The sequence below is a fragment of the Streptomyces sp. NPDC006296 genome, assembly GCF_040613235.1.
GTDB lineage: Bacteria > Actinomycetota > Actinomycetes > Streptomycetales > Streptomycetaceae > Streptomyces.
Genome location: NZ_JBEXRT010000002.1, coordinates 198,570 through 254,178 on the forward strand (window position 1 = coordinate 198,570; position 55,609 = coordinate 254,178).

The 55,609-nt window shown below is 73.6% G+C and carries 54 protein-coding genes, 1 tRNA gene and 1 riboswitch (1 of these 56 running past the window's edge); of the genes, 29 read left to right on the plus strand and 26 right to left on the minus strand.

Features of this window, described 5'->3' with window-relative positions:
* Positions 1–149 precede the first annotated feature (149 nt).
* The 7 genes from shc to ABZ172_RS02280 all read left to right on the plus strand — a co-directional run bounded on the left by shc (position 150) and on the right by ABZ172_RS02280 (position 8,253).
* Positions 150–2,162 (plus strand): squalene--hopene cyclase, encoded by a 2,013-nt coding sequence (gene shc, locus ABZ172_RS02250; protein ID WP_356879239.1) that lies wholly within the window; start codon positions 150–152, stop codon positions 2,160–2,162.
* Positions 2,163–2,166: 4 nt separating this feature from the next.
* A complete protein-coding gene (locus ABZ172_RS02255; RefSeq protein WP_356879241.1) occupies positions 2,167–2,826 on the plus strand; it encodes a 1-hydroxy-2-methyl-2-butenyl 4-diphosphate reductase in 660 nt (219 codons plus the stop codon).
* A gap of 6 nt (positions 2,827–2,832) precedes the next feature.
* Complete coding sequence (hpnH, locus tag ABZ172_RS02260; protein ID WP_356879243.1) at positions 2,833–3,852, plus strand: adenosyl-hopene transferase HpnH; 1,020 nt, start codon at positions 2,833–2,835, stop codon at positions 3,850–3,852.
* A 180-nt stretch (positions 3,853–4,032) separates the two neighbouring features.
* Positions 4,033–5,943, plus strand: coding sequence for a 1-deoxy-D-xylulose-5-phosphate synthase (gene dxs / locus ABZ172_RS02265; protein ID WP_356879245.1), 1,911 nt, complete (start codon positions 4,033–4,035; stop codon positions 5,941–5,943).
* Complete coding sequence (locus ABZ172_RS02270) at positions 5,940–7,334, plus strand: aspartate aminotransferase family protein (RefSeq protein WP_356879247.1); 1,395 nt, start codon at positions 5,940–5,942, stop codon at positions 7,332–7,334. The genes dxs and ABZ172_RS02270 overlap by 4 nt, the downstream gene beginning before the upstream one ends.
* 59 nt (positions 7,335–7,393) lie before the next feature.
* Positions 7,394–8,011, plus strand: a complete 618-nt coding sequence (locus tag ABZ172_RS02275; protein ID WP_356879249.1) for an XRE family transcriptional regulator — start codon at positions 7,394–7,396, stop codon at positions 8,009–8,011.
* Between the two features lie 68 nt (positions 8,012–8,079).
* Positions 8,080–8,253 (plus strand): DUF6126 family protein, encoded by a 174-nt coding sequence (locus ABZ172_RS02280; protein ID WP_356879251.1) that lies wholly within the window; start codon positions 8,080–8,082, stop codon positions 8,251–8,253.
* Positions 8,254–8,262: 9 nt separating this feature from the next.
* Here the strand turns inward: ABZ172_RS02280 and ABZ172_RS02285 are convergent, their stop codons facing one another.
* A complete protein-coding gene (locus ABZ172_RS02285) occupies positions 8,263–9,087 on the minus strand; it encodes a tyrosine-protein phosphatase (protein ID WP_356879253.1) in 825 nt (274 codons plus the stop codon).
* Positions 9,088–9,501: 414 nt separating this feature from the next.
* Positions 9,502–9,661, plus strand: a riboswitch (cyclic di-AMP (ydaO/yuaA leader).
* Between the two features lie 5 nt (positions 9,662–9,666).
* Here ABZ172_RS02285 and ABZ172_RS02290 point away from each other — a divergent pair.
* On the plus strand, positions 9,667–10,587 hold the full coding sequence (locus ABZ172_RS02290; RefSeq protein ID WP_356879255.1) for a LysM peptidoglycan-binding domain-containing M23 family metallopeptidase: 921 nt from the start codon (positions 9,667–9,669) through the stop codon (positions 10,585–10,587).
* A gap of 163 nt (positions 10,588–10,750) precedes the next feature.
* Positions 10,751–11,578, plus strand: coding sequence for an SGNH/GDSL hydrolase family protein (locus ABZ172_RS02295; RefSeq protein ID WP_356879257.1), 828 nt, complete (start codon positions 10,751–10,753; stop codon positions 11,576–11,578).
* A gap of 76 nt (positions 11,579–11,654) precedes the next feature.
* Here the strand turns inward: ABZ172_RS02295 and ABZ172_RS02300 are convergent, their stop codons facing one another.
* The 6 genes from ABZ172_RS02300 to ABZ172_RS02325 are packed head-to-tail and all read right to left on the minus strand — an operon-like array spanning position 11,655 to position 18,000.
* On the minus strand, positions 11,655–12,575 hold the full coding sequence (locus ABZ172_RS02300) for an STM4011 family radical SAM protein (protein ID WP_356879259.1): 921 nt from the start codon (positions 12,573–12,575) through the stop codon (positions 11,655–11,657).
* Between the two features lie 8 nt (positions 12,576–12,583).
* Positions 12,584–13,966: an STM4012 family radical SAM protein gene (locus ABZ172_RS02305; RefSeq protein WP_356879261.1), complete on the minus strand. Its 1,383-nt coding sequence runs from the start codon at positions 13,964–13,966 to the stop codon at positions 12,584–12,586.
* Positions 13,963–14,775 carry an STM4013/SEN3800 family hydrolase gene (locus tag ABZ172_RS02310; protein WP_356879263.1) on the minus strand — a complete coding sequence of 271 codons (813 nt, stop codon included), beginning with the start codon at positions 14,773–14,775 and terminating at the stop codon, positions 13,963–13,965. Before ABZ172_RS02310 ends, ABZ172_RS02305 begins: the two co-directional genes overlap by 4 nt.
* Before the next feature lie 37 nt (positions 14,776–14,812).
* Positions 14,813–16,093 carry an STM4014 family protein gene (locus ABZ172_RS02315; RefSeq protein WP_356879265.1) on the minus strand — a complete coding sequence of 427 codons (1,281 nt, stop codon included), beginning with the start codon at positions 16,091–16,093 and terminating at the stop codon, positions 14,813–14,815.
* Positions 16,074–17,042, minus strand: a complete 969-nt coding sequence (locus ABZ172_RS02320) for an STM4015 family protein (protein ID WP_356879267.1) — start codon at positions 17,040–17,042, stop codon at positions 16,074–16,076. The genes ABZ172_RS02315 and ABZ172_RS02320 overlap by 20 nt, the downstream gene beginning before the upstream one ends.
* A gap of 7 nt (positions 17,043–17,049) precedes the next feature.
* A complete protein-coding gene (locus tag ABZ172_RS02325) occupies positions 17,050–18,000 on the minus strand; it encodes an STM4015 family protein (protein WP_356879269.1) in 951 nt (316 codons plus the stop codon).
* A gap of 268 nt (positions 18,001–18,268) precedes the next feature.
* On the opposite strand from ABZ172_RS02325, the gene ABZ172_RS02330 reads away from it, so the two are divergent.
* On the plus strand, positions 18,269–18,595 hold the full coding sequence (locus ABZ172_RS02330; protein ID WP_356879271.1) for a hypothetical protein: 327 nt from the start codon (positions 18,269–18,271) through the stop codon (positions 18,593–18,595).
* A 132-nt stretch (positions 18,596–18,727) separates the two neighbouring features.
* A complete protein-coding gene (locus tag ABZ172_RS02335) occupies positions 18,728–19,729 on the plus strand; it encodes a DUF6745 domain-containing protein (protein ID WP_356879273.1) in 1,002 nt (333 codons plus the stop codon).
* An 84-nt stretch (positions 19,730–19,813) separates the two neighbouring features.
* Here ABZ172_RS02335 and ABZ172_RS02340 read toward each other — a convergent pair whose 3' ends face one another.
* Entirely contained in the window at positions 19,814–20,425 is a 612-nt protein-coding gene (locus tag ABZ172_RS02340) for a TetR/AcrR family transcriptional regulator (RefSeq protein WP_356879275.1), read from the minus strand.
* 168 nt (positions 20,426–20,593) lie between these two features.
* Positions 20,594–21,793 (minus strand): Glu/Leu/Phe/Val dehydrogenase dimerization domain-containing protein, encoded by a 1,200-nt coding sequence (locus ABZ172_RS02345; protein ID WP_356879277.1) that lies wholly within the window; start codon positions 21,791–21,793, stop codon positions 20,594–20,596.
* Positions 21,794–21,946: 153 nt separating this feature from the next.
* Here ABZ172_RS02345 and ABZ172_RS02350 point away from each other — a divergent pair, with 153 nt between their 5' ends.
* Entirely contained in the window at positions 21,947–22,387 is a 441-nt protein-coding gene (locus ABZ172_RS02350) for a PPOX class F420-dependent oxidoreductase (RefSeq protein ID WP_356879279.1), read from the plus strand.
* Positions 22,388–22,519: 132 nt separating this feature from the next.
* Positions 22,520–23,716, plus strand: a complete 1,197-nt coding sequence (locus tag ABZ172_RS02355; RefSeq protein ID WP_356879281.1) for an MBL fold metallo-hydrolase — start codon at positions 22,520–22,522, stop codon at positions 23,714–23,716.
* A 495-nt stretch (positions 23,717–24,211) separates the two neighbouring features.
* On the opposite strand, the gene ABZ172_RS02360 is transcribed toward ABZ172_RS02355, so the two are convergent.
* The 4 genes from ABZ172_RS02360 to ABZ172_RS02375 all read right to left on the minus strand — a co-directional run bounded on the left by ABZ172_RS02360 (position 24,212) and on the right by ABZ172_RS02375 (position 27,512).
* Positions 24,212–25,393 (minus strand): ABC transporter ATP-binding protein, encoded by a 1,182-nt coding sequence (locus ABZ172_RS02360; protein WP_356879282.1) that lies wholly within the window; start codon positions 25,391–25,393, stop codon positions 24,212–24,214.
* Complete coding sequence (gene modB / locus ABZ172_RS02365; protein ID WP_356879284.1) at positions 25,390–26,250, minus strand: molybdate ABC transporter permease subunit; 861 nt, start codon at positions 26,248–26,250, stop codon at positions 25,390–25,392. Before modB ends, ABZ172_RS02360 begins: the two co-directional genes overlap by 4 nt.
* Positions 26,247–27,068, minus strand: a complete 822-nt coding sequence (gene modA / locus ABZ172_RS02370) for a molybdate ABC transporter substrate-binding protein (RefSeq protein ID WP_356879286.1) — start codon at positions 27,066–27,068, stop codon at positions 26,247–26,249. The genes modB and modA overlap by 4 nt, the downstream gene beginning before the upstream one ends.
* Before the next feature lie 93 nt (positions 27,069–27,161).
* A complete protein-coding gene (locus ABZ172_RS02375) occupies positions 27,162–27,512 on the minus strand; it encodes a hypothetical protein (RefSeq protein WP_356879288.1) in 351 nt (116 codons plus the stop codon).
* 137 nt (positions 27,513–27,649) lie between these two features.
* Here ABZ172_RS02375 and ABZ172_RS02380 point away from each other — a divergent pair, with 137 nt between their 5' ends.
* Positions 27,650–28,132 carry a molybdopterin-dependent oxidoreductase gene (locus ABZ172_RS02380; protein ID WP_356879290.1) on the plus strand — a complete coding sequence of 161 codons (483 nt, stop codon included), beginning with the start codon at positions 27,650–27,652 and terminating at the stop codon, positions 28,130–28,132.
* Positions 28,133–28,333: 201 nt separating this feature from the next.
* Positions 28,334–29,152 (plus strand): endo alpha-1,4 polygalactosaminidase, encoded by an 819-nt coding sequence (locus ABZ172_RS02385; RefSeq protein ID WP_356879292.1) that lies wholly within the window; start codon positions 28,334–28,336, stop codon positions 29,150–29,152.
* A 167-nt stretch (positions 29,153–29,319) separates the two neighbouring features.
* On the opposite strand, the gene ABZ172_RS02390 is transcribed toward ABZ172_RS02385, so the two are convergent.
* The gene (locus tag ABZ172_RS02390; RefSeq protein ID WP_356879294.1) at positions 29,320–29,904 is read right to left on the minus strand and encodes an XRE family transcriptional regulator; all 585 of its coding nucleotides are present in this window, start codon (positions 29,902–29,904) and stop codon (positions 29,320–29,322) included.
* Positions 29,905–30,172: 268 nt separating this feature from the next.
* On the opposite strand from ABZ172_RS02390, the gene ABZ172_RS02395 reads away from it, so the two are divergent.
* Both ABZ172_RS02395 and ABZ172_RS02400 read left to right on the plus strand, forming a co-directional pair.
* Entirely contained in the window at positions 30,173–30,880 is a 708-nt protein-coding gene (locus ABZ172_RS02395; RefSeq protein WP_356879296.1) for a phenylalanine--tRNA ligase beta subunit-related protein, read from the plus strand.
* Between the two features lie 249 nt (positions 30,881–31,129).
* A complete protein-coding gene (locus tag ABZ172_RS02400; protein WP_356879298.1) occupies positions 31,130–31,573 on the plus strand; it encodes an SRPBCC family protein in 444 nt (147 codons plus the stop codon).
* Positions 31,574–31,687: 114 nt separating this feature from the next.
* Here ABZ172_RS02400 and ABZ172_RS02405 read toward each other — a convergent pair whose 3' ends face one another.
* Entirely contained in the window at positions 31,688–32,005 is a 318-nt protein-coding gene (locus ABZ172_RS02405) for a hypothetical protein (RefSeq protein ID WP_356879300.1), read from the minus strand.
* Between the two features lie 480 nt (positions 32,006–32,485).
* Between ABZ172_RS02405 and ABZ172_RS02410 the strand changes: the two genes are divergently transcribed.
* Genes ABZ172_RS02410 through ABZ172_RS02425 form a run of 4 tightly spaced genes read left to right on the plus strand, consistent with a single transcriptional unit; the run spans position 32,486 to position 35,969 of the window.
* On the plus strand, positions 32,486–34,564 hold the full coding sequence (locus ABZ172_RS02410; RefSeq protein WP_356879302.1) for an ATP-binding protein: 2,079 nt from the start codon (positions 32,486–32,488) through the stop codon (positions 34,562–34,564).
* 7 nt (positions 34,565–34,571) lie between these two features.
* A complete protein-coding gene (locus tag ABZ172_RS02415) occupies positions 34,572–35,006 on the plus strand; it encodes a roadblock/LC7 domain-containing protein (RefSeq protein ID WP_356879304.1) in 435 nt (144 codons plus the stop codon).
* Between the two features lie 2 nt (positions 35,007–35,008).
* Positions 35,009–35,380, plus strand: a complete 372-nt coding sequence (locus ABZ172_RS02420) for a DUF742 domain-containing protein (RefSeq protein ID WP_356879387.1) — start codon at positions 35,009–35,011, stop codon at positions 35,378–35,380.
* The gene (locus ABZ172_RS02425) at positions 35,358–35,969 is read left to right on the plus strand and encodes an ATP/GTP-binding protein (RefSeq protein WP_356879306.1); all 612 of its coding nucleotides are present in this window, start codon (positions 35,358–35,360) and stop codon (positions 35,967–35,969) included. Before ABZ172_RS02420 ends, ABZ172_RS02425 begins: the two co-directional genes overlap by 23 nt.
* A gap of 233 nt (positions 35,970–36,202) precedes the next feature.
* Here the strand turns inward: ABZ172_RS02425 and ABZ172_RS02430 are convergent, their stop codons facing one another.
* Positions 36,203–37,102 (minus strand): transketolase, encoded by a 900-nt coding sequence (locus tag ABZ172_RS02430; protein ID WP_356879308.1) that lies wholly within the window; start codon positions 37,100–37,102, stop codon positions 36,203–36,205.
* A gap of 46 nt (positions 37,103–37,148) precedes the next feature.
* A complete protein-coding gene (locus ABZ172_RS02435; protein ID WP_356879310.1) occupies positions 37,149–37,850 on the minus strand; it encodes a transketolase in 702 nt (233 codons plus the stop codon).
* 139 nt (positions 37,851–37,989) lie between these two features.
* On the opposite strand from ABZ172_RS02435, the gene ABZ172_RS02440 reads away from it, so the two are divergent.
* Positions 37,990–38,063 (plus strand) — tRNA-Pro (locus ABZ172_RS02440).
* A gap of 464 nt (positions 38,064–38,527) precedes the next feature.
* On the plus strand, positions 38,528–39,679 hold the full coding sequence (locus ABZ172_RS02445; protein WP_356879312.1) for a YncE family protein: 1,152 nt from the start codon (positions 38,528–38,530) through the stop codon (positions 39,677–39,679).
* 175 nt (positions 39,680–39,854) lie between these two features.
* On the opposite strand, the gene ABZ172_RS02450 is transcribed toward ABZ172_RS02445, so the two are convergent.
* The 3 genes from ABZ172_RS02450 to ABZ172_RS02460 all read right to left on the minus strand — a co-directional run bounded on the left by ABZ172_RS02450 (position 39,855) and on the right by ABZ172_RS02460 (position 42,492).
* On the minus strand, positions 39,855–40,760 hold the full coding sequence (locus tag ABZ172_RS02450) for a DUF2510 domain-containing protein (RefSeq protein WP_356879389.1): 906 nt from the start codon (positions 40,758–40,760) through the stop codon (positions 39,855–39,857).
* 102 nt (positions 40,761–40,862) lie between these two features.
* The gene (locus ABZ172_RS02455; protein WP_356879314.1) at positions 40,863–41,534 is read right to left on the minus strand and encodes a response regulator transcription factor; all 672 of its coding nucleotides are present in this window, start codon (positions 41,532–41,534) and stop codon (positions 40,863–40,865) included.
* 4 nt (positions 41,535–41,538) lie between these two features.
* Positions 41,539–42,492, minus strand: a complete 954-nt coding sequence (locus tag ABZ172_RS02460) for a HAMP domain-containing sensor histidine kinase (protein ID WP_356879316.1) — start codon at positions 42,490–42,492, stop codon at positions 41,539–41,541.
* 230 nt (positions 42,493–42,722) lie between these two features.
* On the opposite strand from ABZ172_RS02460, the gene ABZ172_RS02465 reads away from it, so the two are divergent.
* The 5 genes from ABZ172_RS02465 to ABZ172_RS02485 all read left to right on the plus strand — a co-directional run bounded on the left by ABZ172_RS02465 (position 42,723) and on the right by ABZ172_RS02485 (position 47,238).
* Complete coding sequence (locus ABZ172_RS02465; protein ID WP_356879318.1) at positions 42,723–43,001, plus strand: hypothetical protein; 279 nt, start codon at positions 42,723–42,725, stop codon at positions 42,999–43,001.
* 360 nt (positions 43,002–43,361) lie between these two features.
* Entirely contained in the window at positions 43,362–44,093 is a 732-nt protein-coding gene (locus ABZ172_RS02470; RefSeq protein ID WP_356879320.1) for an FCD domain-containing protein, read from the plus strand.
* A 168-nt stretch (positions 44,094–44,261) separates the two neighbouring features.
* Positions 44,262–45,029, plus strand: coding sequence for a (Fe-S)-binding protein (locus ABZ172_RS02475; RefSeq protein WP_356879322.1), 768 nt, complete (start codon positions 44,262–44,264; stop codon positions 45,027–45,029).
* On the plus strand, positions 45,026–46,603 hold the full coding sequence (locus ABZ172_RS02480) for a lactate utilization protein B (RefSeq protein ID WP_356879324.1): 1,578 nt from the start codon (positions 45,026–45,028) through the stop codon (positions 46,601–46,603). Before ABZ172_RS02475 ends, ABZ172_RS02480 begins: the two co-directional genes overlap by 4 nt.
* Entirely contained in the window at positions 46,600–47,238 is a 639-nt protein-coding gene (locus ABZ172_RS02485) for an LUD domain-containing protein (RefSeq protein WP_356879326.1), read from the plus strand. Before ABZ172_RS02480 ends, ABZ172_RS02485 begins: the two co-directional genes overlap by 4 nt.
* 97 nt (positions 47,239–47,335) lie before the next feature.
* Here ABZ172_RS02485 and ABZ172_RS02490 read toward each other — a convergent pair whose 3' ends face one another.
* From ABZ172_RS02490 to ABZ172_RS02515, 6 genes are all read right to left on the minus strand, one after another.
* Positions 47,336–49,231, minus strand: a complete 1,896-nt coding sequence (locus ABZ172_RS02490; protein WP_356879328.1) for a DUF2264 domain-containing protein — start codon at positions 49,229–49,231, stop codon at positions 47,336–47,338.
* Entirely contained in the window at positions 49,228–50,256 is a 1,029-nt protein-coding gene (locus ABZ172_RS02495; RefSeq protein WP_356879330.1) for a hydroxyacid dehydrogenase, read from the minus strand. Before ABZ172_RS02495 ends, ABZ172_RS02490 begins: the two co-directional genes overlap by 4 nt.
* 37 nt (positions 50,257–50,293) lie before the next feature.
* On the minus strand, positions 50,294–51,169 hold the full coding sequence (locus ABZ172_RS02500) for a carbohydrate ABC transporter permease (RefSeq protein WP_356879332.1): 876 nt from the start codon (positions 51,167–51,169) through the stop codon (positions 50,294–50,296).
* Complete coding sequence (locus ABZ172_RS02505; RefSeq protein ID WP_356879334.1) at positions 51,166–52,164, minus strand: sugar ABC transporter permease; 999 nt, start codon at positions 52,162–52,164, stop codon at positions 51,166–51,168. Before ABZ172_RS02505 ends, ABZ172_RS02500 begins: the two co-directional genes overlap by 4 nt.
* 46 nt (positions 52,165–52,210) lie before the next feature.
* Complete coding sequence (locus ABZ172_RS02510; protein WP_356879336.1) at positions 52,211–53,569, minus strand: extracellular solute-binding protein; 1,359 nt, start codon at positions 53,567–53,569, stop codon at positions 52,211–52,213.
* A gap of 102 nt (positions 53,570–53,671) precedes the next feature.
* Complete coding sequence (locus ABZ172_RS02515) at positions 53,672–54,790, minus strand: substrate-binding domain-containing protein (protein ID WP_356879338.1); 1,119 nt, start codon at positions 54,788–54,790, stop codon at positions 53,672–53,674.
* 153 nt (positions 54,791–54,943) lie between these two features.
* Here ABZ172_RS02515 and ABZ172_RS02520 point away from each other — a divergent pair, with 153 nt between their 5' ends.
* Positions 54,944–55,609: the 5' portion of a sulfite exporter TauE/SafE family protein gene (locus tag ABZ172_RS02520; protein ID WP_356879340.1), read on the plus strand. Its footprint extends 156 nt past the window's final position; 666 of the gene's 822 nt are visible here — the first part of the coding sequence; it begins with the start codon at positions 54,944–54,946; its stop codon lies beyond the right edge, outside the window.

Here is a 55,609-nt window from a genome sequence, read left to right on the forward strand (position 1 = left end):
ACAACCCCGGCCGCCCTATTGGTGGATATCTATAAAAAGCTCACACAACAACAATAATCCGCGCGCCCGGCGGGGCGGCCCCCCCCCGGGCCCCCCCCCCGACGGAGACCCCAGCACAGCAGATGACCTGACTGCACCAAGGGGAAGCCATGACAGCGACGACCGACGGAAGCACCGGGGCCGCGAACCTCCACGCGGCCCCGAACGGCGATCCGACCGAATCTACCCGTACCGCGGACGACGTGATGGCCGTCGCGCGGGACGCCGCGGAGCGCTCGGTGGAGCACCTCCTCGGCAGGCAGGACGAGCAGGGCTGGTGGAAGGGGGACCTCGCCACCAACGTCACGATGGACGCCGAGGACCTGCTGCTCCGTCAGTTCCTGGGCATCCAGGACCCGGACACCGTCCAGGCGGCGGCCCGCTTCATCCGCGGCGAGCAACTCGGCGACGGTACCTGGAACACCTTCCACGAGGGGCCGCCCGACCTCTCCGCCACCGTCGAGGCGTACGTCGCCCTGCGGCTGGCCGGGGACCGCCCGGACGACCCCCACATGCTCCGCGCGGCCGGCTGGGTCAGGGAACAGGGCGGCATCGCCGGGGCCCGGGTGTTCACCCGGATCTGGCTCGCGCTCTTCGGCTGGTGGAAGTGGGACGACCTGCCGGAGCTCCCGCCCGAGCTGATGTTCCTCCCGAAGTGGGTCCCGCTCAACATCTACGACTTCGGCTGCTGGGCCCGCCAGACCATCGTGCCCCTCACCATCGTGTCCGCGAAGCGCCCGGTGCGCCCCGCCCCCTTCGCCCTGGACGAGCTCCACACCGATCCGGCCCGCCCCTGTCCGTCCGGGCCGACCGCCTCCGTGGCCAGCTGGGACGGCGTCTTCCAGCGGCTGGACAAGGCGCTGCACCTCTACCACAAGGTCGCGCCGCGCCGGCTGCGCCGCATCGCCATGAACGAGGCCGCCCGCTGGATCATCGAGCGTCAGGAGAGCGACGGCTGCTGGGGCGGCATCCAGCCGCCCGCGGTGTACTCCGTCATCGCCCTGCACCTCCTCGGCTACGACCTCGACCACCCGCTCATGCGGGCCGGCCTGGAGTCGCTGGACCGCTTCGCGGTGTGGCGTGAGGACGGCGCCCGCATGATCGAGGCCTGTCAGTCCCCGGTCTGGGACACCTGCCTCGCCACCATCGCCCTCGCCGACGCGGGAGTGAGCCCCGACCATCCGGCGCTGGTGAGGGCGGCCGACTGGATGCTCGAGGAGGAGATCGCGCGGCCCGGCGACTGGTCGGTGCGCAGACCGGAACTGACGCCCGGGGGCTGGGCGTTCGAGTTCCACAACGACAACTACCCGGACATCGACGACACCGCCGAAGTGGTCCTGGCGCTCCGCCGTGTCCGCCACCCCGACCAGGCCAGGGTCGACGCCGCCATCGAGCGCGGGGTGCGCTGGAACCTCGGCATGCAGTCCCGCAACGGCGCCTGGGGCGCCTTCGACGCGGACAACACCAGCCCGTTCCCCAACCGGCTGCCGTTCTGCGACTTCGGCGAGGTCATCGACCCGCCGTCGGCCGACGTCACCGGCCACGTGGTCGAGATGCTCGCCGTCGAGGGGCGGTCGCACGACCCGCGCACCCGGCGGGGCGTCGAGTGGCTGCTCGCCGAACAGGAGACGAGCGGGGCGTGGTTCGGCCGCTGGGGCGTCAACTACATCTACGGGACGGGCTCCGTGGTGCCCGCGCTGATCGCGGCGGGCCTGCCGGCCGCGCACCCCGCGGTGCGCCGGGCCGTGGACTGGCTGGTGTCCGTGCAGAACGACGACGGAGGCTGGGGCGAGGACCTGCGCTCCTACCGCGAGGAGAAGTGGATCGGCCACGGCAGCTCGACCGCCTCGCAGACCGGCTGGGCCCTCCTCGCCCTGCTCGCCGCGGGGGAGCGGGAGACCAGGTCCGTGGAGCGGGGGGTCGCCTGGCTGGCCGCGACCCAGCAGGCCGACGGCTCCTGGGACGAACCGCACTTCACCGGAACCGGTTTCCCCTGGGACTTTTCCATCAACTACCACCTCTACCGGCAGGTGTTCCCCCTCACCGCGCTCGGCCGGTACGTCTACGGGGACCCCTTCGCCACCGCCGCCGCCATCGGCGCCGGCACCGGCAAGGGGGCCTGACCCCGTGGGTGGCGCGCAGGTGCCGCCCGGTCCCGCCACACCGCTGCTCATCGCCTGCGCCCTGGGCATCGAGCGTCTCGCCCTGCGCACCGGCAGGAGGGGCGGTGAGGCGGGTCCCGGGCCCGTCAGCATCATCAGGTCCGGGATGGGCCCCCGGAACGCGGAGAGCGCCGTGCGGCGGGCACTCGGGCTGCCGGGGGCCGGCGGCACGGCGGTGATCGCCTCCGGCTTCTGCGCCGGGCTGGAGCCCGGCATGCACCCGGGGGACCTCGTGGTGGCCGAGGAGACACGGGACGGCGGTGGCACGACGGCCTGCACCGGTACCGGCCTGCTGGTCGACGCGCTGGTCCGGGCGCTGCCCGGACGCACGGTCCACACCGGCCCGCTGGCCGGGTCCGGACACGTCGTGCGGGGGCCCGAGCGGGCCGGGCTCATGGCCACCGGGGCCGTCGCGGTGGACATGGAGTCCGCGGCCACCCTGCGCACCGCCCTGCGGACCGGACCGCGGCCTGTTGCGGCCGTACGGGTGGTCGTGGACGCTCCAGAGCATGAGCTCGTCCGTATCGGCACGGTGCGCGGTGGAATATCGGCATTCCGCGTTCTTCGTGCCGTCCTGCCGGCTTTCCATGAATGGCACCGATCTTTGCTGCTCCCCAGGAGGTGAGCCCAGATGGCCATGCCACTCCGTCAGACCATCAAGGTTGCGACGTATCTCTTCGAACAGAAGCTCCGCAAACGTGAGAAGTTCCCGCTCATCGTGGAGCTCGAACCCTTGTTCGCCTGCAATCTCGCGTGCGAGGGCTGCGGGAAGATCCAGCACCCGGCCGGGGTCCTCAAGCAGCGCATGCCGGTCGCCCAGGCGGTCGGCGCGGTGCTGGAGTCGGGCGCCCCGATGGTGTCCATCGCCGGCGGCGAACCGCTGATGCACCCGCAGATCGACGAGATCGTGCGCCAGCTGGTGGCCAAGAAGAAGTACGTCTTCCTCTGCACCAACGCCATGCTGATGCGCAAGAAGCTCGACAAGTTCACCCCCTCGCCCTACTTCGCCTTCGCCGTGCACATCGACGGACTGCGCGAGCGGCACGACGAATCGGTCGCCAAGGAAGGCGTCTTCGACGAGGCGGTCGAGGCCATGAAGGAGGCCAAGCGGCGCGGCTTCCGGGTCACCACCAACTCCACCTTCTTCAACACCGACACCCCCCAGACCGTCATCGAGGTGCTCAACTACCTCAACGACGAGCTGAAGGTCGACGAGATGATGATCTCGCCCGCCTACGCCTACGAGAAGGCGCCCGACCAGGAGCACTTCCTGGGGGTCGAGCAGACCCGCGAGCTCTTCAAGAAGTCCTTCGCCGGCGGCAACCGCGCCCGCTGGCGCCTCAACCACTCGCCGCTCTTCCTCGACTTCCTGGAGGGCAAGGCCGACTTCCCCTGCACGGCCTGGGCGATCCCCAACTACTCCCTCTTCGGCTGGCAGCGGCCCTGCTACCTGATGAGCGACGGCTACGTCCCCACCTACCGCGAGCTCATCGAGGACACCGACTGGGACAAGTACGGCCGGGGCAAGGACCCGCGCTGCGCCAACTGCATGGCCCACTGCGGCTACGAGCCCACCGCGGTCCTCGCCACCATGGGCTCGCTGAAGGAGTCCCTGCGCGCGGCCCGGGAGACCGCCGGCGGCGGCCGGTGACCCCGTGACCGAGGGAGAGCCGGGGCGTCCCCGGGTCTCCCCGGGCCGCCCGCGGCGCGCCGCCGCGCGCGGCGCCACCGGGCCGCGGGAAGCCGGGCGCGGCCCGGAGGCGGGGAACCCCGGCGGGGTCCCCGCAGTGCACGTGAGCCGATGACAGGACCAGAGAGAGGGGGCCCGGACGTGACCATGCTGGAGTCCATCAAGGGGCCGCAGGACCTCAAGGCCCTGAGCCGGCCGGAACTCGGTGAACTCGCCGAGGAGATCAGGACGTTCCTCGTCCGCGCGGTGGCGAGGACGGGCGGTCATCTCGGCCCGAACCTCGGGGTCGTCGAACTGACGCTGGCCCTCCACCGGGTCTTCGACTCGCCCGACGACCGCATCCTCTGGGACACCGGGCACCAGAGCTACGTCCACAAGCTGCTGACCGGACGCCAGGACTTCTCCACGCTGCGCGGCCGGGGCGGCCTCTCCGGCTACCCGTCCCGCGAGGAGTCCGCGCACGACGTCATCGAGAACTCCCACGCCTCCACCGTGCTCGGCTGGGCCGACGGCCTCGCCAAGGCCGACCAGGTGCTGGGACGGCGGCGTCACGTGGTGGCGGTGACCGGGGACGGCGCCCTCACCGGCGGCATGGCCTGGGAGGCGCTGAACAACATCGCCGCGGCCGGGGACCGCCCGCTCGTCATCGTGGTGAACGACAACGCGCGCTCGTACGCCCCCACCATCGGCGGGCTCGCCGACCACCTCGCCGTGCTGCGCACCACCGACGGCTACGAGCGCTTCCTGTCCTGGGGCAAGGACGTGCTCCGGCAGACCCCCGTCATCGGACAGCCGCTGTACGGCTCGCTGCACGGGGCGAAGAAGGGCTTCAAGGACACCTTCGCCCCGCAGGGCATGTTCGAGGACCTGGGGCTCAAGTACGTCGGTCCGGTCGACGGCCACGACACCGAGGCGGTCGAGTCGGCGCTGCACCGGGCCAAGCGGTTCGGCGGCCCGGTCCTGGTGCACTGCATCACGGAGAAGGGCCGGGGCTTCCCGCCCGCGCTGGCCGACGACGCCGACCGCTTCCACACCGTCGGCAGGATGGACCCGCACACCTGCGAACCGCTCGTCGTGCCGGCCGCTCCGTCCTGGACCGCGGTGTTCGGCGACGAGATCGCGGAGATCGGCGCCGAGCGGCCCGACGTCGTCGCGATCACGGCCGCGATGCTGCACCCGGTCGGGCTGACCCGCTTCGCGCGGGAGTTCCCCGACCGGATCTGGGACGTCGGGATCGCCGAGCAGCACGCGGCGGTCTCCGCCGCGGGGCTGGCCACCGGCGGCCTGCACCCGGTCGTCGCCGTCTACGCGACCTTCCTCAACCGGGCGTTCGACCAGCTGCTGATGGATGTCGCCCTGCACCGGTGCGGGGTGACCTTCGTGCTGGACCGCGCCGGGGTCACGGGCACCGACGGCCCCTCGCACAACGGCACCTGGGACATGTCCGTGCTCCAGGTCGTCCCCGGGCTCCGCATCGCCGCCCCGCGGGACGCGGACCGGCTCCGCGAGGAGCTGCGGGAGGCCGTGGACGTCGACGACGCACCGACGGTGGTCCGCTTCCCCAAGGAGACGGTGGGCGAGCCGGTCGCGGCCGTCGGGAGGATCGGCGGGATGGACGTCCTGCACCGGGACCCCGACCCGCACGTCCTGCTGGTGGCCGTCGGCGTGCTCGCCCCGGTCTGCCTGCGGGCCGCCGACCTGCTCGCCGGGGCGGACATCCGCTGCACCGTCGTCGACCCCCGCTGGGTCAAGCCGGTCGACGCACAACTCCCGGACCTCGCCGGGCAGCATCGGCTGGTGGCGGTCGTCGAGGACAACAGCAGGGCGGGCGGGGTCGGCTGGGCGGTCGGACAGGCGCTGCGGGACGCCGGTGTCGACGTACCGCTGCGGACCTTCGGCATCCCCGACCGGTTCCTCGCGCAGGGCGGCCGCGGTGAGGTGCTCGCCGAGGCCGGGCTCACGCCGGCGGAGATCGCCGGCCGGATCAGCACGGCGCTCGGGCGCCGTACGGCAGCGGGGGACCGCTGCGTGCCGAAGGGGAGCGGGGCATGACGGAACGACGGCCGGGATTCGACCTGGCGCGGCTCCTGGAGGAACGCGGCGCCGACCGCTACGAGCTGCACACCCGGCACCTGAACCACCAGCTGCCGCGGATGCTCCACACCCTCGGTTTCGACAAGGTCTACGAGCGGGCCGAGGGCGCGTACTTCTGGGACGCGGACGGCAACGACTACCTCGACATGCTCGCCGGCTTCGGCGTGATGGGACTGGGCAGGCACCACCCCGTCGTGCGCCGGGCGCTGCACGACGTGCTGGACGCCTCGCTGGCCGACCTCACCCGCTTCGACTGCCAGCCGCTGCCCGGACTGCTCGCCGAGCGGCTGCTCGCGCACAGCCCGCACCTGGACCGGGTGTTCTTCGGGAACAGCGGCACGGAGGCGGTCGAGACCGCGCTGAAGTTCGCCCGGTACGCCACGGGCCGGCCCAGGATCCTCTACTGCGACCACGCCTTCCACGGGCTGACGACCGGGTCGCTCTCGGTCAACGGCGAGCAGGGCTTCCGCGACGGCTTCGCACCCCTGCTGCCGGACACGGCCGTCCCGCTCGGCGACCTCGACGCGCTGCGGCGCGAACTGCGGCGCGGCGACGTGGCAGGACTCGTCGTCGAGCCGATCCAGGGCAAGGGCGTCCACGCCGCGCCGCCCGGCTTCCTGCGGGAGGCGCAGGAGCTGCTGCACCGGCACAAGGCCCTGCTCATCGTGGACGAGGTGCAGACCGGACTGGGCCGGACCGGCGACTTCTACGCCTACCAGCACGAGGAGGGGGTCGAGCCCGACCTGCTCTGCGTCGCCAAGGCGCTCTCCGGGGGGTACGTGCCGGTCGGCGCGACCCTCGGCAAGGACTGGATCTTCAAGCGGGTCTACTCGTCCATGGACCGGGTGCTCGTGCACTCGGCGAGCTTCGGCTCCAACGCCCAGGCCATGGCGGCCGGGCTCGCCGTCCTCGCGGTGATGGAGCAGGAGGAGACGGTCGCCAACGCCCGGCGCACCGGCGACCTGCTGCGCGAACGGCTCGCCGCGCTCGTCGGACGCTACGAGCTCCTGCACGAGGTGCGCGGCCGCGGACTGATGATCGGCATCGAGTTCGGCCGGCCGTCCTCACTGAAGCTCCGCAGCCGGTGGGCGATGCTGCAGGCCGCCAGGAAGGGCCTCTTCGCCCAGATGGTGGTGGTGCCGCTGCTGCAGAAGCACCGGATCCTCACCCAGGTCTCCGGCGACCACCTGGAGGTGATCAAGCTGATCCCGCCGCTGGTGATCGGGGAGCGGGAGGTCGACCGCTTCGTGACCGCCTTCACCGCCGTCATGGACGACGCGCACCACGGCGGCGGGCTGATGTGGGACTTCGGCAGGACCCTGGTGAAGCAGGCGGTGGCCAACCGCTGAGATTTTGCCTCTGAGGCAACTTATTTGCCTCAGAGGAAAGTCGCTGGCTCAATGGGGGCATGAACCCTCCCGACGGCGGGGCGGCCGACGAGCTTCCCGGGATCGCGCCGCGCCTGCGTGACCTGCGCCGCGACCGCGGCCTCACCCTGGAGGCGGCGGCCGGCCGGGCGGGCCTGTCGCCGGCCCACCTGTCCCGGCTGGAGACGGGCCGCAGGCAGCCGTCGCTGCCGATGCTGCTCGGTCTCGCCCGCGTCTACGGTACGACCGTCTCCGAGCTCCTGGGCGAGATGCCCCCCGAACGTGACGCGATCGTCCGCGGCGGCCCGCCCGGTGCTCCTGACGGCACCGAGACCGGTGGCTGGCTCTACCGGCAGGCCGGCGCCCCGGGCCGCGCCATGCAGGCCCTGCGGGTCCGCGTCCCCCACGGGACCGGGGGCGACCTGGTGCGCGTGCATCCCGGAGAGGAATGGCTGTACGTCCTCGACGGACGGCTGAGGGTCGTGCTCGGTGACGCCGTGCACGACCTCGAACCGGGCGACAGCGCGCACTTCGACTCCCTCACCCCGCACCGGATCGCGGCACCCGGCACCGGCGGGGCGCGCCTGCTGTTCGTCCACACGCTGCTGCAGAGCCCGACCGCCGAGCTCTGCCTCGGCGGAGGATCCCACCGGCTCTGATCCGGCGCGCCCCGTACCGTGCGATCCCACCGCCACCCCGGCCCGCAGCGCCGGGAGAGAGGACTGACATGTCCGATTCGGAGCACTACGACCCGCTCACCCCGCGCCGGCCGAGGAGCGCGGACAGCCAGGAGCGGCGGATGCCCCGCGGCGTCGTGATCCGGCTGTTCGCCTACCTGGTGGCCGGACACGTCATCGCGGCCTTCCTCTATCTCCTCTTCACCGTCGCCGGGAAGGGCTGAGCGCCGGTCTCACGCGTCCTCGACGAGCCGCTCGCGGAGCTTCTCGCGGGTCTCCGGACCGATCTTCAGTCCTTCCAGGAGGTAGCGGTCGGTGCTGCCCCAGACCTCCTCGATGGTGGAGAACGCCGCGCTCAGGTACGCGGCCTCCGCGCCGAAGAGCGGATCGAGCAGTTCCATCACCTCGTCGGACATGCCCGCCGCGGAGGTGTCGCTGCGCCGCACCCGGTAGCGGCGGTGCGCGTCGTTCGACTTGAGGTAGTCCGCCTCGATGGCCTCCCGCTCCACCCCGACGGCCAGCAGTGAGACCGCGATCGAGAGGCCCGCGCGGTCCTTGCCCGCGGCACAGTGCATCAGTGCCGGCACGCTGTCCTCCGCCAGTGCGTGCAGCACACGGCTGTGCTCGGCGGTGCGGTCCCTGATGATCGAGCGGTAGGAGGCGATCATCCGTTCCGTGCCCTTGCCGTCGGCCAGGATCGAGCGCAGCTGCTCGATGTTCCCGTCCCGCACCAGCCGCCAGAACTCCACGCCGTCGGCCGGGTCGGAGAGCGGAATGCTGACGTTCCGCACGCCGGGCAGCTCCACGTCCAGTCCGTCGAGCTTGTGGTCGGCCGCGTTGCGGAAGTCGAAGACCGTGTGCAGGCCGAGTCCGGCGAGGAAGGCGGCGTCGGCCTCGGTGGCGTGCGCCAGGTGACCGCTGCGGTAGAGGCGCCCGTACCGCAGGGTGCGGCCGTCCGTCGTCGGCAGCCCGCCGACGTCGCGGAAGTTGCGGACGCCGGTCAGGCCGACCTCCTCCGGTCCGTGGCCGGCCGGCGGGACCTCTGGCAGCTGCGTCACAAGGACTCCTGGAGTCTCGGGCGTCGGCGCCGCTCGCCGACGGGGCACGCCCGCGACGATACGACACCACCGCAGCGGCCGGCCGTCCCGGTCGTCGCGGCGGCGGGTCCGCCGAGCGGCGGAAGATCGCCGTGTGTCCGTATTGGCGTATTTAGGGGAACATGCCCCGCTTGTACGGGAGATGGCGGGAGGTGGGTGAGCGGGATCATATCCGTGACGGACCGTGGTGAAAGCCCCGGTGGGTATTCCCGGCGGGGCGCGGAAAGCCAAGATCCGTAATCCACGGAGTGTGACGGGAATTCCGCACCGGAAATGAAGCGCGGATTCCGTTTGATGGTGCGCGGCTTGTTCGCGGAGTCCGCGCTCGCTTACGGTCACCGTCAATCCGGACGGAACGCCTAATCCTGCCGCCGCCCGGAATCCGCACCGAACTCATGCGTGGCAGGAGCGGGGGAACCAGGTAGGCCGCCGTCCGGAGCGATCCGGTACGGCTCGGGGTCAAGACGCGCACCGCGCGGCCGGGCATCTCCAGTCCGAACCCGACAGCTCACCTCGCAGGCGCCGGAGAGGACATCCCCCATGCCCGCACACGGCAAGCACCGACGTAAGAAGTCCGGCCCGATCTCCCGAGGCGTCCTCGCCGCGGGCACCGGCGGCGCCGTACTCGCCCTCCCGCTGATCGGCGCCACCGGCGCCCACGCAGCCGGACAGGCGGCCCCGGCCACGCCCGTCACCCACGGCGCCTCCGCCCCGGCGGCGAAGAGCACCCCGAAGACCTACTCCGTGGTCCGCGGCGACCACCTGGCCAAGATCGCGACCGAGCACCAGGTCAAGGGCGGCTGGCAGAAGCTGTACCAGAACAACCGCGACGTCGTCGGCGGCAACCCCGACCTCATCCTCCCGGGCATGAAGCTCGTCCTCGGGGCCGAGGGGTCCGGCTCCGCCGGGACCGCGCCCTCCCGGACCACTCCGTCGACGGCGGAGAAGGCGGTCGAGAAGGCCGCTCCGGCCGCTCCGGCGGAGAAGACGGCGGCCCCGGTCGAGGAGACCGCCGCCGAGACCTCCGGCTCCGGCGCCTCGCAGAGCAACGCCTCCGGCTGGACGAGCCCGGTCGAGAACCCCAACGTCACCACGCAGTACCGCGCCTCCGGCGCCAGCTGGTCCAGCGGGTACCACACCGGCTCCGACTTCCAGGCCGCCTCCGGCACCAGCGTCCGGTCCGTCGGTGAGGGCACCGTGGTCTCCGCCGGATGGAGCGGCTCCTACGGCAACGAGGTCGTCATCCAGCACAGCGACGGCATGTACTCCCAGTACGCCCACCTGTCCTCCCTGGAGGTCTCGGCCGGCCAGACCGTGACCGGTGGTCAGCAGATCGGCCTCTCCGGCTCCACCGGCAACTCCACCGGCCCGCACCTCCACTTCGAGATCCGGACCGGCCCGGCCTACGGCTCGGACGTCGACCCGATCGCCTACCTGCGCGCGCACGGCGTGTCCCTCTGAGGCACACCGGACGGGAACCGGGAAGAGGGGCGGTGCGCAGGGCGCACCGCCCCTCTTCCTTATTCCTGCTTTACCAAAAACTGACCGGGTGGTCTTTGTCACCACCCGTCAACCCCTTATTACGGTCGCGTAGGTCACATTCGAAGGTGCAGGATAAGCGCTTGTGGCAGACGATTCGAAAAACAGAAGACAAGGCACCATCGGGTCGTACGCGGCGATCGGCGACAGCTTCACCGAAGGGGTCGGGGACCCCGGACCCGGCGGGACACTCGTCGGCTGGGCGGACCGGTTCGCGGTCCTGCTGGCGGATCAGCTTCCCGTTCCCGACGCGATGGTCGGCCCCCTGGACGACCCGCACGGGTATTTCCGGTACGCCAATCTCGCCGTACGCGGACGCCTCCTCGACCAGATAGTCGCGGAGCAGGTCCCCCGCGCCAAGCAGCTGGCACCTGATCTGGTGAGCTTCTGCGCGGGCGGCAACGACATCCTCCGTCCCGGCTCCGACCCGGACGACGTGGCCGAACGCTTCGAGCGTGCGGTGGCCGACCTGGCGGGCTCGGTCGGCACCGTCATGGTCACCACCGGCTTCGACACCCGGGGCATCCCCGTCCTCAAGCACCTGCGGGGCAAGATCGCCACGTACACCGCGCACGTCCGGTCCATCGCCGACCGCTACGACTGCCCGGTCCTGGACCTCTGGTCCCTGCGGTCCGTGCAGGACAGGCGGGCCTGGGACAACGACCGGCTGCACCTCTCACCGGAGGGCCACACCCGGGTCGCGCTGCGCGCCGCCCAGGTCCTCGGCCTCGACGTGCCGGCCGACCCGGACCAGGTGTGGCCCCCGCAGGCACAGCGCGGACCGCTGGAGGTGCGGCGCGACGACATCCACTGGGCGCGCGAGTACCTCGTCCCGTGGATCGGCCGCAGGCTCCGCGGAGAGTCCTCCGGGGACCACGTCGAGGCCAAGCGCCCCGACCTGCTGCCGCTCTGACCGCACGGGGACCGCGGCGCCCGCCCCCGGCGCGCCCCTCCGGCCCGCCGTCCTCCGGCCCGCCCGGCGCGCGCCCTCAGCGGCCGACCAGCGGGAGCGGCCTCCGGGACGGGCCCGGTGACACGGGCCCGTCCGGAGCGGTCCGCACCGGGCGGGCCGGTATCCGTTCCAGCACCCCGCCCGCGAAGACGTCGTACAGCGGCAGCGTCTCCAGGTGGACGTAGCCGATGTGGCAGTCGCACACGGCGAGCGGGCAGCCCCGCGGTCCCAGCGCGTCACGGAAGCTGCCGTCGTAGAGATTGCCCAGCTCGGCACGGACGAAGTGGCAGCGGCGCACCGTCCCGTCGCCGTCCACCGAGACCACCGACTCGCCCGTCCGGCACGGCAGTCCCGCCGAGCGATGCGGATGCCTGCTGTAGGGGAACAGCGGGTCCAGGGCCGTCCAGCGCTCCGCCTCCTCGTCGGTGTAGGTGTGCCCCTCGGCGGCGTTGACCCAGAGGTACACCTCTGGGTCCAGCGCGGACCGCAGCCGGCGGGCCTCCTCCAGATGCTCGTCGAGGCCGACGATCCCCACGCTGTGACGCACCCCCAGGGCCGTGAGCTCCCGGCACCGGGCGAGGAACCGCTCGTACGGCGTCTGGCCCGGGTGGTAGGTGCACCACAGGGCGACCTTGTCGCGGTCCGCCTCGGCGAGCCAGCCCGTGCGGCAGCTGAGGTTGGTCTGGACGGCGACCCTGCCGACGTGCGGCAGCCGGGACAGCTCGACGAGCGCCCTGCGGTACCAGGACCGCACCAGGCCCTCGCCCCACGGGGTGAACAGCACCGACAGCCGGTCGCCGGTCTGTTCCGCGACCCAGCCGGTGAACCGCTCCAGAGCCGCACGGTCCGACCGCAGCTGCTCCCCGCTGTCCCGCCGCTTGGCGAACGGGCAGTAGGGGCAGTCGTAGTCGCACGAGGCCAGCGGACCCCGGTAGAGGAGGGTCAGATCCGTGCTCACCGGGCGGCTCACTTCGCCTCGTACGCGGCCATCGCGGCCCGCACCGCCGGGGAGAACAGCTCCGGGCCGAGCGCGTCGGAGTGGGCCAGCCCCTCGGGGGAGAGGCGCAGCCGACCGGACGCCCCCGCACCGCCGTGCGCCGGACCGTCCAGCCAGCCGCGCTCGGCGAAGCGCTCCAACTCCTCGGGGAAGTCCTCGTACGGATCCGATCCGAAGCGCTCGCGGTACTCGGCGGACCGCATGCCCTCGGCCTGGAGCAGCGACTGCAGGAGGTGACGGCGGCGCGCCTCCCCGTCGTCGACGTACCGGCCGACCTCCGCGCGGGAGAAGTCCGCGGTCGTGGTGAAGCCGTCGATGATGCCCCGGACCTCCCGCATCTCCACCGCGTAGTCGAAGGAGTAGTGCAGCGACGAGGTGTACGAGCGGGCCCCGCAGCCGAGCCCGATCATGCCGTCGGTCTGGCAGGCGTGGTCGCCCGGACCCGCGGGCGGTGCGTCCGCGCGCCGGAACATCCGCATCGACACCTGTGCATAGCCGTGGGCCAGCAGGTGGTCCCGGCCCGCGCGGTACAGCCGCAGCCGCTGCGCGTCCCAGGCGGTGTCCGGGCCGTCCGGTGCGCCGGCTCCGGCGCCCAGCCGCCCGAGACCGGTCAGCGGGCGCACGTACAGCGGGTAGAGGTACAGCTCCTCCGGGCGCCAGGCCAGGGCGGCGTCCAGCGAGGTGCGCCAGGTGGCCTCGGTCTGCCCCTCGATGCCGTAGATCAGGTCGATGTTGAGGACCGGTATGCGGGCGTCCCGGATCCGGCCGAGGGCCGCCTCCACCTCGGAGCGGTGCTGCGGGCGGACCGCGGCCCGCGCCTCGGCGTCGACGAAGCTCTGCACGCCGATGCTGATCCGGGTGGTTCCCCGGTCGGCCAGCACGGTGAGCCGGTCCGCCGTCGCCGTCGACGGGGAGGTCTCGACCGACAGCGGGACGGCGGTGAGGTCGGCGCCCATCCGCTTCTCCGCGATGTCGCAGAGGCGCTCCAGCTCACCCGCGGTGAGGAAGGTGGGCGTCCCGCCGCCGAACGCCGCGGCGGCGAAGCGCACCGGCTCCTCGTCGCCGAGGGCGTCCCGGACCGCGGTGGCCTGCCGGTCCAGCGCGTCGAGATAGCGCGTCGTCAGCTCCTCGGGGGCGCCGATCCGGGTGAAGAGGTTGCAGAAGCCGCAGCGGACCTCGCAGAAGGGGATGTGGAGGTAGAGGGAGAGCGCGTCCTTGCGCTCGCCCGCCCACAGCCCGCTCAGCAGCGGACGTCCCTCGGGCCGGCCTTCGAGCGGGCGGTAGGCGGTCTTGTGCGGGTAGGCGTAGACGTAGCTGAGGTACGGACTGGTGCTGAGCGCGGTGCCGGTCATCGGGGCGTCCCCTGTTCGAGGAAGAAGTGGGCATAGGGCACGGTCCACACGGCTTCGTGACCGATCCGGTGACCGGTGTAGCCGTCGTCGCCGTACGCCGTGCCGTGGTCGGAGCAGACGATGGCGAAACACCTCCGACGGCTGCTCACCGCCGCGAAGAGGCGCCCGATGTGCCGGTCCACGTATTCCAGGGCCGCGGCGTGGGTGGCCCTGGAGTCCCCGGCGTCGGCCGTGGCGCCGGGCAGGTGGAACCAGTTGGGCTGGTGCAGGGCCGACACGTTGACGAAGAGGAGGAGGCGCTGCCGCGCCGGGAGTCCGGCGACGATCCGCTCGGCCCGTGCGACCTGCTCCTCGAAGGACGTCGGTGAGGCGACGCCGAACTCCGGCTCCCAGTGGCTCTCCTGGAACATGCCGGGCAGCACCGAGCCGAGCGGGGGGCGGCGGTTGAAGAAACCCACGCCGCCCACGCACACCGTCCGGTAGCCCACGGCGGCCAGGCCGCCGAGGAGATCGGGCGACTCGTGGACGAAGGTGCCGTCCGCGGTCGACTCGCTGCCCGCGAACCGGGCGGCGAACAGCCTCGGGTGCGGTCCGGGCGATGCGGGCGTCGGCAGGAAACCGGCGAACATCGCCTGGTGGGAGGCGTAGGTGAAGCTGCCGGGCGCGTGCCTCTTCTCCCAGACCCCGCCGGGCAGGTGCCGGGCGAGATTCGGGATGCGCCCGGCCGCGGCCAGCTCCTCGGCCACGTCGAAGCGCAGGGTGTCCAGGGTGACGAGCAGCAGATCGTGGCTGCCCACGATCGTGTTCATGTCGGGTTGGTGGGGCTGCGTGCCGCGCGTTGCGGGATCAGTGTCGGTCGATGGCACGGTCGTTCCTCGCTCCGTCGTTCCTCGCCCGGTCGTCGGCCGGGCAGCCTGCTGCGCCGGGCGGGCCACCCGGCGGGCCGGTCCTCCTGCCGTCCGCGGCCTGCGGGGCGGTCGCCCGGCGTAGGTCCTCCGCCGGGGCGGCACGGGCGGCCAACCGCACGGCGGCGACCTGCGCGCCGTAGGTGTCCAGCCCCTCCGCGCCGCTGCCCGGCAGTCCGGTCAGACCGGGCAGGAGGTCCCCGAAGGCGTTCACCTCGCCGACGGCGAAGCGCCGCCACCCGGTCGCGGGCAGCAGATCCACGCCCACGCACAGCGTGTCGGGGAAGCAGGCCGCGGCCTGCTCGCACACCGCCAGGGCGGCGCCCCAACTGCCGCCCGCCGCCCCGATCGCGGCCTGTGCCCCGGCCAGGTCACCGCGTGCCCCGCCCAGGTGCAGATTGGTCATCGGCGACCTGCTGGTCCGCACCACGGCATGGGTGGCCCGCCCCGCGACCACCACGACCCGCAGATCGGCGACGCGCCCCCGCTGGGACGCCTTGGGCAGCCAGCGCTCGAGGTGGAGCCCGTCCGGCGCCAGTGCGTCGACCAGCGCCGCCACCTCGCGCTCCGTCGTGCAGTGCCGCACCCGCAGGGAGTTGAACAGCCGGCCCCGCGCGTCCCGCTCCACCGAGGTGGCCGCCCGCACCCTCCCCGGGCCGGCGGTCTCCAGGGCCATCACCCCGGAGGCGGAGGAGCCGTGCGCCGGCTTCAGGAACACCCGCGGCAGCCGGTGCTCCGCCATCAGCCGGCGCACGTCCGCCCACCCTCGGACGGGGTCCGCGGCGGGCCCCGAGGTGGGGGAGTCCGGCACCGGCACCCCGGCGTTGTCCAGCACACCGTGACACAGACGCTTGTCGAACATCACCGCGATGTCCCGCGGACCGTCCAGCAGCACCGCGCCCGCCGCCGCGGCCTCGTGCGCCACCTCCCGGACGGCCGAGGTGAAGCGCGTGTACCAGCGGGCCGATCCCTCGACCCTGGTCGGATCGTCGCCACCGCGCAGCAGCGTGTCCACCTCGGCGTCCTCACCGGGCGAATCGACGCGCACGGTCTCCCCGGGGAGGAAGACCGCCTCTCCCCGCAGCACCTCCCGCCAGGACACCGTGCGCGCGGCGGGCAGCCCCGCGGCGCGCACGGCGTCCTGGAACAGGCCGGTCCTGCGGTTGGCGGGGATCCCGACGACCGCGAGGCGTGGCCGCCCGCTACTCGCTGACGGCGACATAGCGGGCCTCGTCGTCCTCGTCGTCCCAGCGTTCCGCCTCGTCGAGACGCGCCCGGACGTCCGCCCGGGCGCACAGCTCCTCGATGCGGGAGACGAACGGGGCCGAGAGGTAGTGGTGGTGGAGGTCCAGCTCGGACAGGTGGGTGAGCGGCTGACCGTCCAGCAGGGCCTGCGCCCCGGGATCGCCGAGCGTGCCCATCGCGAGGGACAGGGACTCCAGCCGGGCCACCACCGGAGCCGAGGCCAACGCGACGGCGATGTCGTCCTGGATCTCGCTGTTCTGCAGCCCCAGGTGCCGGAGCCGGGGGAGGGAGGCGCCGGAGAGCACGGGCGCCAGGTCCGCCACTGTGGCGTCACCGCCGTACCACTCGGAGCCGAGCCAGAGCTCCAGGTGCTCCAGGGCGGGCAGTTCGGACGCGCCGACGGCGCGGACGACGTGCCCCGGCAGACCGCCCGACTCGAAACGGAGCGTCTTCAGGGCCGCGTGACGCACCGGTCGCAGTCGGAGCCTGTCCTCGCCCGGCACCGCGTCACCGCAGCCGCGCACACCCAGCTCCTCCAGGAGCGGCAGCGCCTCCAGCACGGGAGTCACGTCGCACAGCTGCAGCCAGGACAGCTCGCACTCCTCGCTCTCCACATCGGCGAGGAAGAGCGCGCGCAGAGCGGGGAACCGGTCCGCGTCGGAGACGATCGCCGCGACGACCGGTCCGAGCGGGACGTACTCCCCGTCCCACCACGGGCCGATCACCAGCGCGCGGACCCGGGTCGTGTCGACCTCGTCGAGGAACTGCCGCCACACCTCGCCGAACGGGAGATCGTCGGGCGGGCACTCCAGGCGCCAGGCCACCGAACCGGCCGCGGGCGGAGAGCCCGCCTCCGCGGAGCCGGCCGGCGGCAGGGTGTGGACCGGAAGCCCGTGGAAGGTGTCGAGGTGGATGATGTCGGTCATCGGACCCTCACTCCGCGACCGCGGTGTAGCGGCCCTCGGGGCCGAGGTCGTCCCACGGCTCACAGCGGTCGGACAGGTCGACCGACACCCCGTGCGGCTCGAGGGCCTCCGTGACGCGGGCCTCCATCGACTCGCCGAGGAAGTGGTGGTGCAGGTCGAGCGCGGTGAGGTGGGTCAGGGGCTGCCCCTCCAGCAGCGCGGCCGCCCCTTCGTCGCCCAGGGTGCCGTTGGACAGGTCGAGCGTGCGGAGCTGGGCGACGACCGGCGCCGAGGCGATCGCCGAGGCGATCTCGTTCTGCAGCTCGCTGTTGCGCAGACCGAGGTGGTGGAGCCGCGGGAAGCGGGTGCCGGCGAGCAGGGGCGCCAGGTCCAGGAGGACCGCGTCACCGCCGTACGCCGAGACGCCGAGCCAGAGGTCCAGGTGCTCCAGCGCGGGGAACTCACTGTCCAGCACGCCGCGCAGGGCCTGGGACGGCAGCCCTCCGCTCTCGATGACGAGCTCGCGCAGGGAGTCGTGCTTGACCGCGGGGAAGACCAGATCGGTGCCGCCGCGCACCCCGAGGTGGGTCAGCTCCGGGAAGGCGCTGAGCAGCACCGTGACATCGGACTGCTCGATCCAGGAGATCTCGGCCTCCTCCGGCACCAGGTCCCCGACGAATATCGCCCGGAGCGAGGTCAGCCGGTCCGCGGCGGCGGCGACGAGCCCGATGGGATACGCCGAGTTCTCCTCGTACGCCTCGCCCCACTGGCCGATGATCAGCGCCGTCACACCGGACGGGTCGACGGCTTCCAGGAAGGCCTCGAACTCCTCCTCCCAGGAGGCGTCCCCGTCGTACGGGTTGACGCCGACGCGCCAGGCCGCGGCATCGGCCGGGGGCCGGTCCGCCCCTTCGGTCTCGCGCTGGAAATCGACGGCCGGCAGGCCGAGCAATTCGTGCAGACGGTCCGCGTCGGACATGGCGCTGGGCTCCTGACACTGGGGGGCGACTGATGTCCGCAAGGTTTATCAAGAGCCACTGACAACGAGGTGACCGGGCCCGCTGTCCGACCGCCCGTCACCGGCCCGTCATGCGCCCGCCGGACGGGCGTGCCGATCCCTGCCGAGCCGCCCGCCCGCACGGTGATCCGCCCGGTAACTCCCTCGCCGGGGCGGCGATGTCAGACCCCTCTCGTAGCGTCTTCCCTGTGGCCGGCACAACGGGTGCCGGGACGGAGGGGAGACGTCTGTGTACCGGCAGGGCGACGTACTGATGGCGCGGTTCGAGGAGTCGGAGGTGCCGGCGCACTTCCTCGACGCACCGGGCGAACCGCGCGACGGCCGGGGGAGGCTGGTCCTGGCGCTGGGGGAGGTCACCGGACACGCGCACGCGGTGCAGGGGCCGGGCCGGCTGCTCAGGGAGGCCGGCCCCTTCGGGCCGATGCTGCTCCACCTCCCCGAAGGGGGACGGGTGGTCCACGAGGAGCACGCCGCGATAGCCCTCCCCAAGGGCTGGTTCCGTGTGGTGCGCCAGCGCGAGTACGCCCCGGGCGCGGTCCGCATCGTCGCGGACTGAGCGTCCCGTGCGGTGTGCGCGGCGGTGTGCGGTGCGGGCTGAGCCCCGCCGGGCGGCGGACGGCCCGGTGCGCGGTGGTCCGGATGTGTGTGATGTGCGGTCAGAGAACAGCGACAGGGGACGGGAATACCGATGCAGGACGTGAACGCGTGGCGTGCCGTGGCGGCGGCGACGGGCAGGGCCGACCGGGACGCGGCCGAGGACGGGGTGCGGCGCGCCTACCGCGCCGCGGGACTCGCGGAGCCCGAACGCGTCATCTGGGCGGACTCGCCGAAGGCGGCCGTCGAGGTGGTGGAGAAGCTGACCGGGGCGGGACGCTCGGTGCGCGAGGAGGTCCGCACCCGCCCGTGGGCAGAGGAACGCCGCCGCGTGTACGACGCGTTGGGCCCGGCCGGATGGGCCGCCCTGTGGTCCGCGACCGGGGCGCAGCTGTGGGAGACCACGGCCGCACTGGCCGAGCGGATACGAACGGGCGTCGTCGCCGAGCTCGCCGGCCGGCCCGAGGACGAGTCCGACATCCGCCTGGTGCTGCTCGACGCGGTCCTCGGCCAGCACGACGCCGCGTGGCTCGCCGCGTTCGAGGGCCGGGGCGACCGGCTGACCGGACTGGCGGAGGTCGCCCGGAACGCCGGTTGGTGGTGGCCCTACGAGCACGCCGTGGTGATCACCGAGCGGCCCGAGGCGCTGCACCGGGACGAGGCCGGACGGCTCGACCGGGGCGACGGCCCGGCCCTCGCCTACCCGGACGGGTTCGCCCTGTACGCCTGGCGGGGCATGCCCGTGCCGGCCGAGTTCCTGGACGGCCTGTCGAGCCTGGACCCCGCGCGGATCCGGGCCGAGGAGAACGCCGAGCTCCGGCGGGTGATGCTGGAGCACTACGGCTACGACCGCTACCTCGCGGAGTCGGACGCGAAGCCCGTGCACCGGGACGAGACCGGGATCCTGTGGCGCATCGCGATGGAGGGCGACGAGGACGTCGTGATGGTCGAGGTGGTCAACTCCACGCCCGAGCCGGACGGCACGCACCGCACCTACTGGCTGCGGGTGCCGCCCAGGACCCGGACCGCGCGGGAGGGCGTCGCCTGGACCTTCGGACTGGAGGGGGAGGCCTACGCCCCGGTGCGCCAGACCTGACCGGGCCCGCGACCGGCCCCGGCGGGGCGGGGCCTCCGGCCGGGGGAAGGGTGGGGCAGGCCGGGGGAGCCGGGGCCGCGCCGCTCAGGAGGTGAGGACGGTGTGCTCGATGCCCAGTTCGCGGGCCAGGGCCTCCTCGGTCCACCGCAGCATGGTGGCCCGGGAGAGGGGACCGGCGTAGGACGTCATCTGGACGGCGAGCCCGTCCAGGAGAGCGGTCAGCCGCCAGGCCACGGACATCGGATCGTCGCAGCGGAACTCCCCGGCCGCGGCCCCCTCGTCGATGACCTCGGCCAGCTCCGCCTTCCACTGCTGGTCGAGATCGCCGGCGACCTCGCGCAGCACCGGGTCGCGCAGCGAGGAGGCCCACCCCTCGATCCAGAGCCGCCAGCCCTTGGCCTGGCCGGTCGGCGCGTACCAGCGAACGGCGGCTCTCAGCCGTCGTACCGCGGTGGTGCGGCGGCTCAGCAGTCTGCGCAGATGGGCGAGATCGGCCTCCGCGGCGTACGCGAACGCCGCGGCCACCAGCTTCTCCTTGGACGAGAAGTGGTAGAGCACCAGGGCGTTGCTCACCCCCAGGACGGCGGCCACATCGGCGATCCGGACCGCCGACACCCCACGGACCTCGATCTGTTCGACGGTGGCGCGCAGCAGTTCCTCCCGCCGCTCAGCCACACTCAGCCGTACTCTCGCCACCCGGCCACCCTAACCAACGCCCGGGACCCCGTCCGCCGGTCCGTCCGGGCGTCCGCCCCAGGGGCCGCGGAGTCACGGGACCGACCGGGCCGGCGGAGGCCGTCCGTGTGTGCGGGGCCGCCCGTCCCCGGGTGCCCGTACCGGCCGGGCCGTCCGTGCCCGACCGGTCTACGCGTACCAGCCGAACCGCTCCGCCATCACCGGCAGCCGCTCCGCGACCAGCGCGTGTGCGGCGGCCCGGGGTGTGCAGCCCTCCGCCGCGGCCCGCTCCAGGACGTGGTCGACCAGGGCACGCATGGAGCGGCGGGTGTGCCGGAACGCCTCCTCGGCGTCGGGCCCGATGTCCCCGAACAGCGTCCACCACCACCATGCGTTGGTGGCGGAGTTGACCACCACATCGGGCAGCACCGTGATGCCGCGCCCGGCGAGCAGCGCCTCCGCTTCCGGCAGCACCGGCATGTTCGCGGCCTCGACCACCCAACGCGCGCGGACCGCGGCCTGGTTGACGGCGTCGACGGCGTACGACACCGCGGCCGGGACCAGGATCTCCGCCTCGGCGCCCAGCCAGGCGTCGGCCGGCAGTTCCTGACACCCCGGGCGCAGCGTGCCGCGGTCGATCACCCCGTACGCGTCCCGTGCGGCCAGCAGCGCCTCGACGTCCAGCCCCGCCGGATCGGCGATGGTCCCCAGCACGTCGGCGACCGCGACGACGGTCAGCCCGGCCTCGGAGAGGAAACGTGCCGTCGCTCCGCCCATGGTGCCGAAACCCTGCACGGACACCCGGGTGCCGGAGTACGCCACTCCCTCCCGGTCCAGCGCGGCGAGTGCGGACTCCGCGACCCCGCATCCGCCGACCAGCCCGTCCAGGCCGATCCCGCCGACCGTGACCCCGAAGGCGTCCGCGAGCCGCCGCCGAGCCGCCGTCTCGTCGTCCAGCAGCGGGTGGACCGCCTGGACGGTGGACACGAGCCCGGCCTCCGCGGCGGCCCGGTCGACCAGGTCCTGACTGAGCCCGAGGTCCTCCCCGGTCGTCCAGACGTTCTCCACGTACGGGCGCACGGCCCGCAGGAACCGCACGAGGACCCCGTGGGCGGCCGGGTCCCGCGGGTCGCAGTCGATGCCGCCCTTCGCCCCGCCCAGGGGCACGTAGCGCGACGGCGGGCCGTCGGGGTCGAAGTGCAGGGCCTCCTTCATGGTCATGCCCCGCGCCAGGCCGGTCACCTCGGCCAGGGTGCAGCCCTTGCGCATCCGCAGACCGCCGCTCGACACCCCGCGCACCAGCCGGTCGACGACGAGGTACCCGACCGTGCCGGTGACATGGTCCGTCCAGGTCAGGGAGATCAGCGGGGCGGGGGCGGGGGACGGCACGGAACGGCTCCTGGCTCATCTGGCGCGATGTACTGAACAGTCAGTCAGTATCGGGAGGTGGTAGGGGGGTGTCAACGCACCCCCGGCGACGGATGTGACGGTGTCGTCCCCCGGATGCGGAATCCTTCGGCGTGCACGGACGTTGGACTCGGCATGACGGACATCGATTCCGCGCGCGAGGCGCTGCTCCGACTCCTCGGGCAGCACGCCGGCGGAGTGCTGGTCACCCTCAAGCGTGACGGCAGGCCCCAGCTGTCGAACGTGAACCACGCCTACTACCCCGACGAGGGGGTGATCCGCGTCTCCCTCACCGAGGACCGTGTGAAGACCCGCAACCTCCGCCGGGACCCGCGGGCGGCCTACCACGTGACGAGCGACGACCGGTGGGCGTGGACCGCGGCCGACGCCACCGCCGAGCTGACGCCGCCCGCGGCCGATCCGCACGACGCCGTGGTGGAACAGCTGATCGCGCTCTACCGGGACGTCCAGGGCGAACACCCCGACTGGGACGACTACCGTCGCGCGATGGTCCGGGACCGCAGAGTGGTCCTGACCCTGAGGATCGAACACGTCTACGGCCAGCCGCGTGCCTGACGCGGCACCCGCGACGGGAGCCCGGACACGGCCCGGGGGAGCGCATCCGTGTTGCTCCGTTCACCGCAGTGCCCTCGCCCCGTCGTACCGCCCGACCATAATGAGACGACACCGACTCCCTCAGGAGATGTTGTGACCGGCGCAGACCATCAGCCCTCGCTCCGTACCAGACTCCGCTCGCTGCGCCCCGAGGCCTTCGGGGCGGACCCGTCCGGAGCGCGGATGGAGCGGATCCGCCGCTCGCCCAACTTCGCCGACGGGGTGTTCCGCAATCCCGAGGGGGCCCGGACCAGGCCGTCCGGTTCCATGCTCGAATTCGCCAAGGTGTACTTCCAGAAGGAGGAGCGGGCCCGCAGGTCCCCGCTCGGGACCGTACCCGTCCACGCCACGACCCTGGCCGACCTGGCCGCACCGCCCTCGTCGGGCCTGCGGGTGACCTGGCTCGGCCACTCCAGCGTGCTGGTCGAGATCGACGGCCGCCGGGTGCTGTTCGACCCGGTCTGGGGCGAGCGCTGCTCGCCGTTCGCCTTCGCCGGGCCCAAGCGCCTGCACCCCGTCCCGCTGCCGCTCGCCTCGCTCGGGCCCGTGGACGCCGTCGTGATCTCCCACGACCACTACGACCACCTCGACCTGCCGACGATCAAGGCCCTGGCGGGTACGGACACGGTCTTCGCGGTACCGCTCGGGGTGGGCGCCCACCTGGAGCGGTGGGGCGTTCCGCCGGACCGCATCCACGAGCTCGACTGGAACGAGACCGCGCAGGTCGCGGGCATCGGCCTGACCGCGACCCCCGCGCGGCACTTCTGCGGCCGCGGACTGCGCAACCAGCAGCACACGCTCTGGGCCTCGTGGGTCGTCACCGGCCCGGAGCACCGCGTCTACCACAGCGGGGACACCGGGTACTTCTCCGGCTTCAAGGACATCGGGGCCGCGCACGGCCCCTTCGACGTGACCATGATCCAGGTCGGTGCCTACTCGGAGTACTGGCCCGACATCCACATGACGCCGGCCGAGGGACTGCGGGCCCACCTGGACCTCCAGGGCGGCACGCCGCACGGGGCCCTGCTGCCCATCCACTGGGGCACCTTCAACCTGGCCCCGCACCCGTGGGCCGAGCCCGGCGAGTGGATGAAGGACGTCGCCGACGAGGCGGGCCAGGCCCTGGCCCTGCCCCGGCCGGGCGAGCCCTTCGAGCCGGCGGAGAAGCTGCCCTCGGACGCCTGGTGGCGGGGCGTGGCCGCACCCGCCGCCCACCCGTGGCGCCGTGCCGAGGTGGCGGACGCCGCGCCGGTGCACCAGGAGGAAGTCGACCTCGCCGGCGAGCGGTGACGCGCGGAGGCCCGGGGGCTGCCGGGGCTCCCGGGGCCGGGGCTTCCGAGGGCGACCGGGCCGCCGGGCCCGGTCCGCTCGGGGGGTGACCGACGACGGGTCCGCCCGGCGGTCCAGGCCCCTGCGGGGGTGACGGCCACCGGCTGAGACCAACGTGATCCCGGAGGCACAGGGGAGTCCGCTCCGGCGGTGACGTGCGAGCGGGACGCCCCCGCCGGCCTCGCCGGCACCCGGTCCGGGGCGGTCCCCGTTCGGTCCGAGGCGAACGCTGCCCCGGTCGAGGCGGCCCCCGCTAGGTGCTGTGCCCCCTGCTCAGGGCCCGTGCGGCCCCCGCCCCCGGGCGCCCTGACCCGGAGGAGGCGGCCTCTGCCCCGTCCCGTGCGGCACCCCGGGGCGCTGTGCCCCCTGCTCCGGGCTCGTGCGGCCCCGTCCCGTGCGGCCCCCGGGTGCTGTGCCCCCCCCGCTCCCGGCCCGTGCAGCCCCGCCGCTGCGGCCTCAGGCGGGATAGGCGTGGGTCTGGGTGGCCTTCACCGTCGCCCAGACCTCCGCACCCGGCCGCAGGTCGAGCTCGGCGGCGGCGACGGTCGTCAGGTCCGCGGCCATGCGCAGCTCGCCGGTGAGGTCCGCGCGGATCCGGTCCCCGTGGGTCTCCAGACCGGCGATCTCGCAGTGCCAGAGATTGCGGGCGCTCGTACCGGTGGGACGTTCCCGGTGGAGGGTGACCGCGCTCGGCGGGAAGGCCACGAAGACCGGCCCGGACACCTGCTCCGACGCGGTGAGCGGGGATCCGGAGCCGAGGCGGACGGTGTGCCCGTCCGCCTCGCCCCGGTACAGGTTCAGGCCGACCAGCTGTGCGATGTAGTCCGTGCGCGGGCGGCGGGCGACGTCGGACGGCGTCCCCTCCTGGACGACACGGCCGTCCTCGACGACGACCAGCCGGTCGGCCAGCACCATGGCGTCCAGGGGATCGTGCGTGACCAGCACGGCGACGGCCTCGAACTCGGCCAGATGCCGTCTGAGCTGGGAGCGGACCTCCAGGCGGGTGCGGGCGTCCAGCGCCGCCAGCGGCTCGTCCAGGAGCAGGAGCCGCGGCCGGGTCGCGAGCGCCCGGGCCAGGGCGACCCGCTGGGCCTGTCCGCCCGACAGCTTACGGGGCTTCACGCCCAGGTGCTCCGCGAGCCCCAGCCGGCGGAGCCAGTCGGCGGCCTGCTCGCGCGCCGCCGCCTTGGCCACGCCCTGGCAGCGCGGTCCGAAGGCCACGTTGTCCAGGGCGCTGAGGTGGGGGAAGAGCAGGTAGTCCTGGAAGACGACGCCGACCGGGCGGAACTCCGGCGGCGTCCGCTCCCAGGGGGCTCCGTCCAGCCGCAGATGACCGCCGGTGAGCGGGGTCAGACCGGCGAGGGCCCGCAGGGCGGTGGTCTTGCCCGCGCCGTTGGGGCCGAGCAGGGCGACCACGTCGCCCGGCCGGGCGGTCAGCGCCACGTCGAGGCGGAAGGCGCCCCGCTCGACGACCAGACGGGCGTCGAGCCCGGCCCCGGAGGCCGCGCGGCCCGGCTCGTCGTCCGGACCGACGGACTCGTGGGCGCCGCGGGTGTCCTCGGCGCCGGGGGTGTCGTGGGCCGCACGGGCGGAGACACCGGTCCGGGCCTCGCGGGCGGAGCCCGGGATCTCGGTCATCCTGCTGTCATCCAACGGTCGCGCAGGCCGGCCAGCACCGCGATGGACACCGCGAGCAGAACCAGACTGAGGGCTACGGCCGCCTCCGGATCGCTCTGCAGGGCGAGGTACACGGCCAGCGGCATGGTCTGGGTACGGCCCGGGAAGTTGCCCGCGAAGGTGATCGTCGCGCCGAACTCACCCAGGGCGCGGGCCCAGGCGAGCACCGCGCCCGCCGCGATACCGGGAGCGATCAGCGGCAGGGTGACCCGCCGGAACGCGGTGAAGCGGGAGGCGCCGAGCGTCGCGGCGGCCTCCTCGAAGCGGGGGTCGGCGGCGCGCAGCGTGCCCTCCACACTGATGACGAGGAACGGCATCGCGACGAACGCCTCGGCGATCACGACCCCGGTCGTCGTGAAGGGCAGCGTGATCCCGAACCAGTCGTCGAGCGACCTCCCGATGATCCCGTTGCGGCCGAGGGCCATCAGCAGGGCCACACCGCCCACCACGGGGGGCAGCACGAGCGGCAGCGTGACCAGGGCCCGTACGAGACCGCGGCCGGGGAACTCGACGCGGGCCAGCAGCCAGGCCAGCGGCACACCGATCACCAGGCTCACCGCGGTGGCCGCCGTGGCGCAGACCAGCGACAGCTGGAGCGCCTGCCACACCTCGGCGCTGGTCAGCAGCTCGGGCAGGCTCCGCCACGGAGCGCGTACGAGCAGTGCGACCAGCGGCACGATCAGGAAGGCGAGGCCGATCAGCGCGGGCACCAGCAGGGGCAGGGGCGCCCCCCGGCCGCCGCCCTTCCGCTCGCGCCGGCGCCGCGGCCCGCCCGCGGAGGGGCCGGCCGCGGCGCCCGGGCCGTCGAGCAACGTCACGGCTTCAGGAACCCGGCCCCGGTCAGGACCTTCTGGCCCTGGGCGGACCGCACGAGGGCGATGAAGGCCTCGGCGGCGTCCGCGTTCGCGGAGTCCTTGAGCCGGACGATCGGATAGTCGTTGACGGCATCGGCCGACTCGGGGAATTCCACGCCCTCCACCTTGCCACCCGCCGCGTGCACATCGGTCGTGTAGACGACGGCCGCGTCGGCCTCCTTCAGCTCGACCTTGGTCAGGGCCGACTTGACGTCCTGCTCGTACGAGACGGGGGTGAGCGTGAGCCCGCCGGCGTCCAGGGCCTTCTGGGCGGCGGCGCCGCAGGGCACCTCCTTGTCGCACAGGACCACCTTGAGACCCGGATCGGTGAGGTCCTTCAGCGAGGAGACCCGGTCGGGATTGCCCGGCAGCGTGGCGATCTCCAGCTGGTTGCGCACGAAGGTGGCCGGCGCGCCCGAGGCGCTCCCCGCCTCCGTGACGATCTTCATCGTCTTCGGGCTCGCGGAGGCGAACACATCGGCCGGCGCGCCCCCGGTGATCCCCGCCGCGAGGGAGTCGCTGCCGCCGAAGTTGAAGGAGACCTTCGTACCGGGGTGCGCCTTCTCGAACTCCTCGCCCAGGGTGGTGAAGCTCTCCTTGAGGGAGGCGGCGGCGAACACGGTCACCGGGCCGGACAGCTCGTCCGACCCGGATGCGGAGGACCCCGACGTCGCCGACGCGGAGTCGTCCGACGACGAACAGCCGCTCAGCACCAGCAGGGCGGCTGCGCCTGTACCGGCCGTCCGCAGGATCCGGCGGGTCCGGCGCGCACTACGGGTCATGATGGGTCGCTCCCTCTCGTCCTCACGGACACAGTCACCGGCGGTCCTCGCGGACCGCCCACGGTCTTTCCACGCCCCCACGGGCCGGGGCGCTCACGGCACCCGCCGGAACACCGGGCTCCGGCACCGGCCCTGCCGCCGGCGACCCCGCAGCCCGTACGAGCCCCGGCATCCGACCCGCACCGGCAGGTCCCGGAGCGGCAGCCCGGGCACGGCGCCGGAGCGGTGCCTCGGGCCGAGGAGCCCGGGGCCGTCCGTTCCGTAGCGTGCGGACCGGACGTGGCCGGCCGGTCTGTGCAGGAACGTTCCGGCGTCCCGGGACGTCGCGTCCGGCGCGGCGACCTCGCAGTCCTTGAGGTGCCCGACGGGGTCCGTGCGGCGCCCGACGGGGTCGGCGAGGACACCGGGTGGGGCGGCGCCCTTTCCGGTCCGGTGGGTATGCATGCGCTGATGATACTGCCGCAGATGCCAGGCAAAAGTCTCCTGTCGCTTCGTATGAGTGAGAAACGAACGTGGTCGAGCTGGCATGTGCGTTTGTACAGGGGAGTGGTCCGGGTACCGTCACCGAGGAGGTGGTACCCGTGAGTCAGCCCCTCGCAGCCGCCGCTACGACGGCCGGACCGGCACCGGCGTTCGCCCTCGGCGGTGACGTGGCCCGCCCGGCCCGGCTGTCCGTGTGCGACCTGTCCGCCTGGCCGCAGCACACGTCGGACGTCAGTTTCGAGTGCGCCACCAGTGGCGTCCAGCACCACCGCTTCACCGGGCCGTTGCTGCACGACGTGCTCATGGACGCCGGGCCCCGCTTCGCTCCCGCCCGGCGCAGGGACCGGCTGCGCTTCCTGATCGCCGTCTCCGGAGCGGACGGCCACCGCGCACTGCTGTCCTGGGCGGAGATCGACCCGGACTTCGGGCAGGCCCGGGTGCTGCTCGCGGTCACCATCGACGGCACCCCGCTCGACCGTTCCGGACCGCAGCTCGTCCTGCCGCAGGACCGCTGCGGCGCCCGCCACGTCAGCGGCATCAACGCCCTCCGGGTGGACGGCGGTTACTCCACATGGGAGTGACGGCCCCTGGGCGGGCGCCTGTTGACAGCCCGGGACCCCGCTCGCTTTACTCCCTCCCAGGCCGAAGTCCCGCACTCGGCCCCAGAGGTACGCCCAGCCGGTACCGCGGTCCACGCACCGTCAGCCCGGACTGAGTCGCCAGGACCCGTGCACGCGCGGTGTCCGAGGCGGGGACGTACCCCCCATCCCCCGGAGTTCGTGATGTCCTTCGTCAACCGCGTCCGGTCCCATGGACGGGTTCCGGTGGCAGCAGCCGTGGCAGCGGCGCTGATCACCCCGCTGTTCTTCACCTCCACCGCCGACGGTGCCGCCCTGGCCGTGAGCCCCCCGCCGGCGCACGCCGATTTCGACTACCAGATCGGCGAGCCGTACACGCCCCCGGCCGGGGTGGAGGTCGTGAGCCGCGACCACACCGCATCGCCCGCGGCGGGCCTCTATTCCATCTGCTACGTCAACGCCTTCCAGGCGCAGCCGGGAGCCGAGAGCGAGTGGGGCGACCTGCTGCTGCGGGACGCCGCCGGTGAGATCGTCTACGACGAGGGCTGGGGCGAGGCGATCCTGGACATCCGGACCGCCGCCAAGCGCCAGCGGATCGCCGCCAAGGTCAACTCCTGGATCGACTCGTGCGCCACCAAGGGGTTCCGGGCCGTCGAGCCGGACAACCTCGACACCTTCGCGCGCACCGATCTGATCAGTGAGGCCCAGGCGAAGACGTTCGTCAGGCTGCTCGCCGACCACGCCCACGAGAAGGGCCTCGCGATCGCGCAGAAGAACACCTCGGAGTTCTCCCTCGACCGCGACGAGACGGGCCTCGACTTCGCGGTCGCCGAGGAGTGCGGCGAGTGGGACGAATGCGGTGACTACACCGAGGGCTTCGGCGACGACGTGATCGTCATCGAGTACCAGGAGCAGGCCTTCAGGGAGACGTGCGCCGAGTTCGGGAGCCGGCTCAGTGTGGTGCTGCGCGACGTGGACGTCAGCGCCCCGGGTGACGGCGGGTACGTCCGGAAGACCTGCTGAGCCGGTCCTGAGGACCGCCCTGCCCGGCCGTGCCCGCGCGGCGACGGGCGGGGCGGTGACCCGGCTCGGCGGCGGGAAGTGCGTGCGGGCGGGGTGTGACCGGCGGGCTCCGCCGGCGCCACCCGCCCGCCCGGGACCCCCGGAGGGCGGCGTGCCCGGCCGGGGGCTCAGCCCGGGGAGCCGGGGCCGGGCGGGATCTGGACCGTCATGATCAGGTGGCACGTCCCGCTGCCCGAACCGCGGTAGGCGTGGGGGGCGTCGCCGTCGAACGTGGCGGTCTGGCCGGCCTCGACCGAGTGCTCCGCGCCGTCGACGACCAGCGTCATCCGGCCCGAGGTGACGCTGACGGTCTCCACCACGCCGGCCTGGTGCGGGTGGCTGGCGTACTCCTCGCCCGGCTCCAGCCTCCAGCGCCAGATCTCGACCGGGGCCGGGCCCGAGGTCGTCAGCACGAGCCGGGCCTCGCCGCCCCGCTCGCTGGCCCAGAGCGGCATGAGGGCGTCGGCGGACACCACGCGGACGCGGCCTCCGGCCGACCCCTCCAGCAGGGCGGACACGGAGACACCGAGTGTGTCGGCCAGTCGGACGAGCGTGGCGAAGTTCGGATTGCCCTGCGCCTTCTCCAGCCCGACCAGCGCGCCCTTGCTCACCGTGGCGCGCCGTCCCAGCTCGTCCAGGGACAGCCCCGCACGGGTGCGCGCGGCCCGGACGTTGCGGGCGAGCGTGCGCAGGGCCTCCTCTGCCTCGGGCACCTGATCACCTTCCTGATCCGTTGGACAGCGGAATGGTCCGCTCGGTCGTTCGGTTGACAACGGGCGGTCGTTTCATTGTACGGTCCAGTCGTTCCGCTATGGAACGGTGGCGGGTCGCCGCGCTCCTTCGAGCCGGACGGGCACCGCGGTGCGTCGCCTCCCGCCCCTGCGGTACGGCTCTGCCCCCGGCCGCCGTGCCCGGACCGTACCGGTCGCTCGCGACCCCGCCACGACCGCCCTCACGCACACGAACACAGGACACCGCCCCATGACCGTCTTCCGCCTGCACCCCGATGTCGCCGCCGCGTTCCCCGACACCCTCGTCGCCCTGGTCACCGCGACCGGCCTGCGCGGACGCGAACCCTGGCCCGAGACCGCCGCCGCCCTGGACGACCTGGAGCGGCAGGTCGCCGACGGCGCCTGGCTGCCGGCCGACGAGAGCGACCCCCGGATCGAGGCCTGGCACACGGTCTACCGCTCCTTCGGCACCAACCCCCGCCGCATCCGCCCCAGCGTCGACGCGCTCGGCCGCCGCGTGGCCAAGAAGGGCACACTGCCCCGGATCAACCCCGCGGTCGACGCCTACAACGCCGTCTCCCTCCGCCACGGTCTGCCCGCCGGCGCCTTCGACCTCCGGCACGTCGCCGGCGACATCGACATCCGGTACGCCGACGGCAGCGAGGAGTTCACCCCGCTCGGCGAACCGGACACCCTGGAGAACCCCAAGCCCGGCGAGGTCGTCTACGCCGACACCGCCGGCGTCCTGACCCGGCACTGGAACCACCGCGACGCCCATCGCACGCGTGTCACCGAGGACAGCACCCGGGTGACCTTCGTCCTGGAGACCCCGCACGCCGCCCGAGACGGTCATCTCGTCGAGGCCGCCGCGACGGCACTCCGGGGCCTGCTCCTCCCGCACGCCGAGGACGCGGCCGTGCGCCACCTCGGCCCCGCCCACCCGGAGGCGGGCGTCTGACCGCCCCGACACCCGCCCCACCGCTCCACCCCTGCGGGCACGCCTCCGGCCGGCCCGCCCGCCTGTGCCCGCGCCCGTCCTCGGCCGTCGGCACGGCCGCCGCTCTCCGGAAGGAGCGTGGCGCCGTAGAGCGGGAAGCGGGGGCAGGAAGCCGGGACCCCGGGAAAGGGGGACGGGCATGCGTGCACCGCCGTCGATCGGGTACCCGGCAGCCCAAGGCCTGACCGACCGCAGAAGGGGTTGTCCTCCATGTCCTCCTCACTCGTCGAAACCGTCGACATCAAGGCGCCGATCAGCGTCACCTGGGCGCTGTGGAGCGATGTGACGCAGTGGCCGAAGTTCCTGAGCCACGTGCGGCGGGTGGACCCGATGGACGAGCGCAGGTTCTCCTGGCAGGTGTCCGTGCCGGGTGCCGACAAGGGCTTCGTCGCCGAGCTGACCGAGGTCGTCCCGGAGGACCGGATCGCCTGGAAGACGATCGAGGGCGTGCACCATGCCGGTGTGGTCACCTTCCACCGGCTCGACGACACGTCCAGCCGTGTCGCCCTCCAGATCGAGTACGACCCCCACGGCTTCGTGGAGCGCCTCGGCGCCCTGACCAACCTCGACTCGGTGCTGGCCAACTACGACCTGGGCGAGTTCCAGAAACTGGCCGAGGCCACGGCCGCGGGCGAAGCGCCCCGGCTCCCGTGACCACGGGCCGCCCGCCCCGCGGCTGACACTCGCACAGGCGACCGCCCGCGCCCCCCGACGAGGGGAGCACGGGCGGTCGTCTGTGTGTACCGGGACGGCGGGGAGGGGCCGGCCTCACACCGGTGTGGAGGCTCCGGCCCCGCGGTCGGCAGGCTCCTCGGAGGGAGCGGCCGGGGCGGTGGACGCGCCGGTGGACCCCTCGGCCGGCGTCCCGGCGGCCGGGTTCCGGGCGAGCGGGACCCGGCCCCTCCGGGCGCGCTCCGCCGCCGCCTGGCGTGCGGTGCGCAGCGGGGCCTGGGTCCATTCGGCGAACCACCAGACTCCGGCCACCACGCAGGACCACATCAGCCCGCTCAGCACCGCATCCGGCCACGGCGCCCGTTCCGCCCAGCGCTCCACGCCGGTCAGGGCCACCCACCCGCTGAGCAGCACGGTCAGAACTCGTACACGCCTGTATCGGAACATCCAGGCCCGCTACCCCCGTTCGGCGGGCTCACGCAGCGTCACCTCGAAAGAGTCGCTGGAAGGAGCACGAGACGGAGCCGGGTGGTGCGGGGCCGGGGCGGGAGGTCCGTCGGTCGCATCGTCCCGGTGCCCGGGTCCGGCCGGCGGTGTCCCGCCGCCCACCGGGGATTCGTACGTGGGATCGATACCCGGCCGTCCGTCCCGGGGTGGGGCCGCGGGGATTCGGCTGTCCGTACGAGGCGTCATACCAGAGCGGGACGCCTGGCGGGCAACTTCGACAACTGCACGCCGAGTACCGGCGATTGACGACTACCGTGTGTTGCCGGTGATCAACGGTGGGCTCCTATCGGTCGAGCCCGCTCCAGCCGTTGACCCGGGCCTGACCGACCACCGTAGGTGTCACCACACGAATGCCGATTCCTGGTGCCCCACGTACCGAGGACGAAGATGTCTCAACTTCGCGCACCCAGCGCGCGACCGGAACGCCGCGAGAGCGGCCGGCACGGCCGTCCGGGTGGCCGCTCGCACGCGGCCGCGAACCGGCCGCGCGCCGCGCAGCCACCTCCCGACAGCCGCCTGCGACCCCAGCTGATGCGCACGGCACTCCTGCCGACCGTGGCCGCCCTGCTCAGCGGGGCCGCGGCCGTCATCTTCACGGTCCGGGCCTCCGGGGTCAGCCCCTCGGGAAGCCTCCTGGCCGCGCTCGGCGGATCCGGCGCGCTGGCCGTGGCGGCGCTCGCGGCGGCCGTCCTCGGCGCCAACCGTGTCTCCGCCGGGGTGCTCGACCGCGCCCTGGCGCTCCGGCGCACCGGAGCCCAGCACCATGCCGAGCTCCAGCGGGTCATGGAACGGATCCGCGCGGGCGAGGCGCTGCCGGCCCGCCGGGACACACCCCCCGCCGACGCGGACGCGGACGCCTTCGACCTCCTCGCCCAGGAGATGGGCCGCGCGCACGACAGTGCGGTGGCCGCCGTCGTCGAGGCGTCCCAGCTGTTCCGCGGCCACGCCAACGGCGACGAACAGAAGGTCGAGGTGTTCGTCAACCTCGCCCGGCGCCTGCAGTCCCTCGTGCACCGCGAGATCCAGATCCTGGACGAATTGGAGAACCAGGTCGAGGATCCCGACCTGCTCAAGGGCCTCTTCCACGTCGACCACCTCGCCACCCGCATCCGTAGGCACGCCGAGAACCTCGCCGTCCTCGGCGGCGCGGTCTCGCGGCGCCAGTGGAGCAACCCCGTGACCATGACGGAGGTGCTCCGCTCGGCGATCGCGGAGGTCGAGCAGTACCCCCGGGTCAAGCTCGTGCCGCCGATCGACGGCACCCTGCGCGGACACGCCGTCGCCGACGTGATCCACCTCCTCGCCGAACTCGTCGAGAACGCCACGGTGTTCTCCGCTCCGCACACCCAGGTCCTGCTGCGCGCCCAGCGCGTCACCGCCGGACTGGCCCTGGAGGTGGAGGACAGGGGCCTCGGCATGCCCGCGCAGGAGCAGAAGCGGATGAACACCCTGCTCGCCGATCCCGACCAGGTCAACGTCGCCCACCTGCTCCAGGACGGGCGGATCGGGCTGTTCGTCGTCGCCTCGCTGGCCCGCCGGCACGGCATCGCCGTCCGGCTGCAGAGCAACATCTACGGGGGCACGCAGGCGGTGCTCGTGCTGCCCGAGGTCCTCCTGGGCATCGACATCGACGCCACCGCACCCGGCACCGTGCCGGGCCCGCAGCCCGCAGCCCCGCACCTCCCGCCCGCGCAGGTCGCGGCGCCCGTGATCCCGGCGCAGGCGGCGGTGGAGTCCCCGCCGTCCCCCGACCGGACTCCGGCGAGCGACGGGCGCGGCGCGGGCCCCCCGCTGCCGCTGCGCGCCGAGCGCGTCGACCGTCCGAACCTCGCAGCGTCCCCGCCGGGCGCGGGGCCCGCCGGGATCATGGAGCCCGCTCACGCTCCGGTGCCCGCGGCCTTCCAGGGGCCCGTCCCGTCCGCCGGACCCGTCGAGCCCGTCCCGCCCGCCGGGGTGGATCTCGCCGCTCCGGTCGTGCCCGCGGTGGTGGACCTCGCCGCCCCGGCCGCCGAGGCCGAACCCGACCGCCCCCGACTGCCCCGGCGCAGCAACCAGGAACATCTGGTTCCGCAGCTCCGTGAGGCACCCGCCCCGCGCGCCGAAGACGAGAACGCCCTCCACGACCCCGGTCTGATGGCCGCCTTCCGCCGCGGTGTCGATCTCGCCGAGGCCCAGAACGCCGAGGCCCAGAACGCCCAGGCCCACAACGCCCAGGCACCGGGCCCCGATCCGCAGAACCCCGAAGAGCCGGGGGTGACGGACCCGTACCGACCCTCCGGTGCCGTCCCCGTCCCCACCGGCCACGCCCCGGGCGTCGGCGTGCAGCGCCCCCACGGCCTCGCCCCGCTGCCCTTCCGTTCCCCCGCCGGCGCCGTGCCCGTCCGCACGGAGCGGACCGGCCCGGCGCACCGGGTCCCGCAGGCACCCGGACCGGACCCCCGCCCCGAGAACACGTTCAAGGAGTAGACGCATCATGACGAGCGACACGCCGTCCGGTCAGGTCTCGGACCTCGACTGGCTGCTGAGCGGCCTGGTCCAACGCGTACCCCACACGCGCAGCGCCGTCCTCCTCTCGGCGGACGGACTGGTGAAGTCCGTCCACGGGATGGACGCCGACAGCGCCGATCACATGGCGGCCCTCGCCGCGGGGCTGTACTCACTCGGCCGCAGTGCCGGGGCACGGTTCGGCGACAACGGCGACGTGCGGCAGGTCGTGGTCGAGCTCGACTCGACCCTGCTGTTCGTCTCCACCGCCGGATCCGGGACCTGTCTCGCCGTCCTCGCGGGCCGCGAGGCGGACGCCGCCGTCCTGGGCTACGAGATGGCCATGCTGGTCAAGAGCGTGCGGCCCTACCTGATGACGCCGCTCCGGCAGCCGGCCGGAGCGCCGTTCACCCCGGGGCCGTGAGGATGCCGGTCCCGCAGGACGGGCCGTTGCTCGACGACGCGGCGGGCCGCCTCATCCGCCCGTACACCGTGAGCGACGGCCGTACGCGGCCGACCACCGTGCTCGATCTGCTCTCCCTGGTGATGGCGACGGGGAGCGATCCCCACGTCCCCCTCGGCCCCGAACACACGGTGGCCCTGGAACTCTGCGGCGGGCCCACGTCCGTGGCCGAGATCGCCGCCCATCTCCGGCTGCCCGCCGTCATCGCCAAGGTCCTCGTGTCCGACCTGGTCGACTGCGGTGCGGTCACTGCACACGCCCCCGCGTTCCACGACATGCCAACCGACCGATCTCTGCTGGAGGCAGTGCTCGATGGTCTACGACGACAGCTCTGACAGCTCCGAGTCCTTCCCGGTCGCCCTCAAGGTCCTGGTCGCGGGTGGGTTCGGCGTCGGCAAAACGACGTTCGTGGGCGCCGTCAGCGAGATCGCGCCGCTGAGTACCGAGGAACTCCTGACCCAGGTCAGCGCGGCGACCGACAGCCTCGAAGGCATCGAATCCAAATCGGCCACCACCGTGGCCATGGACTTCGGCCGGATCACCCTGTCCGAGCAGCACGTGCTCTACCTCTTCGGCACGCCCGGCCAGGAGCGCTTCTGGTTCATGTGGGACGAGCTGTCCACGGGCGCGCTCGGCGCGGTCGTGCTGGCCGACACGCGCCGACTGGCCGAGTGCTTCGCGGCCGTCGACTTCTTCGAGCGGCGCGGCATCGGCTTCATCGTCGCGGTCAACGAGTTCGACGGTGCCTACCGCTACGAACCGGAGGAGGTGCGGGCGGCGCTCGACCTCGGACCCGAGGTGCCGGTCGTCCTCTGCGACGCCCGGATCGCCAGCTCGGGGACCGGAGCGCTGGTCACCCTCCTCCAGCACCTCATCAACGCCACGACGCCCGCGCCGCTCCCGGTCTTCGGCGCCCATCCGTGACCTCGGCGCCCCGGCGGCCGTGCGCCGCCGCCGCTCGCGCCGCGGGTCCGGCGACGCCCGCGGAGCCGAGCGGGGGACCGCCGGGGGAGCGGACTCCGGGGACCCCGTGGCGGCCGGGGCCACCGCGCGGCGCCCCGGCGGGGCAGGAGGCCCGCCGGGTGACGGCCCTGCGCGGCGGCGGCCGGACGCCGGGCGGCTCCGCCGTGCGCAGGGCCGTGGATCAGGGCCGCGGATCAGGGCCGCAGGAAGCCGGTGATCCGCTGCCGCAGTGCGTGCGGGTCGAGCCCGTGCGCCGTCAGGTGCTCCTGCATCTGCCCGTACCTGCGCAGCTCGCTCCGGCCCACCCCCAGGCCGAGCACCCGGTGGGGCAGGTCGGCGAGGGCGTCGTTGGCCGCCGAGGTGGAGGTCCCCGCCAGATAGGGCTCGACGAGCACGATGTCCGCCGGCCCCCGCGTCCCGGCCGCGCGGCGCAGGCCCGCCGCGTCGAAGGGGCGCACCGTCGTCGCGTACAGCACGGTCGTGTCCAGCCCCTCCGTCGCTTCCAGGACGTGGTCCAGCATCGGCCCGACGGCCACCACCACCCCGCCGCTGCCCTCCCGCACGGTGTCGAAGCCCGGCCCGGAGACCGGACGGGCGGTGCCGTTCGACTGGAGGGAGAGGCGTACGTAGACGCGGTCGTCCCCCGATACGGCCCGCCGTAGCAGCGTCTCCGCCTCGTCCGGGTGCCCCGGCACCAGCACCGTCCAGCCGTCGAGCGTGTCCAGGAGGGCGACGTCGCCCGGCGCCATGTGGGTGAAGCCCCCGGCCGGCCAGTCGTACGAGCCGCCGGCGCTGACCAGCACCCCTCCCACCCCCTGGTGCCCGAGATCCAGTTTCACCTGCTCGAAGGGGCGTTCCACGAGGAAGCTCGCGAAGGTGTGCATGACGGGCCGCATGCCGGTCAGCGCCATACCGGCGCCCGCGCCGATGAGCAGCTGCTCCCTGATCCCCACGTTGACCACCCGGTGCGGATGGGCCCGCTCGGCCGGACCGAAACCGTCCCGGCTGATCTCGGCCAGCACCAGGGCGGTGCGGGGGTCCTCGTCCAGGAGGCGGGTCGTGGTGGCGATGAAGCGGTCGCGCATGGTGTCCATGGGGTGTCCTCGATCCTGTTCGGTTGCGGTGGGCGGGGCCGGACGGTCAGCGGCCGGGCGCCACGCGGGCGATCACGGCGTGCGGCCGACCGGGGTGCGGCGCGGTGAAAGCGGCGTACAGCGCCTCGTGGTCGCGGCCGTCCACGGTCAGGGCGGACCATCCACCGGCCTCGAACCGTGCCGCGATACCGCCCGGCCTCGCGTGCGTCGCCGAGGCGTTGTCGATCACCACGGTGTGCAGCCGGTCGAGCCCGGCCGGGCCCGCGTAGGCGATCGCCTCGTGGTTGCTGCCCTCGTCCAGCTCGGCGTCGCCGGTCAGCACCCACACGCGCGGGTCGGTCAGCCCCTGCGCGCGCAGCCCCAGCGCAGTGCCGACGGCGAGCGGGAGCCCGTGCCCGAGCGACCCACTGCCGATCTCGGCGCCCGGCACGAGGAGCCGGTCGGGGTGGTGCCCGAGCGGCGAGTCGTACGACCCGAAACCGCTCAGCAGCTCCTCGCCGAAGAAGCCGCGGGCGGCCAGCACGGCGTAGTAGGCCATCGGGCCGTGCCCCTTCGAGAGCAGGAACCGGTCCCGGCCGGGCGAGCCGGCGGTGGCGGGTGAGACCCGCAGCACACGGTCGTACAGCACCCAGAGGGCGTCCAGGGTGGAGGTGGCGGCCGGACCGTGCTTCTCGTCGCCGGTCATGAGGCCCATCAGCCGGTCCAGCTCGGCGTAGCCGCGGACCGGCGGTGTCGTCGTGTTCGTCATGCGGCCCAGCATTCGACCTCAAGCGCGATCGAGGTCAAGTCCCTCGACGGCCGGGGAACGGGTTCGTGAGTACCGGTGCAAGTGCGGTATTGTTCTCATGCGCGTTCAGCCCGGGGGAAACCCCAGGTCAGACGGACAGCGGGACGTGGCGCAGCTTGGTAGCGCACTTGACTGGGGGTCAAGGGGTCGCAGGTTCAAATCCTGTCGTCCCGACTCGGCAGAGTCGTGAAGCGAGGGCCGGTTTCGGAGAGATCCGAAACCGGCCCTCGCTCGTGCGTGCGGCCGGTTCCGCTTCCGCGGCGGTGGTGCCGTGACCTGGCCGGGGCCGTCGTGGCGGGTGTGGTCCATCTCCGGCGGGTCGTCCGATCGGCTGATCTCCCGGTCGTCCGTCCGGCTCCCCGAGGCTGTCCGACGGGGGGACGTGCCGGCGCGGGTGCGCGGCGGAGGCTGGAGAGGTCGGTCCGGACCCCGCGGCCGCGATGCGACCCGCGCCGCCCTCCGTGACGCGGCCGACCCCGCGGGAGCCGCGCCGCGATCCGTGGGCGCGGCGGAACCACAGGAAGGTGCCACCGATGAGCGCCAGGGCAGCACAGCCCCTCCCGCCCTTCGGGCCGTCCGGGAACCACGGGGCCCGTCCCGGTCCGCGACCGGTGCCGAGGAGGCGGTCCTCATCCCTCATGGGCGCCGTGGCGACCGCTCTGACCGTGGTGCTCGCCGGGTGCGCGCCGGGCGGGGACCCGTCTCCGGCCCCGGCCGCCCCGTCCCGGCACAGCCCGGCCGGTGACGCGCAGGAGGGCGGCGGCACGGCCCGCACGCCGCAGGGGACGCTCCTGGTCACGGATTTCGGCGCCGACACCGTGACCTTCGTCGACCCCTCGGGGCGGGAGGTGCCCGGCCGGCGGTCGGTCCAGGTCGGCACCGCCCCGTACGGTGTCGTGCTCGGCGCCGACGGCACGGCGTGGGTGGCGACGGCCGAAGGGGTGGCCGCGGTGGACACCGTGCGCCGCAAGCGGACCGCCCTCGTCCCGTACGCCACCGACACGGGACCCGTGACCACGGGCGAGTACCGGGGCGGCGGCATGGGCATCGCGCTCTCCCCGGACGGGGGGACCGTCTACGTCGGCGTGAACGTCCCCGGCGGAGCCGGAGTCCTCGAAGCCGTCGACACGGAGCGGCGCACGGTGGCCGGGACCGCCCCGGTCGGCCGCCGCCCCTTCGACGTCGACGTGTCCCGGGACGGGCGGCAGGTCTACGCGACCGGCCACGACTCCTTCGACGTCACCGTCGTCGACGCGGCGACCTGGCGGAGCCGCCGCATCGAGGTCGCCCCGTACGGGACCGAAGGAGGCCTCGGCTCCTGGCTGAAGCCGCACTACGCGGCCGTCCGGCCGTCCGACGGGGCCCTCCTTCTGCCCTTCGAGGGGGAGCGCCTCGCCGTGGTCGCACCGGACACCGGGCGGGTCCGCATCGAGCGGATGACGGCCGGCACCCACCAGCACGGGGTCGCGGTCACGGCGGACGGCACGTTGTTCGTGGTCGGGACCGGGGCCGTCGACCCCGCCGTCGGCCGGGGCCCGTCGCTGACCGTGCGTGCGGCCGACGGCGCGGAGCGCGTCATTCCGCTGGACGGTCCGCACGAGGACGTCGCGGTGAGCGCCGACGGCCGGACCGCCTACGTCTCGGGCGGCTTCACCCGGGACGGGCACTGGGACGGCCTCAGCGTGGTCGATGTGGCGACGGGTGAGGTCACCCGGGTCCCCGCCGGCACACGGCCGCTCGGCATGGTCGTCCTCGGGGCCGGGGCGCCCGGACCCGCCGGTGAGGGCTGAGCGCGACACGTCGGAGACGCCCTACCCGGATCCCGGCCGCGCCCGGAGGCCGGACGGCAACCCGGGCGGACACCGCGGGGAGGGGCACCGAGGCGGTGGGAAGCTCGCGCCCTGGGCGGCGGGGAGGCCGCGCCGGACGGTTCCGGCGCGGCCTCCTCCGTGCGGGGCGGGTCCCTCAGGCGGTCTCGCCCGTGCCGGAGCCGGACCCCGCCGCCTCCTTGATGCCCTGGGTGATGTCGTCCAGGACCGAGAGCTTCGGCGCCCGGTCGTTGATGTCGAACCCGGAACGCACGACCACCAGCATGCTCGTGACGCGGGGTGAGGGGAACGCGAGCGACTCGACGTAGCCGTCGTCGCCGTTCTCCGTCACCACCTTCCAGCGCACCAGGTAGCCCTGCTGCCCGGCGACCGTGACCGCCGTCGACCTGATCTCCTTGTGCGAGGTGATGCCGCCGTAGATCTCCCCGCCGTAGGACTCCTCGGCGTTGGCCTTGATGTCGGCCAGGGCCGCGGCCTTCGCCGTGCTCGCCTCGACCTTCAGGGCCTGGGCCGGCGCGGAGAACACCCCGCCCCGCACGCACTTCTGGGACTCGTCCCCGGGGCAGGCGTGCTCACCGGTCGTGACACCGGCCCCGATCGGTCCGGACTGGCCCTCCCAGCCGTCGGGCACCGGGATGCTGATCCCGCTGGCCGCGTCGGTGGCGTACCCGTCCTCCGTCTGAGGCATCTGCTGGTCGGGGCCCTGGCCCCCGCCGCCGTCCTGTCCGCCGGATCCGCCGCCCTGGCCGTCCTCGCCGCCGGGCCCGCCCGGCAGCCGAGGGCTCTCCGAGGGTGCGGGAGCAGCCGCCGGACCGCCGCCGCGGTCGCCCGAGCGGTCGCCCAGCAGGTACGCGCCGCCGCCGACCGCCGCGAGCACGACGATGCCGGCGGCGATCCCCGCGCCGATGCGCACGCGGCGGCGCCGGACCACCGCGGGGGATATCCGGAGCTGGTCGGTCCACCGGCTTCCGTCCCACCAGCGTTCCTGGGCGGGGCCTGTTCCTGAGTGCCCGGGGTCTGGATGCCAGCCGGGCGGGGTCATCTGGGTCACAGGAGCACGTTAATCGCACTGAGTGAGAATCGTATGAAACGCACAGCTCGATCGTCGCCGTACCCCGCACCTGACCTGACGGGACGGCACGTCCTACGGTTCGATCAGCCCCGCCCGGATCGCGTACCGGGTGAGCTCCAGCCGGTCGCGGAGGCCGAGCTTGTGCAGCAGGTTGGCCCGGTGCCGCTCCACCGTCTTGACGCTGATCACGAGTATGCCCGCGATCTCCTTCGACGAGTGGCCCTCGGCCACCAGCTTGAGGATCTCCTCCTCGCGCTCGGTGATCGCCCGGTCGGGCACGTCGCCGCCGTCCCTGGCCCGGTCCAGATAGTTCCTGATCAGGGCGGTGACCGCGCCGGGGTAGAGGAACGGCTCGTCGCGCATGGCGGCCCGGCAGGCCTCGACGAGGTCCCGGTCGGCGACGGACTTCAGCACGAACCCCGAGGCGCCGGCCTTCAACGCCTCGAAGAAGTACTGCTCGTTGTCGTACATGGTCAGCATCAGGATGCGCAGTTCCGGCATGACCCGGGACAGCTCGCGTGCCGCCTGAAGGCCCGTCAGGCGGGGCATCGCGATGTCGAGCACCGCCAGGTCGGGCCGCTCCGAGCGGGCCATCTCGATGGCCTCGGCGCCGTCGCCCGCCTCGGCGACGACCTGGAGGTCAGGTTCGCCGTCGAGGATCAGCCGCACACCGCGGCGGACCAGCGCGTGGTCGTCGGCGAGCAGGATGCGGGTCGTCCGCGAGCCGTCGGGGGAGTGGGGCATGATCTCAGGCGCTTCCGTTCCGTACGGGGACGTCCAGGCGTACGTCCGTGCCGCCCGCCGGGCCGGCGGAGAGGGTCAGTGTGGCCCCGATGAGCAGGGCGCGTTCGCGCATGCCGCGCAGACCCGCGCCCTCCGGGGCGCCCCCGAGGCCGCGGCCGTCGTCGCGGATGCGCAGCTCCACCCCCTCGGCGCTGCGGCACAGGGAGAGTTCGAGCCGGGTGGCCCCGGCGTGCCGCACGGTGTTCGTGAACGCCTCCTGGGCGATGCGGTAGACGACCAGCTCCGCCTCCTCGCCCAGGGGCGGCAGGTCCTTCTCCGTCCGGCGCCTGATCGTCAGGCCCTTGGGCGTCGGGGTCTCGGTGGTCAGTGCCGTCAGGGCGCTGACCAGCCCGAGCTCCTCCAGCACCCCGGGGCGCAGCCGCCGTGCGATCCGGCGGATCTCGTCCAGGCTCCCCCGGGTGATCTCCTGGACCTGGGTGAGTTCCTCGCGCAGGGGCTCCGGGGCGTGGCCGGTGACCCGCTTCAGCTCCAGCAGCACCGCGGTCAGGGTCTGGCCCACCTCGTCGTGCAACTCCTGGGCGACCCTGCGGCGTTCCGCCTCCTGGGCGCCGAGTGCGCGCGCGGTGCTGGTCGCGCGCTCGGCCTCCAGCCGGTCCAGCATGCTGTTGAAGGTCTCGATCAGCGCCGCGACCTCCCCCTCGCCGGCGACCTCGGGGCGCGGGCGCGGGCTCAGCAGGTCGATGGTCGCCATCGCCCGGGTGACCCGTTGCAGTGGTGCGAGTCCCAGCCGCAGCAGCAGGGCGTTCGCGCCGAGCATCAGGGTCATGCCGCCGGCCAGGATCAGAGCCTCCGTCAGCACCACGGGGGCGGAGACGGTGATCGGGCCCAGCAGGAGCAGGGCCCCGGCGGCGACCAGCACCGCGGCGTTGAGCAGGAAGATGCGCCAGAACAGGGACAAGACCGCACGGCCTCCTTCGGACGGGTACACGGGCGGACGGCTGCCTCCACTATCGCCGGTCGGGCTCTCCGCGCGGCCGCGGCCCCGGTCCGCGGCCGCGTCTGCATGGTGGACCCCCTCCAAGATGGGTGTCCGGCCCGATGTCCCCCGGGCCCGGTCCGCGGCGACGATGGAACCGGATCCGGAGGATTTCGGTCCGTCCGGTCCGTCCGACACGGGAGGGAGTCACCATGCTGTACCACGACGAGCGGCCGCACGGTTTCGAGGACCGGCTCCGCAGGGACGCCTCCGCATCCGCCGACGTCCCCGGGAAACCGCCCTCGCGCACCTTCCGCCCCGGCCCGACGACCTGGCTGTGGCTCGCCGTCGGAGTCGTCGGACTGCTGGCCGGCATCTTCATCGGCCACGGCCTCCTCATCGCCGCCGGCCTGGTGGTGGCGGGGATGGCGGCCCAGCTGCTCGACCCGCAGCGGCGCGGCCGGCGGGGCGGCGTACCGGGGACCCGCTGAGGCACGGGGCCACGGGGCCCGGGGACCCCGCTGCGGCGCGGGGCGGCCACCGCGGCCCTGGATCCACCGGGCTCCGGGGCCGCGGAGGCACCGGGGGTCCGCCGGGCTCCGGCCGTGCGAGCGGGCGGGCGGCCGTGCCGGGCCCGCCGCCGGGCCCGCCGCCGGGTTCGACGCCGGGTTCGACGCCGGGGAGGCCGGACGGCGTGCCGGGAGCCCACCGCCGGCCTCGGACGGCGAGGTGCCCAGGAGCCCGCCGCCCGGCAGCCCCGCCCCGCCGCCCGCCCTCCGTGCTTTGGTCCGACCACACACGCTGTGTGACATAGTCGGGCCAGACGTATCACCCGGAGCAGGGAGTGGCGGATGCCCGTCGAGTGGCAGCCCGTGCGGCAGGCCCGTACCCATGAGCTCGTCCTCCAGAGCATCGAGGAGCGGGTCCTCTCCGGAGAGCTCAAGGCGGGCGACCGGCTGCCCGCCGAGCGTGAACTCGCGCCCGTGCTCGGCGTCAGCCGCTCCGCGCTGCGGGAGGCGCTCAGGGTGCTGGAGACCATCGGTGTCCTGGTCGCCCAGCCCGGCCGCGGCCCGGACTCCGGGGCGCGCATCGTGCGCAACCCCGACGACGCGCTCGGCCGCCTGTTGCGCCTGCACTTCGCGCTCGGCAGCTACAGCCTGCACGACGTGCTGGAGGCGCGGGTCGTCCTGGAGCGCTCCAGCTGGGAGGCCGCCGCCCGGCACGCCCGTGCCGAGGACCTCGACGCGGCGGCGGAGCTCGTCCGGCGGATGGGCGAACCGGGCGTGGGGGTGGCCGACTTCAACGACCTCGACACCCGGTTCCACGTCCTGATCGCCGAGAGCTCCGGCAACGCGCTCACCTCCACGCTCACCTCGGCGGTCCGCGAATCCGTCCGCCCGCTCATCCTGCGGGCGCTGGAGGCCTCCGACGACTGGCCGGCGACGGCGGGCGCGCTCAACGCCGAGCACGCACGGCTGCTGCGGCTGGTGCGCGAGGGGCGCGGGACCGAGGCCGCGGACCTGGTCGAGGCGCACATCAGGGGCCTGCACGGCACCCTGGTCGACGAGAACGACTCCCCGTAGGGGGCGCGCCCGCCGCGGAGCGCGCGCGGGAGGAGGAGCAGGAAGGGAGCGGGGACGGTGCATGCGCACCGTCCCCGCTCCCGTTCGCGTCCCGCCCGCTCCGTGCGCGGGCTTCCCCGTGCGGACCGAGGCTAGTATGGTCCGACCTTAAACGACCGAGGAGGTCCCATGCGCGTCGGACTCTTCGCCACCTGCCTGGGAGACACCCTCTTCCCGGAGGCGGTGCGATCCACCGCGGTGCTGCTCGCCCGCCTGGGGCACGAGGTGGTCTTCCCGCCGGACCAGACCTGCTGCGGTCAGATGCACGTCAACACCGGCTACCAGCGCGAGCCGGTGCCCCTGGTGCGCAACTTCGCCGAGCAGTTCGGCGACCCCTCGATCGACGCCGTCGTCATGCCGTCCGGGTCCTGCGCCGGTTCGGTCCGCCACCAGCACGCCCTCGTCGCCGAACGCTACGGGGACGCCGCGCTGCGCGCCGGGGTGGCCGCGGTCCGTGCCAAGACGTACGAGCTCTCCGAACTCCTCGTCGACGTCCTCGGGGTCACCCGGGTCGGCGCGTACTTCCCGCACCGCGTCACCTATCACCCCACCTGCCACTCCCTGCGCCTGCTCCGGGTCGGCGACAAGCCGCTGCACCTCCTGCGCGCCGTCGAGGGGATCGACCTGGTCGAGCTCCCGGAGGCCGACTCCTGCTGCGGCTTCGGCGGGACCTTCGCCGTCAAGAACGCCGAGACCTCCACCGCCATGCTCCAGGACAAGATGCGGCACATCTCCGGGACGGGGGCCGAGGTGTGCACCGCCGGCGACTCCTCCTGCCTGATGCACATCGGCGGCGGGCTCTCCCGCATCAGGTCCGGTACGCGCACCCTGCACCTGGCCCAGATCCTCGGATCCACCCGCACCGCGCCGTACGCCCTGAAGGAGGCCGCCCGATGAGCACGTTCCTCGGCATGCCCGCAGCCCCGCCCCGCTCCCCGTACGGCACGGGGAACCTGCGCGGCGAGCGGACGTTCCCCGAGGCGGCGCACGACGAACTCCGCAACGAGCAGCTGCGCCGCAACCTCGGCAGGGCCACCCGCACCATCCGCGCCAAACGCCTCGCCGTCACCGGCGAACTCCCCGACTGGGAAAGCCTGCGCGAGGCCGGATCGGCGATCAAGACCGACACCATGAACCGGCTCCCCGAGCTCCTCGAACAGCTGGAGCGCAAGGTCACCGAGCGCGGCGGCACCGTCCACTGGGCACGCGACGGCGCCGAGGCCAACGAGATCGTCACCCGGCTGGTCCGGGCGACCGGCAGCAGCGACGTCATCAAGGTCAAGTCGATGGCCACCCAGGAGATCGGCCTCAACGAGCACCTCGAGGCCGCCGGCATCACCCCCCACGAGACCGACCTCGCCGAACTCATCGTCCAGCTCGCCGACGACAGGCCGTCGCACATCCTGGTGCCCGCGATCCACCGCAACCGCGACGAGATCCGGCAGATCTTCCTCGACGAGCTCCCCGGCGTCGACCCGGATCTCGACAACGTGCCCGCCCACCTCGCCGCAGCCGCCCGCGCCTATCTGCGCGAGAAGTTCATGACGACCAGGGTCGCCGTGTCCGGCGCCAACTTCGGCATCGCCGAGACCGGCACCCTGACCGTGGTCGAGTCGGAGGGCAACGGCCGGATGTGCCTCACCCTGCCCGACACCCTCATCACCGTGATGGGCATCGAGAAGGTGCTGCCGCGCCACCAGGACCTGGAGGTCTTCCTCCAGCTGCTGCCCCGGTCCTCGACCGGCGAGCGGATGAACCCGTACACCTCCCTGTGGACGGGCGTGACCCCGGGCGACGGGCCGCAGGACTTCCACCTCGTCCTGCTGGACAACGGACGCACCGCCGCGCTCGCCGACGCGCTCGGCCGCGAGGCGCTGAACTGCATCCGCTGCTCGGCCTGCCTCAACGTCTGCCCGGTGTACGAACGGACCGGCGGCCACGCCTACGGATCGACCTACCCCGGCCCGATCGGCGCCGTCCTCACCCCGCAGCTCGCCGGGATGCACGCGGCGAAGAACGACCCCAACAGCTCGCTGCCGTACGCCTCCAGCCTCTGCGGCGCCTGCTACGACGCCTGTCCGGTGAAGATCGACATTCCATCGATGCTGGTCGAACTGCGCCACCAGCACACCGAGGAGTCCGGAATCACGGCGGAGAAGCTGGCGATGAAGGCGGCGGCCGGGGTGATGCGGAGTCCACGGCTCTTCACCGCGGCCCAGAAGGCCGCGGGCCTCGGCCGGGCCGCCGGCGGGCGCGACGGCACGATCTCCCGGCTGCCGGCCCCGCTCAGCGGCTGGAGCGACAGCCGGGACACCGCGGCTCCGCCCCGGCAGTCCTTCCGGGCCTGGCTGGCGTCGCCGGAGGGCGCGGCGACGATGCGGGCCGCGGCCGAGGAAGGCGTGACCCCCGCCGCCGAGCACCCCGAGGAAGGCGTGACCCCCGCCGCCGAGCACCCCGAGGAGGACCGGTGACCACTCCCACCGCACGCGAGACGGTGCTCGGCCGGATCAGGGACGCCCTGGCCCTCGCGCCCGCCCCCGACATCTCTGTCCCCCGCGCCTACCGCACGGGCCGGTCGCTCCCGGACGGTGAACGCCTCGCGCTGCTCACCGGCCGGCTCGTCGACTACCGGGCGACGGTCCACCCCTGCACCGCCGACCGCACGGCCGAGGTGATCGCCGGCGTCCTGCGCGAGCGCGGCGCACGCCGGATCGGCGTCCCGGACGGACTGGACGAACAGTGGCTCGCCGCCCATGACGGTGAGGTGCGCCGGGACTCGGCGGACATCCCCGCACCGAGCCTCGACGCACTCGACGCGGTGGTGACGGCCTCCGCGGTCAGCTGCGCGGAGACCGGCACGATCTTCCTGGACGGCTCGCCCGACCAAGGCCGCCGCGCCCTGTCGCTCGTCCCCGACGTCCATGTGTGCGTCGTGGACCTCTCCTCGGTCGTGGCCGGTGTCCCGGAGGCGGTCGCCCGGCTGGTGCCGGGGAGGCCGACCACCCTGATCAGCGGGCCGTCTGCCACGTCGGACATCGAACTGGAGCGGGTGGAGGGCGTGCACGGCCCCCGCACCCTCGCCGTGGTGATCCGCACCGACGTCTGAGCACCTCCCGCCCGGCGCCCGAGCGCGGCCCCGGCCCACCGGCCCCGGCGGGCAGCCGTAGGGCCCCGGCTCACCGCACGGGGCCGCGCGGCCCCGCTCACCCGGCCCGGTGGGTGACCTCCGGAGGGGCGAAGCCGACCCGGGTCCGGGCCCCGTCGTCCGCCCAGGTGACCTCGACCGTGGCGCCCGTCACCCGCACCCCGCTCACGGCCCCGGCGAGCGGAGCCGGGTCCTGCTCCGCCGTCAGGGAGGCCAGGGCTACCAGGAGTTCCGTCCCCTCGACACCGGCGCCGAGCCGGGGCAGGACCGCCCACCGCGCGAACGCCGTGCCTTGCGGCGCCCGTACGTCCTCCCGGTCCGTCCAGCCGTGCAGCCCGTGCAGCGCGGACCCGACCCCGCCGTCCGGACCGGTCGCCCAGCCCGTCTCCTCGGCGCGTGCTCCCGGGGGCGCGCCCAGGATCCGGTGCACCCGCAGCTCGTACCGTCCCCGCACCACGGTCACGCTCTCCACCCGCAGGCCCGGGACCGTCGGCGGGCCGTCCGGGAAGACCGGGACGTGCCAGGACGCCGCCCAGCCCCAGCCGTCCCCGTGACCCGCACCCAGCGGACGGATCCGGACCCGGCTGCTGCGGACGCCCCCGATCCGCACCGACAGGTGGTTGTCCGCGGTGTTCGCGGACGCCGTGGGGCCGGTCGCCGTCGAATAGGCGAGGCGGGCGTACAGCGGGTCCGCCACATCGGCGGTCTCGCCCTCGTGCGGCCGGACGTGGTCGCTGCCGTGGTTGTGCAGGCGCACGACACCGTCCGCCCGCGTCGACTGCACCAGCAGGCCCGGCGACGGGAGCGACAGCACCCGGTCCCGGACCTCGCTCGGGGCGGGCTCCTCCTGCGCCGTCCACAGCGGGTGCTCCGCCGGTGCGAGCAGCGACACGAAGGCCTTGGACGCCCAGTACGGCGACGACGGGCCGGAGTACACCTGGAGCGTCGCCTCGTGCGGGCCGTGCCAGCCCAGACTCAGCAGACCGTCGTCCCCGGCCGAGCCGCGCTCCAGGAAGTACCGGAGCGCGCCGCTGACCAGCCGCCGCGAGACGCCCGGGGCCAGCGGGGTGTGCCCGGACACCGCGCCCATCCCGACCGCCGCGCCCGCGGCGAACCGGTAGGTCAGGGAACGCCCGAAGTGCAGCGGCGCACCGTCCGCACCGAACATCAGGGAGAAGCTCTCCAGGTGCTCGCTCAGCCGCGCGCCGTACAGCGCGGACGCCTCCGGGTCGCCCGAGAGGTAGGCGTCCAGCACCGGATACAGGTGCAGGGCCCAGCCGTTGTAGTGGTCGAAGGCGCGGCCGTCCCCGTCGGCGTACCAGCCCTCGCCGCGGTACCAGACCTCCAGCAGGTCGAGCGCCCGCCGCCGGGCCGCGGCCGTCTCCGCGTCGCCCCGGCCCACCGACTCCAGGAAACCGGCGACGGAGTACGGGAACAGGTACCAGTTGTTGGGCGCGGGAGTGTGCCGCAGGGCGCCGCGCAGCCACTCCTCGGCCCGGTCCTGCACGGCGCCGTCCAGCCGGTCCCAGAGCCAGGGGCGGGTCAGCCGTAGGCCGATCGCCACCGACGCCGACTCCACCATCGGCTGGCCGGCCACCGTGTGGTCCAGGATCAGCGGCCAGGACTCGGCGTCGTCCCGCCCGGCCGTACGGGTCCCGGCGGCGAGCCCGTCGGCGTACCGCTCCAGCCAGTGGTGCGGGTCCCGGCCGTCGGCACCGGCGACCCGGAAGGCGGCGGTGAGGAACGTCCGGGCGTAGCCCTCCAGTCCGTCGGACCGCACCCCGGAACGCGAGGGGCGGCCGGGCAGGTCGAGCAGGGCGCGGCCGGGCGTCGCCCACGTCCAGGCGGCGTGCAGCAGCCCGTCCGCGACCGCCTCCCAGTGCGCCCGGGTGTAGCCGGTGTACGGGCTCGTCGCGCGGTCCTCGGAGGGGAGCGGGAAGGGGAGGGAGCTCATGCGAGGAAGGCCAGCCTTTCGCGTCGTACGGGATGGGCGAAGCCGTCGCCCGCGGCCCAGCGGGCGACCTCGCCGACCGCGAGGTCGGCCAGCCTCCGCAGCTCGTTGCCCTGGGAGCCCGCGAGATGGGGGGTGAGGAGGGCGTTGCCGCAGTCCCACAGCGGATGGTCCGCCGGCAGCGGGTCCGGGTCGGTGACGTCGAGCACCGCACGGATCCGCTCCGCCCGCAGGACGTCGGTGAGGGCGTCCTGGTCGACCACCGCGCCCCGTGAGGTGTTGATCAGCACGGCGTCGGGCCGCATCGACGTGAGGAGCGCACGGCTGACGAGCCCCGTGGTCGCCGGCAGCAGCGGCGTGTGCACGCTGACCACGTCGCTCTCCGCGAAGAGATCGGCCAGGGGGACGGGGCGGACGCCGAGCGCGGCGGCCTCCTCGTCCGTGACGTACGGGTCGTGGAGCAGCACCCGCAGGTCGTAGGGGCGCAGCAGGTCGATCACCCGGCGGCCGATCAGGGAGGCGGACAGGAGCCCCACCGTCCGGCGGTAGTTGCCCACGTCGGAGGGGGCCGTGAGCCAGGCGTCGCGCACCCGGCTCGCGCGGAGGTCACGGGCCCGCTCCAGCACGCGCTTGCCGGACAGCAGGATCATGGCCAGGGTGTACTCCGCGACCGGCAGGGCGTTGGCCGCCGCGGCCGACGACACCTCGATGCCCCGGTCCCAGCAGGCGTCGGTGACGTGCCCGCGCACCGTGCCCGCCGTGTGCACGACGGCCCGCAGCGCGGGGGCGGCGGCCAGCACCTCCGCGTCGAGCGGCGGGCAGCCCCAGCCGGTGACCAGGACCTCCGTGTCCGCGAGCACCCTCCGGGCCGCCACGGTCGTGAAGTCGTCGATCACGGGCAGCGGCGCCAGGGCGCACACCCCGGCCAGCGCCGCCAGGGAGTCGGGGGAGAGCACCGCGGCCGCGGCGTCCGCTCCCATGGCGATCGCGGCGCGCGGCCGGCGGGGTGCGGGGGGAGTACTGGGCATGGTTCTCCTGTCCGGTGGTCCGGGTGGGGCGGCACGGCTACTTGACGGCACCCGCCGTCAGCCCGGAGCGCCAGAAACGCTGGAGCAGGGCGAAGGCGAGGATCAGGGGCAGCACCGCGAGCAGCGAGCCCATGATGACGGCGGGGTAGTACTCGGGGGACACGGACGCGGAGCTGTTCCAGGAGTACAGGCCGAGGCTGACCGGATAGAGGTCCTGGTCGGACAGCATCACCATGGGCAGGAAGAAGTTGTTCCAGATCGCCGTGAGCTGGAAGAGGAACACGGTCACCAGCCCGGGACCCAGCATCCGCAGCGCCACCCTGAGGTAGGCGGCCAGTTCGCCCGCGCCGTCCACCCGCGCGGCCTCCAGCACCTCGTCGGGCACGTACCCCTGACTGAAGATCCGGCCGAGGTACACCCCGAACGGGTTGAACAGGACGGGGACGAAGACGGCCCAGAAGGTGTTCACCAGCCCGGCACCCGAGGCCATCAGGTAGAGCGGCAGGGCGAGCACCGTCTGCGGGACCATGACGGCGGCCAGCACCAGGCCGAAGAGCTTCTCCTTGTGCGCGAAGCGGTACTTGTCGAAGGCGTAGCCGCACGCGATGCTGATCAGCGCGCCGAGCGCCGCCCCGAGCACCGCGTACAGCAGGCTGTTGCCGTACCAGCGCCCGTACAGACCGCCGTCCATGGCGAAGAGGTCCGTCAGGTTCCGGACGAACGAGAAGTCGGTCAGCGACAGCACGTTGCTGCTGAAGAGGGCGTCCCGGTTCTTGGTGGAGGCCAGGACCAGCCACAGCACGGGCAGCAGGGTGTAGAGCACCGAGATGCCGACCACGAGGTTGACGACGGCCCGGCCCAGCAGCCGGGGCCGCCCCGGTGCGGCGGCGCGGGACGCGTTCGAGGCGTTCATCGGGCCCCCTCCTCGGTGCCGGCGCGGTTGGTCCAGCGGGTGACGCCCCAGGAGAGGGCGACCGTGCACAGGAGCAGGACGACCGAGGCCGCGGCGGCGAGGCCGTAGTTGTTCCGGGTGAAGGCGGCGTCGTAGATGTACATGCTGGGCGAGAAGCGCGAGTTGATCATCGGGGTGGACTGGCTGAGCAGGACCGGTTCGGTGAAGAGCTGGAGCGCGAAGATCAGGGTGAACATCGCCACCATCACGATCGAGGAGCGCACCAGGGGCGTCTTGACCTGGAGGGCCGTGCGGACCGGTCCGGCGCCGTCGACGACCGAGGCCTCGATCACCTCGCGGGGGACGGCCTGCAGGGCCGCGTAGAACACCACCATGTTGTAACCGAGGTTGCTCCAGAGCGCGATGTTCACGATGGAGGGCAGCACGGTGTGCACGCCCAGGAAGTCGACGGTGATGTCGGCCCTGCCGAGTACGTCGATGACCGGACTGATCCCGGGCGTGTACAGGTAGAGCCAGATCAGGGCGGCGATGATGCCGGGCACCGCGTGCGGCAGGAAGAGCGCGAGCTGGGCGCTGCCGCGCAGCCGCACCGCACCGGAGTCGAGCAGCAGGGCGAGCACGAGGGCGCCCGCCACCATCAGCGGGATGTAGATCAGGCAGTACAGGGCGACGACGCCCAGACCGCCGAGGAACGTCGGGTCGGTCACGACCGCGGTGTAGTTGCGCAGTCCTGCGAAGACCGTGCGCTCCGGGCCGAAGCCGAGCCCCGGCTGGTCGTCGCTGAAGAAGCTCAGATACACGGCGGTGCCGACCGGGATCAGGAAGACGGTCGCCATGAGGGCGAAGAAGGGCGTCATCAGGACGCCGCAGGCGCCCAGTTCACGACGGCGGGCGGATCCGCGGACGGCGGGCGCCGGCGCGGTGCGGGCGGGGCGGTCCGGCGCCGGGCGCGCGGTTGTCTCCGCGGCGGCGGAGACGGGGGTGGCGCTGGTCAAGGGTGTCACCTGCCTCTCGGCTGGACGGTGGGCCGCTGTCGCGGCATCAGGTGGAGTTCCTGCTGGTGGACAGGCCGAGCGCCTTGAGGTCCGGCACGGTGCCCTCCTCGGCGGCGCGGACCGCGCCGATGATGTCGCCCCGGCCGCCGCCGGCCCGGGCGAACCCGTCCTTCATGAGCCGGCCGGTCGCCGACATCCGGGGACCCCAGGTCCAGCCCGGGCGGATCTTGAGCGCCTCCCGCTCGAAGAGGGAGTAGATGTCCTGGCCGCCGTAGTAGGTGCGGTCGAAGGCCTCCCGGCCCACGTCGACCAGCCCGGGGACCGCCGGGTACTGGCTGCTGGCCCCGCTGGAGAGCCGGGCGCGGAGGGCGTCCGGATGCGAGACCTGCCACTCGATGAACTCCATGGCCGCCTCCGGGGCGGCGCTGTCCCTGGTCACCGCGAACGTCGAACCGCCGTGGGTGCCGACACCGGGATCGGCCGGGTCCCACTGGGGGAGCGGGGCGATCGCCCACTGCTTCCGCTGGCCGGGACGCGCCTTCATCTGCGCGCCGGCGTCCCAGGCGCCGCTGAGCCGGGAGAGCACCGCTCCGCCGGCGATCTGGGCGTCGCTCTGCCGGCTCTCCGACGCGTTCATGAAGACCAGGTCCCGGTCCGTCAGGCGCTGCCAGTAGGCGGCCACCCGCCGGGTCGGAGCGTCGGCGAGCGAGAGGTTCCAGGCGCCGCCCGAGGTGTCGAACCACCGGGCGCCGGCCTGCCAGGACCACGCCGCGAAGTGGGTGTCGCCGTCCGTGGGGAAGAGCGCCATCCGCTGTGTGCGCCCCTTGCGGCGCACGGTCCGTGCGGTCGCCTCGAACTCCTCCCAGGTGCGCGGGACGGCCAGCCCGTACTCCTCGAAGAGATCGGTGCGGTAGTGCATCACCATCGGCTCTATGTCGAGGGGGACGCTGAACACCCGCTTCTCGAAGGTGGTCAGCCCCAGGGCCTGCGGCAGCAGTCGGGCCCGCAGACCGTCGCTCATCAGGCCGCCGAGGTCGCGGCAGACCCCGTCGATGGCGAAGCCGGGCACCTGGGGGTACTCGATCGTGGCGACGTCCGGGGCGTTGCCGGCCCGGGCGGCGTTGCTGAGTTTGGCGTAACCGCCCTGACCACCCGAGGGGATCTGCTGGAAATCGACCTGGATGGTGCGGTGTCCGCGGTTGAACGCGTCCACCACCTCCTGGCTGCCCCGCAGGGCGGACCAGAAGGTGATGCGCGTCCTCCCGCCGGCCACGTTCCTGCCGGTCCTGCTCGTGCTGTCCGATCGTGTGTCTCCGCCACCACCTCCGCAGGCGCTGAGCGCGCCCGTCAGAGGCAGTGCGGCGATCGTGGCGAGCACGGATCGACGGCTCTGTCGATCAGGCATGTGCGCCTCCCGCGGCTCCTGAATCGAGACACGGGGAATACTGATCGGCTGATCGATAGCGGTCAATAGATCGATCAGAGGAAGCATGAAGTGTTCAAACGATCAGACTTTCGGAAGGGGCGCCTCTCCGGTCGATCCGCGCACCTCCAGGCGGGGGAGCAGCTCCGTCCTGCGCACCGGGCCGGTGGTGCCGGCGGGCCGGGACAGCCGGTGCAGGAGCAGCTCGGCCGCGGCCCGTCCGATCTCCGCCCGCGGCGGCGCCACCGCGGTCAGGGCCGTGCTGCCCAGGGCCGCGACGACGTCGTCGTACGCCACCACGGAGCAGTCCCGCGGCACCCGGACGCCGCTCTCCGCCAGCCGCTGGACCAGCATCAGCGCGTCCTCGTCGCCGTGCAGGACCGCCCCGGTCGCGCCCCGCTCCCGCAGCAGCGCCGCCAGGTCGGGGACCTCCTCGCGCGAACCGGGCTCGCCCGGACCGGCGTTCGGGGAACTGAGCACCACCGACCAGTCCTCCACCTCCGGCCTCGCCGCCGCCACGTCGGCGAACGCGGCCCGCAGCGAACGCGCCGTCGGGCTGTCGTTCCTGGCGGCCAGGACGAGCCGCCGGTGGCCGAGCGAGACCAGGTGGTCCACCGCCAGATGGATCCCGTACCAGTGGTCGGAGCAGACCGTGTCCATGGCGTGCAGCGCGCTGCCGGGACGGGGCCGACGCTCCATCAGGACCGTCGGCACCCCCACCCCGGCGAGCCAGCCGTAGTCCGCCTTCTCACCCTCGGCGCTGCGCCACCGCGGGGCGATCAGCAGGCCCCGCACCCCCGCGGCCAGCGCCCTCTCCACCTGGGGGCGTTCGGCCCCGGCCGCCTGCGGGGCGATGTGCAGGGCGATCCGCGCGCCGGCCTCCTCCAGCGCGGTCCGGGCGCCGTGCAGGGTCTCGTAGAGGTACGAGTGCCGCTCCGGGACGACCAGCGCGATCGCCGCCTCCTCCCCGGCCGGTCCGCCGCTCCGCGCGGCCGGTACCGTCGCCGGCCCGGCGTCCCCCACCGGCCGGACCACCCCGTGGCCGCGCCGCAGCATCCCCGTCCTGGCCAGCTCCTCCACGTCCCGCCGGAGCGTGACCGCCGAGACGTCCAGCTCGTCGGCGAGCGAACTCACCTTGACCGCCCCCCGCGCGTGCACCACCGCGAGGATGCGCTTGCGCCGCAGCTCCACCGGCTCCCGCATGCTGGCCCCCTTGCCTACCGTTGTGCGTTGTTCGTTGTTCGTTTGAACGTTCACGTGAGCGAACGCAGCATAGCGAGGGCCCGGGGTGCCGGGCGGTCACCAGGCGGAACGATGATCCGCCGAGAGGGAGATCGGTCTACCATCTGATCCGGCATGGACACCCTCACTCTCTGGCACCTGGCCGCACTCGCCGCGGCATCCACCCTCGTCGGCTTCTCGAAGACAGCGGTCAGCGGGGCCAACACGGTCAGCCTCGCGGTCTTCGCGGCCGTCCTGCCGGCCCGCGAATCGACCGGGGTGCTGCTCCCGGTCCTGATCGCGGGGGACGTCCTCGCCGTGCTCGTCTACCGCCGGCACGCCCACTGGCCGACCCTGCTGCGCCTCTTCCCCGCCGTCGCGGTGGGTGTGGCGGCCGGGACCGCCTTCATGGCGTGGGCCGGCGACGCCGCCGTACGCACCTCGATCGGCGCGATCCTGCTCGTCATGGCGGGGGTCACCCTGCTGCGCCGGCGGGAGCCGAACCGGCAGCCCCCGGACGGCGAGAAGGCCGGTGGGCCCCCGGACGGGGAGGAGACCGGAGCGCCGCCGGACGGCGAGGAGACCGGAGCGCCCTCGCGCGGAGGGCGGCTGAAGGCCCGGGCGTACGGGGTGCTCGGCGGGTTCACCACCATGGTCGCCAACGCCGGCGGACCCGTGATGTCGCTCTACCTGCTGTCGGCGGGCTTCCGGAAGCTGGGCTTCCTGGGCACGTCGGCGTGGTTCTTCCTGATCGTCAACACCTCGAAGGTGCCCTTCAGCGTGGGGCTCGGCCTCATCGAC

Coding starts and splice junctions, on each gene's coding strand:
- ABZ172_RS02455 (WP_356879314.1), bottom strand. CDS start 41,534: ATGCCCCACTCCCCCGACGGCTCGCGGACGACCCGCATCCTGCTCGCC.
- ABZ172_RS02415 (WP_356879304.1), top strand. CDS start 34,572: ATGACGAGCGACACGCCGTCCGGTCAGGTCTCGGACCTCGACTGGCTG.
- ABZ172_RS02430 (WP_356879308.1), bottom strand. CDS start 37,102: ATGGACACCATGCGCGACCGCTTCATCGCCACCACGACCCGCCTCCTG.
- ABZ172_RS02425 (WP_356879306.1), top strand. CDS start 35,358: ATGGTCTACGACGACAGCTCTGACAGCTCCGAGTCCTTCCCGGTCGCC.
- ABZ172_RS02500 (WP_356879332.1), bottom strand. CDS start 51,169: ATGAACGCCTCGAACGCGTCCCGCGCCGCCGCACCGGGGCGGCCCCGG.
- ABZ172_RS02490 (WP_356879328.1), bottom strand. CDS start 49,231: ATGAGCTCCCTCCCCTTCCCGCTCCCCTCCGAGGACCGCGCGACGAGC.
- ABZ172_RS02310 (WP_356879263.1), bottom strand. CDS start 14,775: ATGAACACGATCGTGGGCAGCCACGATCTGCTGCTCGTCACCCTGGAC.
- ABZ172_RS02420 (WP_356879387.1), top strand. CDS start 35,009: ATGCCGGTCCCGCAGGACGGGCCGTTGCTCGACGACGCGGCGGGCCGC.
- shc (WP_356879239.1), top strand. CDS start 150: ATGACAGCGACGACCGACGGAAGCACCGGGGCCGCGAACCTCCACGCG.
- ABZ172_RS02320 (WP_356879267.1), bottom strand. CDS start 17,042: ATGACCGACATCATCCACCTCGACACCTTCCACGGGCTTCCGGTCCAC.
- ABZ172_RS02385 (WP_356879292.1), top strand. CDS start 28,334: ATGTCCTTCGTCAACCGCGTCCGGTCCCATGGACGGGTTCCGGTGGCA.
- ABZ172_RS02515 (WP_356879338.1), bottom strand. CDS start 54,790: ATGCGGGAGCCGGTGGAGCTGCGGCGCAAGCGCATCCTCGCGGTGGTG.
- ABZ172_RS02470 (WP_356879320.1), top strand. CDS start 43,362: ATGCCCGTCGAGTGGCAGCCCGTGCGGCAGGCCCGTACCCATGAGCTC.
- ABZ172_RS02435 (WP_356879310.1), bottom strand. CDS start 37,850: ATGACGAACACGACGACACCGCCGGTCCGCGGCTACGCCGAGCTGGAC.
- ABZ172_RS02315 (WP_356879265.1), bottom strand. CDS start 16,093: ATGTCGCCGTCAGCGAGTAGCGGGCGGCCACGCCTCGCGGTCGTCGGG.
- ABZ172_RS02360 (WP_356879282.1), bottom strand. CDS start 25,393: ATGACCGAGATCCCGGGCTCCGCCCGCGAGGCCCGGACCGGTGTCTCC.
- ABZ172_RS02275 (WP_356879249.1), top strand. CDS start 7,394: ATGAACCCTCCCGACGGCGGGGCGGCCGACGAGCTTCCCGGGATCGCG.
- ABZ172_RS02305 (WP_356879261.1), bottom strand. CDS start 13,966: ATGACCGGCACCGCGCTCAGCACCAGTCCGTACCTCAGCTACGTCTAC.
- ABZ172_RS02400 (WP_356879298.1), top strand. CDS start 31,130: ATGTCCTCCTCACTCGTCGAAACCGTCGACATCAAGGCGCCGATCAGC.
- ABZ172_RS02465 (WP_356879318.1), top strand. CDS start 42,723: ATGCTGTACCACGACGAGCGGCCGCACGGTTTCGAGGACCGGCTCCGC.
- ABZ172_RS02375 (WP_356879288.1), bottom strand. CDS start 27,512: ATGCATACCCACCGGACCGGAAAGGGCGCCGCCCCACCCGGTGTCCTC.
- ABZ172_RS02270 (WP_356879247.1), top strand. CDS start 5,940: ATGACGGAACGACGGCCGGGATTCGACCTGGCGCGGCTCCTGGAGGAA.
- ABZ172_RS02445 (WP_356879312.1), top strand. CDS start 38,528: ATGGGCGCCGTGGCGACCGCTCTGACCGTGGTGCTCGCCGGGTGCGCG.
- ABZ172_RS02495 (WP_356879330.1), bottom strand. CDS start 50,256: ATGCCCAGTACTCCCCCCGCACCCCGCCGGCCGCGCGCCGCGATCGCC.
- ABZ172_RS02280 (WP_356879251.1), top strand. CDS start 8,080: ATGTCCGATTCGGAGCACTACGACCCGCTCACCCCGCGCCGGCCGAGG.
- ABZ172_RS02350 (WP_356879279.1), top strand. CDS start 21,947: ATGACGGACATCGATTCCGCGCGCGAGGCGCTGCTCCGACTCCTCGGG.
- ABZ172_RS02395 (WP_356879296.1), top strand. CDS start 30,173: ATGACCGTCTTCCGCCTGCACCCCGATGTCGCCGCCGCGTTCCCCGAC.
- ABZ172_RS02335 (WP_356879273.1), top strand. CDS start 18,728: ATGCAGGACGTGAACGCGTGGCGTGCCGTGGCGGCGGCGACGGGCAGG.
- ABZ172_RS02290 (WP_356879255.1), top strand. CDS start 9,667: ATGCCCGCACACGGCAAGCACCGACGTAAGAAGTCCGGCCCGATCTCC.
- modA (WP_356879286.1), bottom strand. CDS start 27,068: ATGACCCGTAGTGCGCGCCGGACCCGCCGGATCCTGCGGACGGCCGGT.
- ABZ172_RS02475 (WP_356879322.1), top strand. CDS start 44,262: ATGCGCGTCGGACTCTTCGCCACCTGCCTGGGAGACACCCTCTTCCCG.
- ABZ172_RS02450 (WP_356879389.1), bottom strand. CDS start 40,760: ATGACCCCGCCCGGCTGGCATCCAGACCCCGGGCACTCAGGAACAGGC.
- hpnH (WP_356879243.1), top strand. CDS start 2,833: ATGGCCATGCCACTCCGTCAGACCATCAAGGTTGCGACGTATCTCTTC.
- ABZ172_RS02510 (WP_356879336.1), bottom strand. CDS start 53,569: ATGCCTGATCGACAGAGCCGTCGATCCGTGCTCGCCACGATCGCCGCA.
- ABZ172_RS02325 (WP_356879269.1), bottom strand. CDS start 18,000: ATGTCCGACGCGGACCGTCTGCACGAATTGCTCGGCCTGCCGGCCGTC.
- ABZ172_RS02410 (WP_356879302.1), top strand. CDS start 32,486: ATGTCTCAACTTCGCGCACCCAGCGCGCGACCGGAACGCCGCGAGAGC.
- ABZ172_RS02480 (WP_356879324.1), top strand. CDS start 45,026: ATGAGCACGTTCCTCGGCATGCCCGCAGCCCCGCCCCGCTCCCCGTAC.